The organism is Blastococcus sp. MG754426, assembly GCF_021699055.1.
Taxonomy (GTDB): domain Bacteria; phylum Actinomycetota; class Actinomycetes; order Mycobacteriales; family Geodermatophilaceae; genus Blastococcus.
Genome location: NZ_SSXC01000002.1, coordinates 1 through 56572, shown reverse-complemented (window position 1 = coordinate 56572; position 56572 = coordinate 1). Strand labels below are relative to the sequence as shown.

The window sequence follows — 56572 nt, the reverse complement described above, 5'->3', positions numbered from 1 at the left end:
GACCCGGGCGAAGGCGCCTTCCCCGGTGGCCAGGTAGACGGCGGCGAAGGGGATGTCGAGCGGGTCCTCGGCCAGGGCGGCGCACATGCTCGCGACGGTCTGGCGGGCGTCGCCCAGCTCCGCGCTCGCGACCGACAGCGAGTGCAGCAGCTGCTGGCGGCGCGCGGCGAGCAGCTCCCCGGTCACCTCGGTGCACACGGCGTGCATGCCGGCGACGCGGCCGTCGTCGTCGAAGGCCGGCGCGTGGGAGACCGTGAAGTAGGTCTCCTCCCGGTAGCCGGCGCGCTCGAGCAGCAGCAGCAGGCCCGGCAGCCAGGAGGCCTCGCAGGTGGCCATCGCGTGCTCGACCGGGGGACCCAGGGCGTCCCAGCCCTCGGCCAGCGTCTGCCGGATGTCCTGGCCGATCGCCGGGTGCTTCGCGCCGATGAGGGGCGCGTAGGCGTCGTTGTAGAACTGGAGGAAGTCCGGGCCCCAGGTCAGGACCATGGGGAACCGGGACACGAGCACCGTGCGGACGGCGAACCGCAGGCTCGCCGGCCAGCCGGCGACCGGGCCGAGGGGGGTGCTCGCCCAGTCGATACCGGCCATGATGCGGCCGGCCCCGCCCCCGGCGGCGAACAGGTCGGCGCCGTCGGAGCCCGCCGGGACATCGGGACCCACACCCACCTCCACCGAGAGATCCATGCTGCACGAAGTCGTCGGCCCCCTGCAGGGACCCGCCGCGAGCCCGCGAGCGGTGGGGGCGGCGGGTCCGCCTAGAGCCGCTCCACCACGTGGTCGATGCAGACCGTCAGCGCCTGCACGTCGTCCGGGTCGACCGCCGGGAACATGCCGATGCGCAACTGGTTGCGGCCCAGCCGGCGGTAGGGCTCGACGTCGACGACGCCGTTGGCGCGCAGCGTCGCCGCCACGGCCGCGGCGTCGACGGAGCCGGCGAGGTCGACGGTGCCCACGACGTAGCTGCGGTGCGCCGGATCGGCGACGAACGGGGTGGCGTAGGCAGACCGCTCGGCCCAGCCGTAGAGCCGGGACGAGGACTCGCGGGTGCGCTCGACGGCGGCGGACAGCCCGCCGAGGGAGAGCAGCCAGTCGATCTGGTCGGCCAGCAGGAAGAGCGTCGCGAGCGCCGGGGTGTTGTACGTCTGGTCCTTCGCGGAGTTGTCGACGGCGATCGACAGGTCGAGGAAGGCGGGCACCCAGCGGCCCGAGGCCTTGATCTCGGCGATCCGCTGGAGCGCATCGGCCGACATCAGCGCCACCCAGAGCCCGCCGTCGGAGCCGAAGGACTTCTGCGGCGCGAAGTAGTAGACGTCGGTCTGCGAGACGTCGACCGGGAGGCCCCCGGCGCCGGAGGTGGCGTCGATGAGCACCAGCGCGTCCTCGGTCCCGCTGGGGCGCGAGATCGGCGCCATGACGCCGGTGGAGGTCTCGTTGTGCACCCAGGCGTAGGCGTCGACGCCCGGCGTGGCCGCCGGCAGCGCGAGCGAGCCGGGTTCGGCGGTGACCACCACCGGTTCGCCGAGGAACGGGGCCTCCGCCGCCGCGGCGGCGAACCGGGCGGAGAACTCCCCGAAGGAGCCGAAGGCGGCCCGGTCGCGGATCAGCCCGAACAGCGCGGCGTCCCAGAACGCGTTGGTACCGCCGTTGCCCAGCACCACCTCGTAGCCGTCGGGGAGGTCGAACAGCTGGGCCAGCCCCTCCCGGACCCGGCGGACCAGGGCCTTCACCGGCGCCTGGCGGTGGGAGGTGCCCATGACCGCGGCCCCCTTGCCGGCCAGGGCGCGCAACGCCTCGGGGCGCACCTTGGACGGACCGCTCCCGAACCGGCCGTCGGCCGGCAGGAGCGCGGCGGGGATGGTGAGGGTCATGCCGTACGCGGCCTCTCGAGGTGACGTGCTGGAACGGCCACCCTTCAGGGCCCCACGCCGAGCCTGCGGGGCGTGGGGGGAGGGGTGGTCCTTCGTCAGGCCGGCTGCGCGGCCTTGGTGTTGATGGTGTCCCAGCCGTCGACGGCGTCGGGCTTGCGCGGCGCGGGACCGATGTAGCGGGCCGACGGGCGCACGAGGCGGCCGGTGTTCTTCTGCTCGAGGATGTGCGCGCACCAGCCGGCGGTGCGGGCGCAGGTGAACATCGAGGTGAACATGTGGCTGGGCACCTCGGCGAAGTCGAGGACGATGGCCGCCCAGAACTCCACGTTGGTCTCGACCGGCCGGTCGGGGCGCCGCTCGCGCAGCTCCTTGAGGGCGGCGTTCTCCAGGGCGAGGGCGGCCTCGAAGCGCGGGGCGCCGAGCTCCTGGGCCGAGCGGCGCAGCACGCGGGCGCGGGGGTCCTCGGCGCGGTAGACGCGGTGGCCGAAGCCCATCAACCGCTCCTTGCGGTCGAGCAGGTCCTTGACGTACTTCTCGGCGTCACCGGTCTTCTCGACGTCGTCGAGCATGTGCAGCACCCGGGAGGGGGCGCCGCCGTGCAGCGGGCCGGACATGGCGCCGATCGCGCCGGACATCGCGGCGGCGACGTCGGCACCGGTGGAGGCGATGACGCGGGCGGTGAACGTCGAGGCGTTCATGCCGTGCTCGGCGGCGGAGGTCCAGTAGGCGTCCACCGCGGCCACGTGGCGGGGGTCGGGCTCCCCGCGCCAGCGGACCATGAAGCGCTCCACGATCGTCGCGGCCTCGTCGATCCGGCTCTGCGGGACGGCGGGCACGCCGATGCCGCGGGCGGACTGGGCGACGTAGGACAGCGCCATCACCGCGGCGCGGGCCAGCTGGTCGCGCGCCTCCTCGGCGCTGATGTCCAGCAGCGGGCGGTAGCCCCAGAACGGGGCCAGCATCGCCAGGGCGGCCTGGACGTCGACGCGGACGTCGCCGCTGTGCACCGGGATCGGGAACGGCTCGGCCGGCGGCAGGCCGGGGCCGAACTTGCCGTCGACCAGCAGTGCCCAGACGTTGCCGAAGGTGACCTTGCCGACCAGGTCCTCGATGTCGACGCCGCGGTAGCGAAGCGCACCGCCGTCCTTGTCCGGTTCGGCGATCTCGGTCTCGAAGGCGATGACGCCTTCCAGGCCGGGTACGAAGTCGTCGGCCATCTCGCAAGCTCCTCTGCGCGCGGGACCCACGTGCGCTCGGGGGACCGGCGCACGGTTGCCAGCCGACCCTAGGCCGTCCGGCCCGGCCCGGCACAGCCGGGGCGGCACGGGCGCCTTCCCGCGCCGTCCCGCGGGCCCGGTGCCAGCATGTCGGCGTGCCCGATCTGACCCGCATGCGCAACGACTACACCCTCGGGCGGCTGCGCGAGGAGGAGCTCGCCCCGTCCTGGGTCGAGCAGTTCGACCGCTGGTTCGCCGACGCCGTCGCCGCGGAGATCCCCGAGCCCAACGCCGTCGTGGTGGCGACCGCCGACGCCGACGGTGCGCCGGACGCGCGGATCGTGCTCATGAAGGGCTACGACACCGACGGCATCGTGTTCGGCACCAGCTACGCCTCCGCCAAGGGCGCGCAGCTGGCGGTGAACCCGCGCGCCGCGCTCGTCTTCCCCTGGCACGCGCTGCAGCGGCAGGTGCGGGTGACCGGCCGGGTGGAGCGGATCGGCGACGCCGCCTCCGACGGGCTGTGGGACCCCCGGCCGCGCGGCTCGCAGCTGGCCGCGGTCGCCTCGGTGCAGTCGACCGTCGTGGATTCCCGGCAGGAGCTCGAGGAGCGCGTGCGGCTGCTCGACGAGCAGACGCCGGAGGGCCCGGTGCCCCGCCCGGAGGTGTGGGGCGGCTACCGGGTGGTCCCCGAGCGGGTGGAGTTCTGGCAGGGCGGGGCGGACCGGCTGCACGACCGGCTGCGCTTCGTGCGCGACACGGCCGAGGGCGGGGGCTGGATCGTCCAGCGGCTCGCCCCGTGAGCGCACGGCGGACGCGGTGAGCCAGCCCGTCGACCCGGTCGAGGGGGGCGCGCCGGTCGAGGAGCCGGTCCCGGAGCGGGTGCGCCGGCGCGGCTGGGCGATCGACACGACGCCGCTGCGGGACCCCCGCTACCGGCGGCTGTTCTGGGGCATCGCCACCACCACGATCGGCCAGCAGATGACGCTGGTCGCCGTTCCCTTCCAGGTCTTCCTGCTGACCGGCTCCTCGTTCATGGTCGGGGTGACCTCGGTGGTCGCGCTGGTCCCGCTGGTCGTCTTCGGGCTCCTGGGCGGGGCGATCGCGGACGCCATGGACCGCCGGCGGCTGCTGGTGGTCACCTCGGTCGGCGCGGCGGTGACCAGCGCGCTGCTCGCCGCGCAGGCGCTGCTCCCGGGCGGCGGCAACCTGGCCCTCCTGTGGGTCCTGACGGCCGCGGTCTCCGCCTTCACCGCGGTCAACTCGCCGACGCGCTACGCGGTCATCCCCGCGCTGGTGGGCACCGACCGCGTGCCCGCCGCCAACGCGCTGGCGATGACCGTCCGGCAGATCGGCGTGATCGTGGGCCCGCTGCTCGCGGGGCTGCTGATCGGGCTGGGCTCGCTGTTCACCGCGTACGCCATCGACGCGGTCGGTTTCGTGGTCGCGGCGGCGCTGCTGCGCGGGCTGCCGCCGCTGCCGCCGGGCCGCGACGCGGGGAAGCTGCGCCTGGGCGCCGCCGTGCGCGGGGTGGGGGAGGGGTTCGCCTTCCTGCGCACCCAGCCGGTGCTGCTGATGACCTTCGTCGTCGACGTCGTCGCGATGCTGTTCGCCTGGCCGCAGGCGGTGTTCCCCGAGCTCTCCGAGACCCGGTACGCCGAGTCGCCCAACAGCCTGGGCTGGCTCTTCGCGGGCATCTCGATCGGCGCGCTGGCGATGGGGCTGACGTCGGGCTGGGTGTCGAAGGTCGACCGGCAGGGCGCCGTGGTGATCGTCTCGATCGCCGTGTGGGCGGTGGCGATCATCGGCTTCGGCTTCGCGCCGACGCTGTGGCTGGCGGTCCTCTGCCTGGCCGTCGCGGGCGCGGGTGACATGGTGAGCGCGGTGCTGCGCAGCTCCATGCTGCAGACGGCGGCGCCCGAGGAGATGCGCGGCCGCATGCAGGGCGTCTTCATCGTCGTGGTGACCGGCGGCCCCCGGCTGGGCGACCTGCGCGCCGGTGGCCTGGCCAGCGCGGCCGGGGTGACCTTCGCGATGGCGTCCGGGGGTGTCGTGGTGCTGGTCGCGATGGCCGCCGTCGCGCTCCTGGTGCCCTCGTTCTGGTTCTTCCGCGCCTCGCGGTCGGCCGTCGACCGGACCGGCTGAGCGCCGGGACCCGGCCGGGCTCGCCCGCCCCCGAGAGTGGCGAGGCCGGCCGGGCGCACCGACGCCGTAACCGGTACCGGTGGTTCCTACTCGCCGGTAGTCCACATGGTGGGATCAGGCGAGCGCCCCGGCGACCGTGCGCAGGTCGGCGACCAGGGCGTCGTAGGCGGCGGCGCGCGCCTCGTCGGGGGTGCGCAGGACCGCCGACGGGTGGGTGGTCGCGAGGATCCACGTCTGGTGCGGGGCGTCCTCGTCGTCGTCCTCGGTCGGTGCCGGGGCGCCCGGCGGGGTCCAGGGCAGCAGCCGGCCGTGGTCGCGGGTGATCCGGAACGACGGCGAGATCAGCCCCTTGGCCGCCGTCGCACCCAGGGCCACGACGACCTCGGGCTGCAGGACGGCGAACTCCGCCTCCAGCCACGGCCGGCACGCCCGCAGGTGCTCGGCCCGCGGCGTCTGGTGGATCCGCCGCTTGCCCTTCACCGTGTGCGAGAAGTGCTTGACCGAGTTGGTGACGTAGCTGTCCCGGCGGTCGATGCCCGCGTCGGCCAGGGCCTGGTCGAGCAACCGGCCCGCGGGGCCGACGAACGGCTCGCCCCTCCGGTCCTCCTGGTCACCCGGCTGCTCGCCGACGAAGACCACCCGGGCGGTCTCGGGCCCCTCCCCGAACACCGTCTGGGTGGTGTCCTGCCACAGCTCGCAGGCCCGGCACCCGGCCGCGGCCGACCGCAGCCCCGCCAGGCCGACCCCGGCAGGCGGCCGCGCCACGCCGTCGCTCTCGCTCATGCGCCGATGACACCGCAGGAGGCGCCCCGGCGCGACCGGTCGCGCACCGTTCCCGGACACGTCCCCGGTACGTCGTCGTCCCGCAGGCCACCGACCGATACGGTCGGTCGACACAGGAGGACGACGGCAGGAGGACCGGTGCTCGAGTTCGACGGGCTCCGCAAGAGCTACGGCGACAACCAGGTGCTCGACGGCGTGGGCTTCGCCGTCCGGCCCGGCTCGATGTTCGGCTTCTGCGGCTCGAACGGTGCCGGCAAGACGACGACGATGCGCATCGCGATGGGCCTGGTGCTGCCCGACGCCGGCGAGGTGCGCTGGCAGGGCCGGCGGCTCGACCAGGTGCTGCGCCGCCGGGTCGGCTACATGCCGGAGGAGCGCGGGCTGTACCCGAAGATGAAGGTCGGCGAGCAGGTGGCGTACCTCGCCCGGCTCCACGGCCTCGACCGGGCGGCGGCCGCGCGGGCGTCCGAGGAGTGGGTCGAGCGGCTGGGCCTGGGCGCCCGCCGCGGCGACCCGGTGGAGAAGCTGTCGCTGGGCAACCAGCAGCGCGTCCAGCTCGCTGCCGCGCTGGTCAGCCGCCCCGAGGTGCTCATCCTGGACGAGCCGTTCTCCGGGCTGGACCCCGTGGGCGTCGACTCCCTGGCCGAGGCGCTGCTGGACCAGGTCCGCAGCGGTGTGCCGGTGGTCTTCTCCAGCCACCAGCTGGACCTGGTCGAGCGGCTGTGCGACTCGGTCGGCATCCTCGCCCGCGGGCGCATGGTCGCGACCGGCACCGTGGAGGAGCTGCGGCGGCGGGAGGCCGGTCGCCTGCTGCGCGTCGTCGTCCCCGACGCCGCCCCGGGCTGGGCCACCGCCCTGCCGGGCGTCCGCGTCGTCTCCGAGCAGGCCGGCGACACGCTGCTGGACCTGGCCGGGCACGCCGACGACCAGGCGGTCCTGGCCGCGGCGGTGCGGACCGGGCGGGTCGCGCACTTCGCCTGGCGGGAGCCCACGCTGGTGGAGCTGTTCCGCGGCGCCGTCGCCGATCCGCGCACCGAGCAGGAGGTGGCGGCGTGAGCGCCCCGGACCCGACCCGGGACGCCGGGCGCGACCCGGGCAGCGCCGAGCTCGTCCGGCTCGTCGCCGGCCGCGAGATCTCCGCCCGTCTCCGGGACAAGAACTTCATCATCGGCGTCGTCCTCACCGTCGTGCTGCTGATCGGCATCCTCGGCTTCCAGGTGGCCGTGAACTCCGGCGGCGAGGAGCCCCGGCTGGGGGTGGTGGGCGACACCGCCCAGCTCGGGCCGGCCGTCGAGGCGCAGGGCCAGGCCATCGGGATCGACGTCACGGTGGTGCCGCTGGACGACGAGGCCGCGGCGCGCCAGGCGGTGGAGACCGGGGACGTCGACGGCGCGCTGCTCGCCGGTGGCGGTCCGGCGCCCGAGCTCCTGGTGGAGGACCGCGACGCGACGATGGAGGCGGTGGTCAACGCCGCCGTCAGCGGGGTGGCGGTCGCCCAGCAGCTGGCCGAGGCCGGCGTCGACCTGGACGCGGTCCCCGAGGTCGAGGTGACCGCGCTGGCAGCCGACGACGAGGAGGACCAGCAGCAGGTCCTCGTCGCGATCATCGGCGTGGGGTTGCTCTACGGCCTGCTCATCATGTTCGGGCAGTTCGTGGCCCAGGGCGTGGTGGAGGAGAAGGCCAGCCGCGTGGTGGAGCTGCTGCTGGCGACCATGCGCCCCTGGCAGCTGCTCGCGGGGAAGATCATCGGGCTCGGTGTCCTCGGGCTGGCCCAGATCGTGCTCATCGGCGTCATCGCCGTGGGGGGCGCGCTCGCCTTCGACGTCGTCGCCGTACCGGGTGCCCTGATCGGCACCGTGGTGTCGGTCGTCCTGTGGTTCGTGCTGGGGTACGCGTTCTACGCGGCCGCCTTCGCGGTGGCGGCGTCGCTGGTCAGCCGGCAGGAGGACCTCGGGAGCGTCCTGACCCCGATGATGGTCCTGCTCATCGGCGGCTTCTTCGTCGGCATCCAGGCGGCGGCCGACCCCGGTGGCACGCTCGCGGTGGTCACCTCCTACGTCCCCGGCCTCTCCCCGCTCGTCATGCCGGTCCGGCAGGCCGCCGGCGAGGCCGCCGCGTGGGAGGTCGCCGTGGCCGTGGCGGTCATGCTGGTGGCGATCGTGGCGGCCGTCCGCCTGGGCGGCCGGGTCTACGCCGGGGCGCTGCTGCGCACCAGCGGGAAGACCAAGCTGCGGGAGGCGCTGAGGGCCGAGCGCGCGTAGCGGTTGCCCGCCGGGCCGCGGGGTAGCCGGGCAGGCATGTCTTTGCAGCTGGGCTACACGATGATGACCGAGCAGGCCGGGCCGAGGGACCTCGTCCGCCATGTGGCCGGTGCCGAGGAGGTCGGGTTCGACTTCGCCGTCAGCAGCGACCACTACTCCCCGTGGCTGGACGAGATGGGGCACTCGCCGAACGCGTGGGTGACGCTCGGGGCGGCGGCGCAGGCGACCAGCCGGATCCCGCTGATGACCTACGTGACCTGCCCGACCTTCCGCTACCACCCGGCGGTCGTGGCGCAGCAGGCCGCGACGCTGCAGATCCTCTCCGAGGGCCGCTTCACCCTGGGCATCGGCGCGGGGGAGAACCTCAACGAGCACGTCGTCGGCGGCGGGTGGCCCGCGGCCGACGTGCGGCACGAGCGCATCGTGGAGGCGCTGCACATCATCCGCGACCTGTTCGACGGGGAGGGCTACACGAACTTCCGCGGGGAGCACTTCGACGTCGAGTCCGCCAAGCTGTGGGACCTGCCGGACAAGCGGGTGCCCATCGGCTTCGCGGCGGGCGGCAAGCAGGCGGCGACGATCGCCGGCGAGCTGGCCGACGTCCTGGTCGCCACCGACCCGATGAGCGAGCTCGTGGAGCAGTTCGAGAGCGCGGGCGGCGCCGGGAAGCCGAAGGTCGCGCAGATGCCGATCAGCTTCGGCACGGACCGGGACGCCGCCGTGCAGCGGGCGCACGGCCTGTTCCGCTGGTTCGGCCTGGGCTGGAAGGTCAACGCCGAGCTGCCCGGCACCAGCGCCTTCGACGCCGCGAGCCAGTTCGTCACCCCGGACGACGTCGCCGGGTCCATCCCGTGCGGCGACGACGTCCAGGCGGTGATCGAGGGCGCCCGGGAGTACGCCGAGGCGGGCTTCACCCACCTGGCCCTCGTGCAGATCGGTGGCGACCAGCAGGAGCCCTACCTGGAGTGGGTGCGCGGGTCCCTCCTGCCGGCCTGGCGGGAGGCGTTCGGCAGCTGATGGGCGGCCCGGGTCGGCTGATCGGGTGACCGGCCGGCCCCGTGCCGCTCCGTTGGGGTGAGGTCGGGGGGCGAGGGGGCGCGCAGCGCGCCCCCTCGCCGCGATCATCTGCGGCATGACCGAGGACCTGGACGTGCGGCTGCGGCGGCTGCTCGCCACCGACGACGCCGACGCCCTGATCGACCTCGGCTGCGACCTGGCCGACGCCGGCCGGCAGACCGATGCCGAGGCCTGCTTCCGCCGCGCGTTCGACCTGGGCGACTCCGTCGCCGCGTTCAACCTCGGCAACTCGCTCGCCGCCCAGCAGCGCTGGGAGGAGGCGGTCGAGGCCTACGAGGTCGCCCTGCGCGGCGGCGAGGCCGACGCCTGGCGCAACCTGGGCCTGGTGCTCGAGGACCTCGGCGACCTGGCCGGCGCGATGCGCGCCTACCGGGGGGCGGCGACCGCCGGCGACCTGGAGGGTGGCCTGCAGCTGGCGTTCCTGCTGCGCGAGCAGGGGGAGCGCGAGCAGGCCATGGCGGTCGCGGAGGAGTTCGCCGCCGCCGGCGACGCCGAGGCGGCGGCCGTCGTCGCCTGCTGGCGCTGGTGCTCCACGCTGGACCCGGCGCTGGAGGACGACCTGCGTGCCGGTCAGCACCACTTCCCGGCCGCCCGCGCGGACCTCGCCCACCTGCTGCGCGAGACCGGCCGGTCGGCCGAGGCCCGGTCGGTGCTCGAGCGGGGCGCCAAGCTCGGCGAGCAGGTGGCCTGGCTCCCGCTGGGCAACCTCTACCGCGAGGAGCTCGGCGACGAGGAGGCCGCCGAGGAGGCCTACCGCAGCGGCATCGCCGCCGGCGACGCCTACTGCCACCAGAACCTCGGCGTGCTGCTGGCCGACCGCGGGGACCTCGAGGGCGCCGTGGAGCAGTTCCGCCTGGGCGCCGCGGCCGGCGACCAGCTCGCGGCGCAGTGCCTGCGGGAGCTGGAGCACTGAAGGACCGCGGGCCCGTCGACCGCGCCGCGGCCGGCCGGCGAGATCGGCGTTCTCGGGCCGTCGGGGAGCCGGAGGGCCCGAGTTCGCCGATGTCGTCGCCGTCGGCGAGCCCCTGGACGAGCCCGTAGCGGGGGCGACACGAGCGCGTCACCCGCGTCCCCGATACTGCAGGTGTGAGCGAAGCCACTGTCGACGTCGCCGACCTCCGCCGCCACGGTGCTCCCGGCACCGCTGACCGGGCGGACGACGAACCGCTGCGGGAGGACATCCGGCTGCTGGGACGCGTCCTCGGCGAGGTCATCGGCGAGCAGGCCGGGCCCGAGGTGCTGGAGCTGGTCGAGTCCACCCGGGTGGAGGCCTTCCGCATCCGCCGCTCCGAGGTCGACCGCGCCGGGCTCGCCGCCCGCCTCGCCGGGCTGGACGTCCGCTCGGCCAACCACGTCATCCGGGCGTTCAGCCACTTCTCGCTGCTGGCCAACCTGGCCGAGGACATCCACCACGAGCGCCGCCGCCGGCACCACCGGCGTGCCGGGTCCCCGCCGCAGCAGGGCAGCCTGGCCGCGGCGTTCGCCCTGCTGGACGAGGCCGGCGTCGCGGAGGACACCGTGGCCCGCGAGCTCGCCGGCGCCCTGGTCTGCCCCGTCGTCACCGCACACCCCACCGAGGTGCGCCGCAAGACCGTCTTCCAGGTCCAGCGCCAGGTCACCGAGCTGATCCGGCAGCGGGACCGCGCCGCCGACGGCGACGTCGACCCGGAGTGGTCGGCCCGGCTGTGGCGCTCGGTGCTCACGCTCTGGCAGACGGCGCTGCTGCGGCTGTCCCGGCTGCAGCTGACCGACGAGATCGACGAGGCGCTGCGCTACTACGAGCTCTCCCTGTTCGAGGTGGTGCCGGCGATCAACGCCGAGGTGCGCCGCGCGGTCGAGCAGCGCTGGCCCGGGGCCGGGGTGCTGCGCCGGCCGCTGCTGCTGCCCGGCTCCTGGATCGGCGGCGACCGCGACGGCAACCCGTTCGTCACCGCGGAGGCGCTGCGCCGGGCCACCTCCCGGCAGGCCGGCACGGCGCTGGCCCACCACCTGGCCGAGCTCGCGGCGCTGCGCAGCGAGCTGTCGATGTCCGACCGGCTGGTCACGCCGACGCCGGCGCTCTACCACCTCGCGGAGGTGTCCCGGGACGACTCACCGTTCCGCGCCGACGAGCCCTACCGGCGGGCCCTCACCGGCATCTCCGCGCGGCTGACGGCCACCGCCGCCCGGGTGCCCGGCGCGGAGCCCCCCGACACCGGCCCGCTGCCGGCGCTGCCCCCGTACGAGGGCCCCGACGAGCTGCGGGCCGACCTCGACGTGGTCGACGCCTCGCTGCGCAGCCACGGCGCCGGTGCGCTCGCCGACGACCGGCTGCGGCGGCTGCGCGAGGCGGTCGAGGTGTTCGGCTTCCACCTGTGCGGGCTGGACCTGCGGCAGAACTCGTCGGTGCACGAGCAGGTCGTCGGGGAGCTGCTCGCCTGGGCCGGGGTGTGCGACGACTACGCCGGGCTCGACGAGGCCGCGCGGGTGGAGCTCCTCGCCGGGGAGCTGACGCTGCGCCGCCCGCTGGTGCGCCCCGACGCCGAGCTCTCCGAGGAGACGCGCAAGGAGATCGACGTCCTGCTCGCCGCGGCCGAGCGGGTGGCGCTGCTGGGCCCGCGGACCATCCCCAACTACGTGATCAGCATGTGCGAGTCGGTGAGCGACGTCCTGGAGGTCGCCGTCCTGCTCAAGGAGGTCGGCCTGCTCGACCCGGCGGGCCCCGACGGCCCGACCTGCCCGGTGGGCATCTCGCCGCTCTTCGAGACGATCGACGACCTGCAGGCGGCGGCGACCACGCTCGGCGCGGTGCTCGACCAGCCCCTGTACCGGTCGCTGCTGGCCAACCGGGGAAACGTGCAGGAGGTCATGCTCGGCTACTCCGACAGCAACAAGGACGGCGGCTACCTCGCCGCGAACTGGGCGCTCTACCGCGCCGAGCTCGACCTGGTGGAGCTCGCCCGCCGCGAGGGCATCCGGCTGCGCCTCTTCCACGGCCGCGGCGGCACCGTCGGCCGGGGCGGCGGGCCCAGCTACGAGGCGATCCGCGCCCAGCCACCGGGCGCGGTGGCCGGGGCGCTGCGGATCACCGAGCAGGGCGAGGTCATCGCCGCGAAGTACGCCGACCCCGACCTCGCGCGGCGCAACCTGGAGGCGCTGGTCGCCGCCACCCTGGAGTCGACGCTGCTCGACGTCGAGGGCCTCGGCGCCGACGCCGACGAGGCCTACGCCCTGCTCGACGACCTCGCCGCCCGGGCGCAGCGGGCCTACCGGGAGCTGGTGCACGAGACCCCCGGGTTCGTGCAGTGGTTCCGGGCGGCCACGCCGATCGGCGAGCTGGCCGAGCTGAACATCGGCAGCCGCCCGCCCTCGCGCAAGGCCGGGGACTCCATCGCCGACCTGCGGGCGATCCCCTGGGTGTTCAGCTGGTCGCAGACCCGGATCATGCTGCCCGGCTGGTACGGCACCGGGTCGGCGCTGGAGGGGTGGGTCGGGGACTCCGCCGAGCGGCTGGAGCAGCTGCGCGAGCTGCACCGCCGGTGGCCGTTCTTCCGCACCGTGCTGTCCAACATGGGGATGGTGCTGGCCAAGACCGACCTCGGGCTCGCTGCCCGGTACGCCGAGCTGGTCCCGGACGAGGAGCTGCGGGCGCGGGTGTTCGACCGGATCACCGCCGAGCACGAGCGCACCCGCCGGATGGCGCTGGCGGTCACCGGCGACGAGCTGCTGGCCGACAACCCGTCGCTGGCCCGGTCGATCCGCAACCGTTTCCCCTACCTGGAGCCGCTGCACCACCTCCAGGTGGAGATGCTGCGGCGACGGCGGGGCGGCGAGGACGACGAGCTGACCAGCCGCAACATCCAGCTGACCATCAACGGCATCGCGACCGCGCTGCGCAACAGTGGCTGAGGCGGGGCTGCGCACGGCGACCAGCGCCGACCTGCCGGTGGCGGCCGAGGGGCTGGGGCTCTCGCCGGCCGCGCTGGCCCCGGCGGTGCTCGACCCGTGGGCGCGGGTGCTGGTCGGCGACGAGGGCCAGGTGGTGCTGGTCCGCCGGCAGTGGACCGACGAGGCCACCGCCTCCGCCGTGGTCATCCGAAGGGCCGGCGTGCCGCTGGACCACCCGGCCGTGCTCGCCGCCGCGGCGGGGTGGGGCTGCGACCGCGTACGGCACCTGGCGACCGGCCGGTGCACCGACGTCCCCCCGCCCCCGGCGGACGCGCCGCTGGCGCTGCGCTTCGCGCACCTCGCGGCCCTGGCGGCCACCCGGGTGGAGACGGCGGTGGCGCTCGCGCACGGCACCGGTGAGGCACGGACCAAGCGCGACGGCAGTCCGGCGCTCGCCGCCGACGCGGCCGCCCACGACGCCGCCGTCGAGGTGCTCGGCGCGCTGGGCGTGCCGGTGCTCAGCGAGGAGAGCCGCGACACCGTGGTGGACGCCGGTCGGCCGTGGGTGGTGCTCGACCCGCTCGACGGCACCGGCAACTTCGCCGCCGGGCTGCCGCCGTGGGCGTTCTCGGCCGCGCTGGTGGACGGCGGCCGCCCGGTCGCCGGGCAGGTCGCCGACCTCTCCTCGGGCCGGCGCTGGGCGGCGGTCGAGGGGCACGGCGCCGTCCGGGACGGGGTAGCGGTGCGCACCCGGCCCGGCGGCACCGTCGTCGTCCCCAGCGGGCCGCGGGGCACCGCGGTGGCGGTGCCGGCGACGGCCCGCCGGGTGCGGATCACCGGCTGCACGGCGGTCGACCTCTGCCTGGTCGCCGACGGCGCGGCGGCGGCCTGGCACGACCTGGACCGCGGTGGCACGCACGTGCACGACGTCGCCGGTGGGCTGGCGGTGCTGCTCGCGGCCGGGGGCACCGTGCTCACCGACCGCGGGGAACCGCTGCGGCTGGCACCTGACACCGGCGCGCTGATCCGGTTCGTGGCCGCGGCCGACGAGGCGTCGGCGCGGGAACTGCTCGCCGTGCTGCGCTGAATCAGCGGCCCCGGGCCGCGGCCGCCCGGACCGCGGCCAGCAGCCCCTCGCGCTCGTGCAGGGTGGTCCGGGCCCGGCCGCGGCTCGCGCCCAGCGCCTGCTCGGCGGCGTCGATGGCCCGCCAGTCGTCCAGCAGCACCGGTTCCGCGCCGCGGGCCCGCAGGGTGCGCACCAGGTCGTCGACCGGCCCGCGCACCCGCAGCGTGCCGTCGGCGGCGTCGGCCAGCAGCGCGGCGATCGTCTCCCGGGCGTCGTGCTTGTTGTGCCCGACCACCCCCGTGGGGCCGCGCTTGATCCACCCGGCGGCGTACTCGCCGGGCGACGGGCGCCCGTCGCGGAGCACCCGCCCGACGCCGTCGTGGGCGACCGTGCCGGTGCGCCCGTCGACCGGCAGCCCGGGCAGCGGGGTGCCGAGGTAGCCGACCGAGCGGACCACGAGGTCGGCCGGGAGGACCTCGAACTCGCCGGTGCCGATCGCCCGGCCGTCGCCGTCGACGGCGGTGCGCTCGACCTCGACACCGGTGACCCGGTCGGTGCCCAGCAGCCGCACCGGGCGGGAGAAGAAGCGCAGCCGCAGCCGGGTGCGGCCGGGCTCCGGCGCGTGGGCCGACCACTCGCGCAGGACGGCGAGGTTGCGGGTGGCGTTGCGGTCGGCGGCGGCCCGGGCCTCGGTCTCGGCGTCGAGCTCGAGGTCGGCGGGGTCGACCAGGACGGTGGCCGCGGCCAGCCCGCCGAGCTCGCGCAGCTCCTGGGTGGTGAAGGTGGCCTGCGCCGGGCCGCGGCGGCCGAGCACCGTCACCTCCTCGACGGGGGCGGCGGCCAGCGCGTCGATGACGTGCTGGGGCATGTCGGTCGGCTCGAGCTCCGCTCCGGTGCGGGCGAGGATGCGCCCGACGTCGAGCGCGACGTTGCCCACGCCGATCACCACCGCCCGCCGGACACCGGTCAGGGCGGCCTCCACGGTGGCCCGGTCGGCGTCGGGGTGGCCGGTGTACCAGGCCACGAGGTCGGTGGCGGCCAGGCTGCCGGGCAGCTCCTCGCCCTCGATGCCCAGGTGCCGGTCGAGCGCGGCGCCGTAGGTGTAGACGACGGCGTCGACGTGCGCGCGCAGCTCCTCCAGCGGGAGCTCGGTGCCCACCTCGACGTTGCCGACGAACCGCACCAGCGGGTGGTCCAGGCTCCGGTGGAGCGTGTCGCGGATCGCCCGCATCTTCGGGTGGTCGGGGGCGATGCCGTGGCGGACCAGGCCGAACGGGGTGGGCAGCCGGTCGACCAGGTCGACGGCGACCGGTACCTCGCTCTGCCGGGTCAGCGCGTCGGCGGCGTAGATGCCGGCCGGTCCGGCGCCGACGACCGCGACGCGCAGCGGGTGGTCAGCAGCCGGGGGAGGGGGAGTGCCGTCGTCGACCACCCTGGCATCCTGGCCCGGCCGGGGCCGCGCCACCAGGGCAACCGTCCGGGCGCTTCGATCCCCGTCGTCCCCAGGAGGGCCCCGTGTCCGTCGTCGTCGTCGCCACCATCACCCCGAAGCCCGAGGCGGTGGACGCCGTCCGCGAGGCGATCCTCGCCGCCGTGCCGCAGGTGCACGCCGAGCCCGGGTGCGAGCTCTACGCGCTGCACGAGGGCGACGGCGTCTTCGTGATGGTGGAGCGGTGGGAGAGCCCCGAGGCGCTGCGCACCCACGGCAAGGCCGAGGCGCTGAGCACCCTGGGGGCGGCGCTGGCCGGCAAGCTGGCCGCGCCGCTGGACGTCCGCCGGCTGACCCCGGTCCCGGCGGGGGAGCCGGGCAAGGGCGCTCTCTAGCCGCTCGCGCCCCTGCGGCAGGCGTGGTTGTGGTCGAGGTCGTCCTCGACCCACTGCACCATCGCCACCCGGCCGCCGGGGACCAGCGGGTCGGCGTCGCAGCGGTCCCGGGCGTCGGCCCGGTCGTCCGCGCCGGCGAGCCAGCTGTCGAGGTCGGCCAGGTTGCTCGCCGCGGGCACGTCGCCGACGATCCGGCCCCACTGGTAGCCCGTCGAGTACACGCCCACCCGGCCGTCCCGCTCGGTCAGGTACTCGGTCATCCCCTCCAGCGTCGCCCGGTTGCGCGCGCGGGCGTCGGCGGATCCCTGCTGCCAGGTGTTCATCGTCTCGACGTCGAGCCACCACGTGTAGTGCTCGGGGCGGCTGTCCAGCGGCACCGACCGCGCGGCGGGCCGGAAGAACCACTGGACGCTGGTGCGCGCCCGCTCCCAGCCGTACTGCCAGCTGCAGGCCATCGAGTTGGCGCCGTCGCACTCGCCGTAGGGGGTCTCGCCCGCGGAGGGCCAGGTGACGACCCGGTCGCGCACCTGGCCGGGGTTGGCGGTGTTGAGGTACAGCTGCAGCGGCGGCTGACCGGGCACCTCGCCCGACGAGCCGGCGCCCCACTCCAGCTGCTCGGCGAGGCAGGGGTTGGTGCGGGTGGCCAGCCCGCCGTTCACGCCGACGACGGCGAACGCCGCATCGTCGGGGAGGTCGTCGCCGCACTGCGGGTGGGAGACGTCGTAACCCGTGCTGGTCCGCGGGGCCTCCCGCTCCACCGGCGCGGCCGAGGCCGCGGTGGGGAACCCAACCAGCCCGGCCACCGCGGTCACCGTGATCGCCCAGCGTGACCGACGTCTCATCCTCCTCGACGGTACACGCGCCGCCGGTGCCGGCCGGTGGGTTCAGGCGGCCTGGCAGACCGGGCACCAGTAGAGGTTGCGGCCGGCCATCACCTCGGTGCGGACAGGGGTGCCGCAGACCCGGCAGGGCAGCCCGGTGCGCCGGTAGACGTAGTGGGCGTCCTCCCGGGTCACCGCCCCGCTGCGGCGGGAGCGGTCCTCGAGGCGGGTGGTCACGATGCGGCCCATGCGGACCCCGGCCCGCATGAGGGTCACCAGGTCCCGCCACATGGCTGCCCACAGGTCGGCGCCGACGGCCTTGCCGGGGCGGAACGGCGAGACGCGGTGCCGGAACAGCAGTTCGGCGCGGTAGACGTTGCCGACGCCGGCGAGCACCGACTGGTCCATCAGCAGGGCACCCACCGCCGTGCGGCTGCCCGCGATCCGCCGGTGGGCGACCGCGCCGTCGGCACGCGGCCGCAACGGGTCGGGCCCCAGCCGGCCGAGGATCCGCTCGACCTCCGGGGTCGGGAGCACCTCGCACGCGGTCGGGCCGCGCAGGTCGGCCCACACCCCGGCGCCGTCGGGCCCGTCGGCCACCCAGCGCATCCGCAGCGCCCCCTTGGCCACCGGGGGCGTGCCGGTGCCGGTGAGGAAGGTGCCGTAGAGGCCCAGGTGCACGTGCAGGTGGTCGCCGCCGAAGCGGGCGAACAGGTGCTTGCCGTAGGAGAACACCTCGTCGAGCACCCGGCCGTCCAGCAGCGCGGCGCCGGCCGCGAACCGGCCCTGCGGGCTCGTCACGTGCACCGGGCGGCCGGCGAAGGGGAGCTGGAGGTGCCGCGCCAGGCGGAACAGCGTGTGGCCTTCGGGCACCCGGGCAGCCTAGGTGGCGCCCCGGACCGCCCGCCCGGCGGACGCCGGCTCAGCGCTCGGCGGGCTCCAGGCCGAAGTGCGGCCGGTCCTCGGCCGCGACGAGGTCGACCAGCTCGGGGTGCTGCTGGATGTAGTGGCGGACGAAGGAGCAGTAGGGGAGCACGGTCAGCCCGCGCTCGCGCGCCGCGTCGAGGACGCCGGCGACCAGCGCCGTGCCGATCCCCTGCCCGCCCACGGCAGGGTCCACCTCGGTGTGCGGGAGGGTCATCTGACCGTTGTCCACGTGGTAGCTGGCCAGTCCGACGACGCGCTCGCCCTGCCGGACCTCGAAGCGCCCCCGCTCGGGGACGTCGACCACCGTGGTCTCCATCGTTGCGACCCACCTTCCTGACCCCCGGCGACGCTGCCGGGGCTCGGCTCGTTCCCCAGCACCGTAACCCGCTGGAAGCGTCCGCTCTCTCTCCCGTACCGACGAGTCGGGTGCTGCGGTGGTTCCGCGGGGCCACCGGCTAGCCTCTGGGCGTCGGTCCGGCGCGGTGGTCCAGCGCCGTGGCCCCCGTAGCTCAGGGGATAGAGCATCGGTTTCCTAAACCGTGTGTCGCAGGTTCGAATCCTGCCGGGGGCACGCACAAAAGCGCAGGTCAGCGAGCTCTCAGGGTCGATCGAAGGCGATCACCTCGGCGCCCGACCGGCCCGATGTCAGCAGAATGTCAGCACGAGCGGCGTCCAAGCGGTCGGCGAGGGCGTCCAGCTCGTCACCGAACAGGTGGCCGTAGAGGTCCAGGGTCATCGCCGCCTTGGCGTGGCCGAGCATCGATTGCACCGCCTTGACGTTGGCGCCCGAGGCGATGGCCAGGGACGCGGCGGTGTGCCGCAGCTCGTGCGGAGTCAGGCCGGGGAGGCCTGCCGCAGCCGCCGCGCGGTCGAACCAGCGACGGCGCACGTTCGAGACACGGAGCGGCGTGCCGGTCTGCGAGGAGAACAGGAGGTCGTCAGGAGCTTTACCGGAGACCTGCTGGGCCAGCTCCTCCCGCAGGAACCTCGGCACCACGACGGTCCGGTGCTGGTGCGTCTTCGGTGGGCCGAAGATCAGCTGCCCGTTGACCTCGACCACGGACTCCACGATGGCGATCCGGCCGCGTAGCGGGTCCACACGCCGCACCCGGATGGCCGCGGCCTCACCCCAGCGGAGTCCGGTGTAGCCGAGCACCAGGAGGAGCAGGCGGTGCGGTCCGGCCCCATCCGCGAGCTCGGCCAGCTGGGCGTGGGTGAGGTACCGGCGCTCGGACTTGGGCAGCCGGGGCAGGTCGACTCCGGATGCGGGGTTCCGTGCCAGCCGGCTGTCCTTGACGGCGTCCTCCAGCATCGACGTGAGGAGGTGGTAGGCCTGTCGGGTGCGAGAGGCGGACAGCCCGGCGGCCCGCATGGCCGCCACCCAGGCCACGACGTCCGATCGGCGAATCTTCGTCAGCGGCACCGCTTCCCAGGTCGGGAGCACCTGGGTGGTCAGCAGCGACCGATACGAGGCGAGCGTCTTGGGCTTGAGGTGCACGCGGCCGGCGATCCACGTATCCGCCCACTGCCCGACGGTCAGCTTCGATCTGCCTGGGTCGACCCAGACGTCGTTGCGGATGGCGGCCTTCTGCTCCTCTTCCCAGCGGTCGGCGTCCCGCTTGAGCTTGAACTTCCCGTTCGTGTGCTGCTTGCCGGAGGCATCCCGGTAGAAGCCCACCCAGCGGTCTCCACGCTTGTACGCCATCGCTCAGCCTCTCAGCCCGATCGTCCGTCGGTGTGCCACCTGGAGGCGCATCGAGGTCCGCTCAGCTTCGCCTGCTCGGGGGCGCACCAGTAGGGCCGCGGCTCGATCCTGCTCCCCAGACACTCAAGCTGGGTCGCGAGCTGCACTCCCGTCCGGACCTCGCTGAGAGTCGATCCAGCTCCGTAGGTCGTCGGAGCGGTAGAGGACTCGGCGGCCGAGGCGGAAGCTGCGCGGCCCGGTGCCCAGGTGGCGCCAGTAGCGCAGGGTCGCGACGGGGGCGCGGAGCAGTTCGGCGGCCTCGGTGATGGTGAGCAGCTCGGGTTCGCGGTCGGCGGGGTGGTCGGACATGGCTGACTCCGGTCTGGTCGGGGCGTGCTCCGTCACCGGAAGAAGGCGCCGATTCGGAGCTGGTGATGACAGCCGACAGCCAGGTCGTGCAGAAATCCTCCAGTCGCAGCCCGTGGGTCGGGCTTCGGGGCGGACCGCCGGCCGGACTCGCCGTCATCGCCCGATGCCCAGGCCAGCACCCTTCGGGCCCATGGACGGCACGCGACGCTCGGACTCGGGACGGCGAACGCCGGGGCCCGGGCCATGCCCCCGTGCGGCCCGGTCGAGCGGCCGGCTCGGTGCGTAGCGGTCGGCCTCCCGGGCGGCGAGTGCGGCGGCGTGGCTGGGGCCGAGGTCAGCGCGGTCGCGACTGAAGGCGGCGATCCACTGCTCGCGTGCCTCGTCGACGTCGGCGGCGACGAGGTGGGCGGTGTTGGCGCTGCGGCCGCGGGTCATGCCGACGTAGGCCGCGGCGGCGCCGGTGTGATCACCGAGGACCAGATGCGCTGCGGTGACGGTGGCGCCTTGGACGCCGTACACGGTGCTGGCGTAGGCCAGCTCGACGTGGTCGGTGACGTAGGCGGCGGGCAGCTCCCGGACCACGTCGCCAGCCGAGGTGACGTCCCCGCCGGAGCTGTCCCCTTTCCCGGTGTTGGGGGTGACGAGCAGGCCGCCGCGTTCACTGACTGCAGTGACAGTCCAGGTGTCGCGGTTGGCGACGTCCAGGCCGCGGTCGTTGCAGCGGGTGGCGATCCGATCGCCGGCGCCGATCCGCTGCCCGGTCCGGGTGGTCACGACGGCGGTGTCGTCGACCCGGCCGACGGCGGCAAGCCGGTCCCGGACCGCAGAGTTGAGCGCAGCGACCTGCTCGCGGGTGTCGGCCACCAGCGCGACATCGGCTGTGGGTCTGTCGGCGGCGATCTCGGCGACTGCGGTCTGCAGGGCTTCGGTGTCGCGGTGCAGCTGTATCCGGCCGCGGGCGAGGAGGGCGTCGAACACCGCGCCCGGATCGTCACCTCGGCGCATCGCCAGGGTCAGCTCGGCGTACTCCCGATCCGGCACCGTGCGGCCGGTGTCGTCGCAGCGCGTGAACCGGTGCACCGACTCCAGCTGCAGACACGAGCCGGGGTCGACCCGTTCGGCGGCGCCGGCGGCGAGGTCCAGCACACCACCCCGCCCCACAGCGGCGAGCTGATGCCGGTCCCCGAGCAGCGCCACGCGCGCTTGACACTCGTCGGCGATCGCCAGCAGGGCACGGGCGGTGTCCTGGTCGAGCATCCCGGCCTCGTCGATGACGAGCAGATCGCCCGGCCGCAACCAGGCGACCGCCGGCGCGAGGTACTCGCGACCGGTGCGCGGGTCGAGCTGTCCGTCGCCGAGCCGGGACCAGTCCCCCGAAGCGGTCCATCGCCACCCGTAGGCGTGGGCCAGCCATGCCGCCGTCCCAGTGGCCGCGCCGGTCTCCGCGTTGGCGACCTTGGCCGCCTTCAGCGTCGGCGTAACCACCACCAGCCCCCGCCCCTGCAGCTCGAGCAGAGCACGGGTGACGGCCAGGGTGGTGGTCTTGCCGGCCCCGGCCGCGCCCTCCACCACGATCAGCTGCCGACCGCCGGTCAGAAGCGTGACGGCCGCGGTCTGGCCGTCGTCGAGCCGGGCGCTTCTTCCAACGGAGGCCCACGTCGGCTGCAGTTCCCCCACGGGCGGTTGGCCGGCCCGTACGGCGAACCGCGCTTGCAGGTCGGTCTCGACGTCCAGCACCGGTCGGGACGTCCAGTCCCGGATGTGCTCCGGCATGCCCTCGCGGCCCAGCAGCGACACGCAGCGGCCGACTGCCCGGGCGGTCAGGTCCTCGGCCAGCTCCAGCCGCACTGCCGCGTCGGCCACAATGCCGTCGGCGGCGAGCAGTTGCTCCACCTCACCGCGGATGTCGGCGGCGTTCCACGCCGACCGGGCGGCCCCCAGGCGCGCCAGTACGCGTTGGACGGCCCCGTCCCGGTCCAGGGCCCCAACCGCCGTCAGGGCCATCGGAACCGGCGCGCTGGGGGCGCGAAAGCCCAGTCCGGCCAGCTCCGACCGCCAGCGTTCGTCGTGGTCCTCACCCGGGCGGCGGCGGACCTTGTCCGGGCGGCCGTCGGCCCACGCCCGCGCCTCCCACGCCCGCCGCAAAGCCGGGCCGGCAGATTCGCCGGGATGCGCCTGTGTCCATTGCCGTTCGTAACGGGCGATGTTCGCGGCGATCTGCGCCGCCCGCGCGCTCATCGGACCGACGTACGGAGCGAGCTGCAGTAGTTCTCCAGTGCCATCCCGGGTGTAGCCGTTCGCGGCGAACGCGGCGTTCAGCTCCGGATCGCAGGCCATCGCCGCATGCCCTACTCCGTTGATTGCGCCGAGAAAGTCGCGGACGCCGACGGTGTGTAGCCCGCGCCATTTCGCGGCCGCAAACACCCGCGCGAGCAGTTGCAGGTGCAGGTGGCGGTGGGGATCCCCGGCGCGGGAGGTGTAATGCCGCACCGTCACCGCCTCCAACAGCTCCACCGGCACCTGCACCTGCGCCCCGCGCGGGCCTACGCGGGTGGTCGCGTGCTGCGACAACCAGGCGATGATCTGCTCCCCGGCCCGGTCCTGCGCCGCGTCGTACGCGGCGGCGATGTCCGGGTGCAGCGCGGCCGCCAGCGACCAGGACTTCGGTCCGTTGACGACCAGCTCGACGAACCGCACCGCCCGGTCGTCGGTGCGCAGTCGGCCCCGCGGCTCACCGGTGGCCGGATCGACCCCGGACACCCACCCCTCGTAGCCGTCACCAGACAGCGGAGCCAACTCACGGACCCGACCAGCACCGGCGGCGTAGCGACGGGCGATCCCGGCGCCCTCGGCCAGGTAGTAGTCATCCGCCCGGCCGCGATTACCCTCGAGGTAGTGGCGGGCGCCCGCAGGCGCCCCGGTGTAGACCTTCACTCCGCCGCGCATTTTTCAACGCCGCCCAACAATGACCAGCACGCCGCCTCCAGAAATGCCGAAGGGCCCCGCAAAGCGGGGCCCTAGCTACCTCCATTGGTAGCATGCGTGCCGTTCCTCGTAAATGGTCGAGATTCGCTGCACCGCTCACGGAGCGGCCGTGAAGCGCTCTGCGGGGCGACGACTCGGTTGCGAGGCGATCGGCCCACCGGTTCCAGCGCGCTGGAGGTGTGAGCACACGTCCCAGACGTCCCCGCTCGGTGCCGGACGTTCCGCCGTGACATCAGAGCCGAGGTCGCGGGACAACGCCTGCAAGTTGTGGCCCTTGTTCGACCCGCGCTCCACGGAGGCAGTTGGGCCGCCCGGCCCCCGAGCTTCTGTCACACCCTTGCCCAACATTGGGCTCGTGAGCGCGATGTCCCATGGGCCTTCAGGTCGCCTCGGAGACCGGGGATCGCCACGAGCAGCTAGCCGTCTTCGGGGCGCGTGTCCGAAAGTTGCGACTTGCAGCCGGCACGCGTCAGCCGGACCTGGCCGAGAAGGTGGAACTCGACCGGATCGCCATCAGCAGCATCGAGCGAGAACTCTCAGGCGTGGTCGTCGTCCTACCAGCTGCCATCGTCCGCGCCCTGGGCGTCCGGCCGAGCGACCTGCGCCCCGAAGGCTGGCCATGCACCTAAGTTCCGCGTCGACTCGTTTCGGTCCGAGCGCGCTGCGCGTCCCCAACAGACGTCGGACACACCTCCAGCCAAGCTCCCCACGTCGGTCGATCGAAGTCGGCGCCGTCGAAGGGAACTGCCGAACCGAGCGTCGCGACCGCGTCACGCCTGCCACGGACGTGACACCATGACGACTCTGGCGCCTCATCTGCGCCTCCTTGCACGCCTCACCAGGCGTCGCGAGCTTCGCGCCAGAGCGACTCTTCAGTTGAAGCTACGCTGACCACATGGCGGGCAGGCACCTCAAAGAGCTGTTCCGCGCCTTCCGTATGAACGACGAGTTGGCGTTTCGTCGCGCGGCGACCGAGATCATCGAAGAGGAAGAGGGAAAGCACCACTTCGCGCTTGCCCGAGATCTGCAGCGGCTCATGGCAGGGGGAAGCTCGGCTGGTCTGGATGTCGGTTCCTATGCCGTTCTCCCCGAACCACCCAAAGACCGGGAGGGAGACTGGGCGCTAGCTGAAGTGCGGACGCCGGAACGGACACTCGACGAACTCGTAGTGAGCCCGCGAGTCACGGCCACCCTTAGGGACATCGGCACCGAAGTCCCCCTGTGGGCCGAACTCGACCAGCATGCGGTTCCGCGCCGCCAGCGCTTTCTGTTCCAAGGGCCTCCTGGATGCGGAAAGACGAGTGCCGCGGAGGCCCTAGCGCACGAGTTGCGTCGCCCCTTTGTCGTCGTCCGACTCGACGCGGTCGTGTCTTCTTATCTTGGCGAGACGGCGAGCAATCTTCGACGGGTCCTCGACTACGCCAACCAAGCACCATTCGTTCTGCTATTCGATGAGTTCGACGCCTTGGGGCGCACGCGCGACGACGCCGCCGAGCACGGCGAGATGAAGCGCGTCGTGACGGCGTTTCTTCAGATGATCGACAAGTACCGTGGGCCGAGCATTCTGATCGCAGCGACAAACCATCCAGCCCTCCTGGACGCGGCACTGTGGCGGCGCTTCGACGAAGTCATCGACTTCGGCAAGCCATCCGTCCATGAGCTGCGTCGGCTCATTCGCCTTCGGTTGCGGCCCGTCCCCCACAAGGGCGTGGACGTGGAGAGGTACGCAAGCGCACTGAAGGGCCTACCCCATGCCGCCGCCGAGAAGCTCGTATGGGACGCCCGTCGCTTCGCACTCATGTCCCAGCGCAAGGAGGTGACATCTGACGACATGGACGGAGCGCTCTCGCGTGTAACGGCCCGTCCATGGTGAAGTACTGAGCGTGGCCGAGCATCCCGAACTGCCCCCACGGCGATTGGTCGATTCCCGCCGGACACCAGTCGGGGGCACGCCTCCACCCCCTCGGAACCCTCGCCGCCACGGAGCCACTCTGGGCCAACAAGTCGTGGCGGTCCGCCAAGCACGCAGGCTCACAAGCGGCGTCGACCCCGATCTCGTGTTCAAGATTCGAGCGACACGTACACGCCTAAGCGAGGACATGCTGACGGCCCGAGGAATCAGCCCCCTCGGCGAGACCGCCGACTACACATACTTCGTCTTGACGCATGACGAAGGGGCGCAACTTACCCAAGCCCTCACGTCCTACGCTGCCCAAGGCGCTGACCGGCTAGGCGCTAAGGGGCCGGCGGCGACGCTCTTCGATCGCATCGACGCCATCGAGCCCTACGGCCCGGAGGATCGCCGAGGTCCCGGCATAGACGATGCGCTTGAGTCACCCACACACAGCGTCGTAGACGTCAGCGTTTGGCCCTCTGATGACCACGAGGAGGCTCGCCGACGTGCCGAGATCGTCACGGCGGTGGTCCAGGCGGCCCAGGGCCAGGTCATGACCTCGAGTGTCTCGCAGCGACGAACCGTCCTCCGAGTCCGGGTAGGGACAACGGGACTCGTCGACCTCCTGAACACCAGCGTGGTCGAGCGAGTGCGCACTCCGCCGATGCCCTACGTCGACCCTAGTGACTGGCGTCATGTCGAGGCCGACGACCTCACCGTCACGAACATCTCCGGCGCAGCGGTCGGCGTCCTCGACGACGCGCCCGCCACGGGCCATCCCCTACTCAAGGGCCTGATCGCCAGCGTCTCGGAAGTTGGTCCTGACGGGCACGCCTGGGAACCCCAGGGCCACCATGGGACTCAAGTTGTGGGACGAGTCCTCTTCCCTTGGTTGCACGACGAGTTGCGGGATCACACCGCTCTCACCGCGGTCGGCCAGGTGCACGTGGCCAGGGTCTTGGAGCCCGTGCCTGGCGACGGAATCGCTACACAGTTCGCTGGAGGCGATGAGGGAGAGCCCCCGTACCTAGTCATCGAGCGAGCGATACGCAGCTTGCACGAGGAACATGGAGTTAGGGTCTTCAACCTCAGTTTCGGCCTCCGGGAGCCCTTCGAGGCATCGCATGTAGGTGAGCTCACCGAGGTGCTTGATGACCTTGCCCGGGAACTCGATATCGTCATCGTCCTTCCGACAGGGAATGCGCCAGTCTACAACAATGCTGAAATGCAAGGCGGACAGCACGCCGATCGCGACTACCCGAGCTACCTCAGGGAAGCCGAGCACCGCCTCACAGAGCCTGGCCTCGCCGCCTTGGCCCTCACCGTCGGGTCTATCGCACACAGCGACGCCCCCGAGGAACGAATGCCGCCTCGCATCGCAGACAAGGCTATAGCCGAGGTCGGACACCTCTCCCCATTCAGCCGCACTGGACCCGGAGTTGGCACGAACAGGGCGCGAGTCAACAAGCCTGACCTCGTCCACGAGGGAGGCAACTGGGTACTGACGGACATGAACCAGGTAGTCCGCGAAGACCCGGGCGTTGGGGTGGTTAGCACAGCGTTGGACGCTTCCGGCCGCCTATTTAGGGCCGGCTGTGGCACCAGCTTCGCAGCCCCAGCCGTAGCGCGGTGCGCTGCCGACGTGCTGCATGCGTATCCAGAGGCCAGCGCCAATCTCGTCAGAGCGCTCCTAGGGGCCTCTGCTGTGGAACCAGCTGGAGCCGCTGCCCATCAAGACCTGATCGAACGTCGACGGCTCTATGGTGCCGGTCGACCGGACGGCATCGGGGCTACGACCAGCGGAGCATCAGCGGTCACGATGACCTTCGACGGCGATCTGGCAGTTGACACCGTCGCTATCCACCCACTTCCAATCCCCGAGCCCTTCGCGTCCGGAAAGAGCCATTCACGGCGCATACGTGTCGCACTAGCCTTCGATCCGCCCGTTCGTCGACAGCGACGCGAGTACCTCGCTGGAACCATGCAAATGGACCTATATCGGGCTATCGACATCGAAGAGTTAGCTGAGCTTGTTGCCAAGCAAGACCCCGACGATCCCACGCCGCCGATTTCGGACCGGCGGCGAGTGAAGGATCTTGGGCCTGGCGTTGACAGTGTGCGGAGCAGCACCCTGCAAGTCCGCAGTTGGGCACCGAAGCTGCTGAAGGTTGATGACGGTGACAACTACTACTTGGTCGTGACTCACCGTACGCAAACTTGGTCTCGCACCGACGATGCCGCGGTGCGACAGCGGTACGCCTTGGCAGCCACCCTGGAGGACCGAGGACGGGTCGGCCTCGATCTGTATGCCCTCGTCACTCAGCAGGTCCGGGTGCCGGCGCGCGTGCGCCTCCGCACATAGCCGCGTCAGTGCCCTGCGCCGGCCCTGGCAGCCGAAGCCGCTAAGCAAGAGCGCTGTTACGGCGACGATCAGCGACGAGCTGGACATCGTGAGCGCGGCGATCTCCGGCCGCAGGACCAGGCCAGAGGCTGGCTCGGAGACGCCCGCGGCTATCGGCGGCGCGACGGCGTTGTAGTTGTCAACGGCGGGCGAAAGCTGACCCCCTGGCGGCAGATGAAAACTGACCCCCTGGTGGTCATGCGTCGTCGGTGGCGGCCGTGGTGCGGCCGAGGTCGCGGTCTCGGAGTCGGTAGCTGTCGCCCTTGAGGGAGATGACTTCGGCGTGGTGGACCAGGCGGTCGATCATGGCGGCGGCGACGACTTCGTCGCCGAAGACCTCGCCCCAGCGGCCGAAGGGCTTGTTGCTGGTCACGATCAGGCTGGCCCGCTCGTAGCGGCTGGAGACCAGCTGGAAGAACAGGTTCGCGGCCTCGGGCTCGAAGGGCACGTAGCCGACCTCGTCGACCACCAGCAGCGGATAGCGGCCGAGCCGGCGCAGCTCGTCCTGCAGCCGGCCGGCGTGGTGGGCCTCGGCGAGGCGGGTGACCCACTCGGTTGCGGTGGCGAACAGGACTCGGTGGCCGGCCTGGCAGGCGCGGATGGCCAGGCCAGTGGCGAGGTGGGTCTTGCCGGTGCCGGGCGGGCCCAGCAGCAGCACGTTCTCCCGTTCGGTGACGAAGTCCAGGGTGCCCAGATGCGCGATCAGGTCCCGTTTGAGGCCGCGGGCGTGGTCGAAGTCGAACTCCTCCAGGCTCTTGCGGGCCGGGAACCGGGCGGCGCGGATCCGCCCCTCCCCGCCGTGGGACTCCCGTGCGGAGACCTCCCGCTGCAGGCAGGCGATGAGGAACTCCTCGTGGCTCCAGGACTGCTCGCGGGCCCGTTCGGCCAGCCGGGGCACCGCTTCGCGCAGGGTGGGCGCCTTCAGCGCCCGGGTCAGGAACGCCACCTCCGCCTCGAGGTCCCGGCCGCTCATGCCACGCCTCCGTCGGTGAGTCCGAGAGCGGCGTCGTAGTCACTGAGCGGCCGGATCTCGACCTCTTCGGTCTTCGGGGCCGGCCGCAGCCGGCCGAGTCGTTCCGCGCGCAACGCCCGGGCGGCGGTCACGTGCTCCTCGGCAGAGATCGTCTGGTGAGTGGCCCAGGCTCGGGCGTGGTCGGCCACCGACCGGCCCTCGCAGAGCACCCGCACCCGGTCCAGATCGGCGATGACCTCGACCCGGCGGCCGATCACGCCCGGATGCACCGAGTAGTCGTTGCCGTCCAGCCGCACGTAATGGTCCCGAGCCAGGCGGGTGCTGGCCCGCCAGCCGGTGGCCGGTGCGACCGGCGGCAGCGGCAGCATCCGCTCCAGGTCAGCGGCGATCCGGTCGGTCGGCGCGCAGCCCAGCGCCCGGCGGGGACGGGTGTTCACCAGCGCCAGCCAGGCCGCCAGCTGAGCGTTGAAGTCCTCCGGCCCAGTGAAGCTCCGGCCGGGCAGGAACGAGCGCTCCAGATAGTCGTGCAGCCGCTCGACCAGGCCTTTGGCCTCGGGATCGGCCGGCCGGCAGATCAGCACCTTGGTGGCCAGGGTGCCGCGGAAGCCCTGGCAGACGGTGGTGAGCTCGCTGCGCCCGCCGCGCCAGCGGCCGACCGCGCCCTCGCCGTCCCAGACCAGCACCCGCGGCACCGCGCCGAGCGTGGCGAGCAGCTGCCACCAGCCGGCGAACAAGTCCTCCGCGGTGCGCGAGGGGATCAGCACTCCGGCCGCCCACCGGGAGTAGCCGCAGACCATGGTCAGCACCGGCAGCTGCTTCGCCGTTCGGGTCTGGCCGTGGTCGACCGGCAGCGTGATGGGTGGGAACCACAGGTCGAACTGGGCGATCTCGCCGGCCGCATATGCCGTCCTGGATGCCGGGTCGGGCGGCAGATAGACCGGGCGCAGCTCGGCCACCCGATCCCGCAGCACCCGCACCGACCGGTCCCAGCCGATCCGCTCGGCGATCACCGTGGCCGGCATCGTCGGAAACGCCTGCAGCAGCTCCCGGATCCGCGGCTCGACTTCATCGACCACCGACCCCCGCGGCGGGCGCTCATAGCGGGGCGGGCCGGCGCTGCGCAGCGCGGCTCGCACCGTGTTCTTCGAGACGCCCATGACTCGCGCGATCACCTTGATCGGCATCTGCTCCGCCCGATGAAGCCGGCGGATCTCCGCCCAGTCCTCCACTGAAAGCACCCGCTCCCTCCCCGGCTCAAGTCGAGCCAGGGTCTCGGAGGGGGTCAGTTTTCGGTTGCCGCCAGGGGGTCAGTTTTCAGCCGCCGTCGACAGTAGTACCCAAAGCGATGGACTCATCGCACCCCTGACGTCCACCCACAGCTTCGGGCCGCTTCCCCCAACCGGCGCTACCCGGATGCAGCGGCTCGGGGGAAGGGTGGGCCGCAGGCTCATCCCGCAGGGACGCGTAGCGCCCTTCCGGCGAGCCGCTGCATCCGGCAGCCTCGGCGGGCTGGGAGCGGTCCGACGAGAGGTATCGCGTTAGCCCGGCCGGGCCCGCAGTCAGCTCCCCCTGCCCCAGGTACTGGGACTGGGACTGTCGATCTTCGGCGCACCACTCGCCGTCGGCGGTGTTCGGGCATCGTGCAGGGACAGGGGCGATGGTGTGGCCGCGGAAGGCCCATCCGAAGGACGCGAAGCGCCCCTGCTCGCGACTCGAAGCTGTCGACGCAATCGGGCCATCGCGGGACGGGGCGTGAAGTTCGTGGGGCCGCTCTGTCAGCACCATGTCAGCACTTTGCTAGCAAAACGCCCGTCGAGCACCATGGCCTACAAGTTGCGTTCATCGACGAAAGTCCAGCTCAGCCGTCGCTTCCGGTCACCTTCTACGACAACCAACTGAGCTCGGAACACTTTCCTAAACCGTGTGTCGCAGGTTCGAATCCTGCCGGGGGCACCGCGCGTCGCCGCCCGTTCCCGCGCCCCGCGTGACGTGGCAGTCTCGGTCGATGACGACGAGCCGGGAAGAGCAGTCGCTCGGGCGCGGGCAGCCCTCGTCCCAGGGCACCGGCACGGCCGCGGGCGAGGGTGAGCTCGCCCGGCGGCTGGCCGATGCGGCACGCGACCTCCAGGAGCGGTCGGGCCCGCAGGAGGTGATGGACGAGATCGTGGCCCTGGCGGTGCGCATGGTGCCCGGCGCCGAGGAGTCGTCCATCAGCATGACGCGGAAGGCGCACGTCTACTCCGCGGCGGCCACGGGCGACCTGCCGCGGAGCTTCGACCGGCTGCAGGGGGAGACCGGCCAGGGGCCTTGCGTCGACGCCCTGCTGAGGGAGCGCACCGTCCGGGTCGACGACCTGGCCGGCGACGCGCGCTGGCCGTACCTCGCCGCTCGGGCGACCGACCTGGGCGTGCGCAGCCTGCTGTGCTTCCAGTTGTTCGTGCACGGCGACAACCTGGGCGCGCTGAACCTCATGTCGGGCCGGGGAGCAGCGTTCGGGGACGAGTCCGAGCACGTCGGCCTGCTGCTGGCCAGCCACGCCGCGGTCGCCGTGGCCGATGCGCAGGAGCTCGAGCACGTGAGCGCGGCGCTGGTCCACCGGGACGTCATCGGGCAGGCCAAGGGCATCCTCATGGAGCGGTTCAAGATCACCGCGGATCAGGCCTTCGGCCTGCTCGCCAAGGTCAGCCAGGACAGCAACCGCAAGCTCCACGCGGTGGCCGAGGAGCTCACCCGCACCGGCACCCTGCGTCCCTGACCGGTGCGCACCGGGGGCGGGATCCCGGCAGGCCGCTCAAGCACCGCGTTCACCCGGCCGATGGAGTGCAGGTCAGGTCGTCGTCACCGAACGTGAGCGGAGCAACCAGCGTGTCCATCTCCACCGGCGTCACCCGGGTCCTCGTCCTCGCCGACGCGCCCGTCCTGCGTCGCGGCCTGGTCGGCATGATCGACGAGACCGCCGGCCTGCAGGTCGTCGGTGCGCCCGGCGAGCCGCGCCGAGCCCTCGTGCTCGCCGAGTCGGCCCGCCCCGACGCGGTGGTCGTCGAGCTCGGCTCCGGCCGCAGCGCCACGCTCACCGCCGTCCGCGACCTGCGCCGCCGCTTCCCGCGCACCGCCGTCGTCGCCGTGGCCACCTCGGAGGACCCGGCCGTGGTCAACGAGGCGCTCGCCGCCGGCATCCGCGGCTACCTGCTCATGAACACCTCCGCCACGCTGCTGGGGTGGGCCGTGCTGGCCGCCCGCGCCGGCCGCACCGTCGTCGACCCGCAGATCCGCCGGGTGGAGGCCGGGACGGCTGTGCCCGTCGCCCGCGAGCTCACCCCCGCGGTGCCGCTGACCCGCCGCGAGTCCGACGTGCTCGACGAGCTGGTCCAGGGGCAGTCCAACCGGCGGATCGGCGAGAACCTGTTCATCTCCGAGGACACGGTGAAGTCGCACGTCAAGGCGATCCTGCGCAAGCTCGGCGCCCGCGACCGCGCGCACGCCGTCTCGATGGTGCTGTCGGCCCGCAACGGCTGCACCTGCGGCTCGCACGACCTGACCGCCGCCCCGGTCGAGGTCTGACGGCAGGCCGCCGCCCGGCCCGCACGGGGTTACCGTGCTGGCATGGTCGGCCTCCTGACCGCGCTGCTGCTGGTCGTGCTGCTCGCCGGGATCGTCGTCTGGTGGGTCTCGGTGCCGCAGCCGGCCGGCCGGGCGCTGCCCGCGCGCGAGCGGGCGCTGCGGGAGCGGGCGGTCGCGGCCGCCCGCTGGCACGCCGCGCACGACGAGGTCGACGGCGTGACCCGGGTGCTGCTGCGGCGCAGCTGCCCCGGTCCGGACGGGCACCCGGAGGTGCTCGAGGAGCGGGTGTTCGAGACCTTCCCGGCGGACGACCCGCTCTGGGAGGCGCGCTTCACCGAGGCCATGGCCGGTGCCCGGTTCCGCTGCTCCTACCTCAACAACGAGGAGGGGCGGGCGTAGCCGCTCGGCCGGAGGGCAGGATGGGCGGCATGGGTCAGGTCGTCGCCACCACCGAACGTGTCCTGCGCGCCCCGGCGGACGTGGTCCGCGCCGCGCTCGCCGACTACGCCGTCACCCGGCCGAAGGTGCTCCCCGAGCAGTACAGCGAGTACCGCGTGGAGGCCGGCGGCCAGGGCGCCGGCACGAAGGTGCACTGGCGCCTGCAGGCCACCTCCAAGCGGGTGCGCGAGCAGGACGTCGTCGTCACCGAGACCCCGGACGGTGCGCTCGTGGAGACCGACACGAACTCCAGCATGGTGACCACCTGGACCGTCAGCCCCGCGGACGCCGGGGTGAGCACGGTGCGGGCGCGCACGACCTGGACCGGCGCGAGCGGCATCGGCGGGTTCTTCGAGCGCACCTTCGCCCCGAAGGGGCTGGCCCGCATCCAGGACGCGCTGCTCGACCGGCTCGAGCAGCAGGTCACCGCCGGCTGAGCCCGGAGGGCGTCAGGACGGCGAGCGCTCCCCGCCCGGCCAGCGGTAACCGGCCGCCTCGATCCGCCGGCACAGCTCGTCGCGCAGCCCGGCGCACTCCGCGGTGAGCGCGGCGAGCTGCCCGGTGTCGACCCGCAGCCCGGCCCGGCCGATGGCCCCTGGATCCAGGCCCGGCGCCGGACCGGCCTCCTCGCCCCCCGTCACGGGTGCGTGCTCGACGTACTGCTGGACGGCCGAGACCACCGAGCGGCGCAGGCCGGCCGGGAGCCGGTCGGCGGGGTCGGCCGCGGCCGAGAGGGCGAGGGTGGCGTCGAGCAGCACCGCGACCGCCGGTGCGGTGCCGAGATCGGCGTCCCGCGGGCGGTAGGCGTGCAGCAGCGGGTAGGCCCGGTGCTGCTGGCCCAGCGTCGACAGCGTCGACGACAGCGACGAGAGCGGCACCACCGCCGGGACCACCGAGCCCGGGGTGGTCAGGCCGGCGGCCATGTCCGCACCCGTCTGCCCGAAGCCGGTCACCTCCGCCGCGAAGCTGCGCTTGACGACCACCGCGGAGATCACCGAGGTCAGGTAGGAGACCCCGAGGGTGATCAGCAGCATCCCGCTCAGCGCGGCGGCCATCGTGGCCAGCTGGGAGCCGGCGCCGTCGGGCTGGTAGCCGCCGTTGCCCAGGGTGGCGATGCTGTACCCGGCGAAGTAGAAGCGCTCCCAGAGCGACGCCGGTGCCCCGGTCGAGGAGCCGACGACCGCGCGGCCGTCCCCGAGGAACACCAGCGACCAGCCGAGCCAGAGCAGGCTGAACCAGGCGCCGACCGTGAGCCCGACGAGGATGACGCCCGGGCCGCCCACGGCGCGCACCGCCGCGGCGTCGGCGACGGCAGGCCTCCGGGCCAGCCGCCACACCGCGCCGGTGACCAGCCGGGTCAGCGGACCGGGTCCGCTGGCGACGGCGAGCGTCGTCCGCACCTCGTCGACGACGGCGAAGGCCACGATCGCCAGCCCGAGGGCGTCCCACCACCACCCGCCGGTCACGTGGTTCCCCGGGATCGTGCGTGCGCGCGGCGGTCGATGGTCGGCCTCCTCGGGTGCGGGCGGGCGGTCCCGGGAGAGGGTGACCGGGGAGGCCGCGGGCTACACACGGCCGCCGGCGGCGCGCGCGCCGTCCGCCAGGGACGATGGGCGGGTGACCGCAGCGCCACCCGCCGTCGACGGGCTCTCCGGGCTGACCGACCTGCTCGCCGGGGGCGGGGCGCTCGTCCTCTCGGGTGCCGGGCTGTCCACCGACTCCGGCATCCCCGACTACCGGGGCGCCACCGGATCGCTCCGCCGGCACACGCCGATGACCTACCAGACGTTCACCCGCGACCCGCGGGGCCGGCACCGCTACTGGGCTCGCAGCTTCATCGGGTGGCGGCAGATCGCCGGGGCCCGGCCCAACGCCGGGCACCGGGCGGTCGCGGCCCTGCAGCGGGCCGGCGCGGTGGCCGAGGTCATCACCCAGAACGTCGACGGGCTGCACCAGGCCGGCGGCGCGGTGGGCGTCCTGGAGCTGCACGGCGGCCTGGACCGGACCGTCTGCCTGGCCTGCGGTGACGTGGCCTCCCGGGCGGCGCTGGACCTCCGCCTGCGGGCGGCCAACCCGGGTTTCCGCCCCGAGCCGACCGACGAGGTCAACCCCGACGGCGACGTCGAGCTGCCCGAGGAGGCGCTCGACGGGTTCGTGATGGTCGACTGCCTCGCCTGCGGGGGTGGACCGCTCAAGCCCGACGTCGTCTTCTTCGGGGAGACCGTGCCCCGGGACCGGGTCGACGCCTGCTTCGCCCTGGTCGACGACGCCCGGGCGCTGCTGGTGCTCGGCTCGTCGTTGACCGTGATGAGCGGCTACCGGTTCGTCATCCACGCCGCCAAGCGGGGCATCCCGGTCGCCATCGTCAACTCCGGGGCCACCCGGGGCGACGCCAAGGCGTCGCTCAAGCTCGACGCACCGCTGGGCGTCGTCCTGCCCGAGCTCGCCCGCCGGCTGGCGTGACGCGCGAGGTCGGGCGCACCGACGACGGCCGGTGGATCGTCGTCGACGGCCGCCGCTGGCGCACCGCCGACCCCGCGCTGCCGGACGACGTCCGCGCCCGGCTGCTGCACCACCTCGGCGTGGCCCGCTCCGCCGTCCGGACCGGCCGGGGCGACGACGACGCGGTGGCCGCGGCCCGGGCCCGCGTGCAGCTGGCCAAGACGGGGCTGGGGGAGCGCGGCACCCCCTGGTGGGAGCAGGACGACGCCGCGCGGCGCGCGCGCTGGGAGGCGGCGCTGCGGGCGCTCGGGGGATGAGGCCCACCCGCGTCCGACGGTTCGCCCGCGCCGCGGCAGGGCAGGAAGCCCGGCGATGCAGACCTTCCTGCCGGTGGCGGACTTCGAGGAGAGCGCCCGGCTGCTGGACAACCCGCGCCTGGGCAAGCAGCGGGTCGAGACGCTCCAGATCCTGCGGGCCCTCGAGCTGCCCGACTACGGCTGGGCCAGCCACCCCGCCGTCCTGATGTGGAAGGGCCGGACGCCGGCCCTGGTGGCCTACGGGCTGGCGATGGCCCGGGTGTGGCGGGAGCGCGGCTTCGCCGACACCACCGAGGCCCAGATCGGGGAGTTCGCCCCCGAGGTCGTCGGCCGGTCGCAGGCGGAGCTGGCCGCGGCCGGCCTGCTGCCCTCCTGGGTGGGCGACGAGGAGCTGCACCGCTCGCACCGGTCCAACCTGGTCGCCAAGGACCCGGAGTTCTACCGCGGCCGGTTCACCGAGCTCTTCGGCCCCGAGCCCGACGACCTGCCCTACCTGTGGCCGGGGCCCGACGACGTCCCGCCCGCACCCGGGCCCGAGGGGGTGCCGGTGTGGGTGGTGCGGCCCCGGTCGCACAACGAGCTCGGCGCCTGCCTGGCTGCCGGCGTCGTGGGGCTGGGCACCCAGTCGGGCATCGACGTGGACGCGGGCGGGATGGCGCCGGCCGAGCTGCGGGCGCTGTCCCGGGAGATCTCCGGCCGCCGCCCCGCCAAGGACCTGCGGCAGCTCTCGGCCTTCCTCGACGAGGTGCGACCCGGCGACCCGGTCGCCCTCCCGGTCGAGCACGGCGCCGGGCTGCTGCTGGGCGAGGTGGCGGGGGAGTACCTGTTCCAGGGGCGGGAGCTGCTGCCGCACCGCCGGCCGGCCCGCTGGGACCGGGTGGTGCCGCGGGCGGCCGCCCGGCCACCCGCGACCCTCCAGGACCCGCGCGCGCTGTTCCGGGTGACGCTGGACCCCGCCGTCCTGGGCTAGCCCGGCAACGGCACGTTCTGCAGCCGCACCTGCCCGCGGGCGACCAGCTTGCCGTCCTCCCGGGTGAGGGCCACCTGCCACAGCTGCTGGGTACGGCCCTGCTGCACCGGCTCGGCGACGACGTCGACCCGCCCCTCGGTGACGCTGCGGAGGAAGTCGGTGCTGTTGTTCACCCCGACGGCGAACTGGCCGCGGTCGCGCACCGCCAGGCTCGCCCCGATGCTCGCCGCGGACTCGACCACCGTGCAGTAGAGCCCGCCGTGCACCACCCCCCAGGGCGTGTGCTGCTCGGGGCCGAGCTGCACGTGCCCGGCCACGCGGGTGCCGGTGGCCTCGGTGACCTCGAACCCGGTCGCGGCGACGAACGCGCTCGCCGGGCGGTCGGGCTGGGTCACGCGTCCCACACCAGGCAGAAGGGATGGCCCACCGGGTCGGCGTAGACGCGGAAGTCGCCCCCGCCGCCGGGCAGCTTCCGGGCGCCCAGCGCCAGCACCTTCGGCTCGGCCTCCTCGATGTCGGCGACCCGGATGTCGAGGTGGAACTGCTGCGGTCGGTCGGGGTCCGGCCAGTCCGGTGGCTGGAGATCCGGCGCCTGCTGAAAGGCCAGCCGGTAGCCGGCGCCGGTGACGACGACCCAGTCGTCGCCGGGCCCGCCCCGGCTGATCTCCATGCCGAGCAGGTCGGCGTAGAAACCGGCGAGGGCGTGCGCGTCGGGTGCGTCGAGCACGACGGAGTGGAGTTGACCGATCATGGCGCCATCCTGACGCGGTCCCCGGCCGGCCGACAGCCGGCTCACGGCCCCCGGTCGCGCGGATCCCGCCAGCAGGGCCGGTGGCCGCATACCGGAGGATCGGGGGCATGCCCGACCCCGCCGCGCCCGTCCTCGGTTCGCTGATCTGGTCGCCCGCCGCCGAGCGGCCCGAGCTGCTGGCCCCGCCGGTCGCCGCCGCGCTGCCGGTGCTGGCCGGCCCGGTGTGGGTCGCGGAGATCGCCGACGACCTCGCCGACACCGCCGCCTTCACCGAGGCCTACGGGGTGCCGCTGGCCGCGTCGGCCAACTGCGTCGTCGTCGCGGCCCGCCGGGGAGGGGAGACGACGCTGGCCGCCTGCCTGGTCCTCGCCACCACCCGGGCCGACGTCAACGGGCTGGTGCGGCGGCACCTGGGGGCCCGCAAGGCGTCGTTCGCCCCGCAGGACGTCGCCGTCGCCGGGAGCGGCATGGCCTACGGCGGCATCACCCCGGTCGGGCTGCCCGCCGCCTGGCCGGTGCTCGTCGACGCCGCCGTCGCCGATGCCGAGGTGGTCGTCATCGGCTCGGGCACCCGCGGCAGCAAGCTGGCCGTGCCCGGCGCGGTGCTGGCCGCGCTGCCCGCCGCGCAGGTGCTGGAGGGGCTGGGCCAGCCGCTGCCCGCCGAGGCGCCGCCGCCCGCGCAGCCGCTGCGGCTGGACCGGGCGCCGGACGACTCCGACGTCGGCTGGGGGGAGCGGCCCGCCGAGGGCTCCGACGACGACCGGCGCTACCACGAGGACCGGCCGCCGCACTGGGGCAGCGACTAACGGCCCTCGTGCAGGGTCCCGCCGCGAGCTTGTGAGTGGTGGGGGGCACGAGGGTCCTGCTGCTGCTGCGCGCGGAGCAGGTCGCGGATCTCGACCAGCAGCTCGACCTGCGTGGGTGCCACCGGGCCGGGCTCCTCGCCCGTCGCGCGCCGTTCCAGCAGCCTCTTCATCGGGGTGACGACCACGAAGTAGACGACGGCCGCGGTCAGCACGAAGGTGATCACCTGGTTGACGAAGCTGCCCCAGGTGAACACCTGGCCGTCCACGGTGACGGTGCCCCCGTCCACCCCACCGCCGCCGACCAGGCCGATCAGCGGCTCGAGGAACGACTCGGTGAACGAGTTCACCACCGCGGTGAACGCGGCGCCGACGACGACGGCGACCGCGAGGTCGACGACGTTGCCGCGGAGCAGGAAGTCCTTGAATCCCTTGAGCATGGGGTTCATCCAACTCGCTCGCCCGGGCCTCCGGCGGGGGCCGCGCCGGGTCGTGGCGGCGGCAGGCTGACCGTCAGCGTGGCGCTGGCCGCTGCGGCGGCGAGCCGGGCCGCGGTGTCCCCGTCGACGGCGAGGACCAGCAGACCGGCGCCGTCGTCCCCGGCCGGGGCGGCCAGCACCAGCGCGCCGGCCGCCACCCGTTCGGCCGGCCCCGCGTCCGGGCCGGCCGCCAGCACGTCGACCCGGTCGCCGGCGCGCAGCAGCGCCGCGACCGCGAGATCGGCCAGCCGCACGGGAGCGGCGACCTGGCCCGCGGGCAGCAGGGCGGTCAGCCCCGCCCCGACCAGCCGCGCGTCGGTGAGCGGTTCGCCGCGGCGGACGTGCCCGGCGAGCACCCGCTCCGCCAGTTCCTCCGGGGTGGACGTCGCACCGTCGGGCACCGCCCCGGGCGGCAGCCGGACGAGCGCCAGGTGCTCGCTGCCCAGCGCGGTGCCGGCGGGCAGATCCGCGGCCGCCACGACGACCTCGGCACCGGGCGGTTCGGGGCCGCCGGTGGGGGCCGGTGCGGGACGCAGCGCCAGCCCGAGGGCGAGCGCGGCCAGCAGCGTGGCGCCCAGCCGGCGCGCGGTCAGCAGCGGGAAGCGGGGGCGGCGCGGGCGGAACACGCCTCCGACCCTGCCCGGCGCGGCCGGCGCGCGGAGCGATCGGGCGCGGGCTGTGGAACCGCGGTGGGGCTGTGGAAGGGCCCCACCGCCGTCGCGCTAGTTGGCGGCCTTGGCCGCGCTGCCGGAGGTCGCCGCCGGGGTCGCGGCGGGGGCGGGGGAGGAGCTCTCCTTGGCCGGCGTCGAGGAGGTGCCCGACGAGCCGTTGCTGCCCGCCTTCTCCGAGGTCTTGCCGGTGGAGCGGCTGTCGGTGCGGTAGAAGCCCGAGCCCTTGAAGACCACGCCGACCGAGCCGTAGACCTTGCGCACCGCGGCGCCGCACTCGGGGCACTCGGTCACCGGGGCGTCGGTGAAGGACTGCACGACCTCGAACTCGTGCTTGCCCTCGGCGTTGGCGCAGGCGTACTGGTACGTGGGCACGGCGTGGCTCTCCCTGGTCGAGCGGAGTGAGGGGTCCGGGTTGGCACTCGCACCCGGAGACTGCCAATGATGCGCCATGCGGTGACCCGTCGTCCACGTCTGCCGGCGAGCATCACGTCCGCGTCGCGCCGGCGGGGGCGACCGCGCCCACGGTCGTGCGGTCCGCGGCCCTGGCCGGCACGCGGCCGCGGTACCAGGCGGTGAAGAGGGCGATGGCCAGCAGCAGCTCGGCGACGTCCCCTCCGTGGTACATCCACCGGGCGGCCAGCTCGTCCCGCGACACGGCGTGCGCCGCCCCGGGCGGGAACAGCGCGGCGTGGGCGTAGAGGAGCTTGGCGAGGTAGCTGTGCGCGGCGGTGGACGCGAGCAGGGCGACCAGCCGCGTTCCCATGCCCGGCCGCCCCGGAGCCGGGTCGGGGCCCGCGATCGCCCAGACGAAGAGGCTGCCGGCGAGCACGAAGTGGACGTTCACCAGGGCGTGCAGCAGCGCGCTGCCCGTCGTCGCGGCGTAGAGGGGCGTGAGGTACAGCAGGTAGAGGGTGCCGGTGGCGAGCGCCGCCGCGGTGAACGGGTGGCCGAGCACGTGCAGGTACCGGCTGCCGAGGACCGTGCCGATGCGCCGGCGCACCGGTGTCGAGGACGCACCCAGCAGCAGCGTGACCGGCGCCGCCAGGACGAGCCCGAGCGGCGCGAACATGCCCAGCAGCAGGTGCTGCGCCATGTGCCCGGTCGGGTCCCGGTGCGCGAAGGCCGCCACGGGCGGGGAGACCGCGGCGGCGACGAGGCCGACGCCCGCCGTCCAGCCGGCGGTCCGCGCCGACGGCCACGGCCGCTGCAGCCGACGCTGCGCGCGGCCGGTCGCGGCCAGGTAGACCGCGACCGCCGCGCCCGCCAGGAGGATCGTGGCGATCCAGTGGCCGGTGGCGACGCCGGCCGCCGGGGCGTGCTCGTGCGGCACGTCAGCCGGCCCGGCCGGCAGCTCCCGCGGTGCGCCCCTCGTGCCGGCTGCGGACGGCCAGCACGACGCCGACCAGGAGCAGCACGCCGCCGGCGGCGTTCCAGGCCAGGTCGTAGGGCAGCAGGTCGACGCCGTAGCGGACCTGGTGCACGCGCAGCACCTTGTGGTCGACCAGGCCGTCGAACAGCTGGAAGCCGCCGAGCCCCAGGAACAGCCCGGCCCAGGCGGAGCGCGGCGCGAGCGCGTGCCGTCGTCGCAGGTCGGCGAAGAGGAAGAAGCCGGCGACCAGCAGGACGAGCTCGGCGGCGTGCAGCAGCCCGTCGGACATCAGGGCCACGCTGCTGGTCGACCGGTCGTAGAAGTGGTGCCAGGCGAGCACCTGGTGGAAGACGATCTCGTCGACGGCGGCCATCAGGCCGATCCCGATGACCGCTGCCACGAGCAGCGACCGGCGACGGTCCGGGCGGGCCGCGTCCGTGCGGGTCCGGCCGGGGTCCGCTGCCATGCTGCCCGCCTCCCCGGATGCTCCTGCTGCCCGGACCCATCCTGTACCGCGCACGCGGCGCCCGCCTCCCCGCGGGACGGGCAGGCGCACCCCGGCCGCGTGCCGCCGCGCCTACCGGGTGGCGAGCCGGAGCCGGGTCAGCCGGTAGGCGGCGCCCACGGCGACCACGATCGCGCCGCCGACCACCGCCTCCACGGGCAGCGACACGACCAGCACCAGGCAGCCGACCACGCCGAGCACCTGCAACGGCCGGGGGAAGCGGCGGTGCGGGCGGTCCTGGGTGAAGGCGGCCGCGTTGGCGACGGAGTAGTACAGCAGGACGCCGAAGGAGGAGAAGCCGATCGCGCCGCGCAGGTCGACGGTGAGCACCAGGAGGCAGACGACCGCGGCCAGGGCGAGCTCGGCGTGGTGCGGCACGGAGGACCGCGGGTGCACCGCCGCCAGGAAGCGGGGGAGGTCGCCCTGCCGGGCCATCGCCAGGCCGGTGCGGCCGATGCCGGCGACCAGCGCCAGCAGCGCACCCAGCGAGGCAGCGGCGGCGCCGATCCGCACGACCGGCTCCGCCCACGTCCACCCGCCGCCGTCCACCGCCGCGGCCAGGGGCGCCGCGGTGGCGGCGACGCCGTCCGGACCGAGGGCCACCAGCACCGCCACGGCGACCACCGCGTAGACGGCGACGGCGATGCCCAGCGCCAGCGGGATGGCCCGCGGGATGGTCCGCGCCGGGTCGCGCACCTCCTCGCCCATCGTCGCGATCCGCGCGAAACCCGCGAAGGCGAAGAACAGCAGGCCGGCCGACTGCAGGACGCCGTGCACCCCGCCCTCGCCGAGCGTCCACCCGCTCAGCCCGTCCGTCGTCGCCCCGCCGCCGAGCAGGCTCGCGGTGACCGCGACCGCCAGCGCGAGCAGGACGACGCTGACGATGACGCGGGTCAGCCCCGCGGTGCGGGTGATGCCGCGGTAGTTGACCGCCGTCAGGCCCAGCACCGCGGCCACGGCGACCGGCCGCTCCCAGCCGGCCGGCGCCGCGTACGCGGCGAAGGTGAGCGCCATCGCCGCGCAGCTCGCGGTCTTGCCGACGACGAAGCCCCATCCGGCGAGGAACCCCCACCACGGGCCGAGCCGCTCGCGGCCGTAGACGTAGGTGCCGCCCGAGGTGGGGTACTGCGCGGCCAGCTGCGCCGACGCCGTGGCGTTGCAGTAGGCGACCACCGCCGCCAGCGCCAGCCCGATCAGCAGGCCGGCGCCGGCGGCCTGCGCGGCGGGGGAGAAGGCGGCGAACACCCCGGCGCCGACCATCGAGCCGAGCCCGATGACCACCGCGTCCGTGGTGCCCAGCCGCCGGACCAGGGCGGGACCTGTGCTCACGGTGCTCCTCGCTCGCGACGGCGTCGGCCGACGATAGCGGGGCGGTCAGCGGTGGGCGGCGGGCTCGTGGTGGGCGTGCGCGGCGGTCTCGAGCTGGAAGGTGGAGTGCTCGATGCTCAGCGGGAAGTGCTCGGCGAGGCAGGCTTGGAGCTGGTCGAGGACCTGCGGGGCGTGCCCGTCGTGGAAGCAGCCGTCCTCGACGACGACGTGCGCCGAGAGGACCGGCAGCCCGCTGGTGATCTGGGAGGCGTGCAGGTCGTGCACCCCGATCACGTGCGGCAGCGACAGCAGGTGGCTGCGCACGGCGTCGAGGTCCAGCCCCGGCGGGGTGCTCTCCAGCAGCACCGACACCGTCTCGCGGAGCAGCTTGATCGTGCGCGGCACGATCAGCGCGACGATCACCAGCGAGGCGACGGCGTCGGCCTGCAGCCACCCGGTCAGCGCGACGACGGCCGCCGCCACCAGCACCGCGACCGAGCCGAGCGCGTCGTTGACCACCTCGAGCAGCGCGGCCCGCATGTTCACGTTGCCGCCGTGCCCGCCGCGGGTGAGCACCGCGATGCCCGCGAGGTTGGCGGCCAGCCCGATGCCGCCGAACACCAGCACGGTGGTGGCGGCGACGGGCGGCGGGTCGGCCAGCCGGGCGAACGCCTCCACCGCGATGTAGCCGCCGACGGCCAGCAGCACGGCGGCCTGGAGCGTCGCGCCCAGCACCTCCGCGCGCCGGTAGCCCCACGTGCGCCGGGACGTGGCAGGCCGCGCGGCGAGGGTGGCCGCGACCAGCGCGATGACCAGCCCGGCGGCGTCGGTCGCGGCGTGCGCGGAGTCGGCGAGCAGCGCCAGCGAACCCGAGAGGAGCGCGCCGACCAGCTGGACGACGAGCACGCTCGCGGTCAGGGCGAGCACCACCGCCAGGCGCCGCCGGTTCCCGGCCGCGGCGGCGTGCCCGTGGTCGTGCGCGCCGCTCACCGCGATGTCCGCGCGGACGCACCGCAGCTGTCGCCCGAGGTCGCGCAGCAGGTGTCCACCCCGGCGCCCGGAGCCGGGCGGCCGGGCGCGCAGCAGCCCTCGCCGCGCCACGCCTCGACCGCCTCGCGCAGCGCGACGGCGGCGATGACCAGGCCCGCGACCGGGTCGGCCCAGCTCCAGCCCAGCCACGCGTTGAGCACCAGCCCGGCGAGGACGGCGGCGCTCAGGTAGGTGCAGAGCAGCGTCTGGGTGGAGTCCGCGACGACGGCGCCGGAGCCGAGCGCCCGGCCGGTGCGGCGCTGGGCCCAGGAGAGGAACGGCATGACGACCAGGGAGACCGCGGCGAGCGCGATGCCCACGGGCGAGGCGTCCGGGTCGCCGCCGGTGGCCAGCGCGCGCACCGACTCGAACGTCACGTAGGCGGCCAGGGCGAAGAAGGAGACGGCCATCAGCCGCAGCGCCTGCCGCTCCCGCGACTCCGGGAGGTGGTGCCGGAACTGCCACAGGATGATCAGCCCGCTGGACACCTCGACGACGGAGTCCAGCCCGAAGCCGATCAGCGCGACCGACCCGGCGGCCAGCCCGGCGGCGATGGCGATGACCGCCTCGACGACGTTGTAGGCGACGGCGGTGCCCGTGAGCAGCTGCGCGCGGCGGCCGAGGCGCGCGCGCTCCTCGGCGGCCGGGGGAGTGGTGGTCGCGGCGCTCACCGGGCCGGCTCCTCGCCGTAGGCCGGGCACAGCGTCACCGCATCGCCGGTGGCGGCGAGCAGCTGCTCGGCGGCGGCGAGCAGCCCGAGCACCTCCGGGGTCGCCGCCAGCGACCACAGCGACGCACGTCCCCGCGGACGGGAGGTGACCAGGCCGCAGTCCCGGAGGCACGCCAGGTGCGCCGAGACGGTGGACTGGGCGAGCCCGAGGTGGCGGGTCAGCTCCACCACCTTGTGCTCGCCGAGGGCGAGGTGGCGGACGATCGCCAGCCGGCTGGGGTCCCCGAGACTGCGGAACAGGCAGGCGGCGGCCGACAGCGCCGCCGCTTCGTCGACCGGTACGTCGGCGGGGCGGGCGGCCCGCGCGATCATCGTCACCCGGCGATGATAGCGCCGGACCCCGGCTGCTCAGCCGGCGACGTACTCGGCGAGGTGCTCCCCGGTGAGGGTGGACCGGGCGGCGACCAGATCGGCCGGGGCGCCCTCGAACACCACGCGGCCGCCCCGGGACCCCGCGCCGGGACCGAGGTCGACGATCCAGTCGGCGTGCGCCATGACCGCCTGGTGGTGCTCGATGACGATCACCGTCGTGCCCGAGTCGACCAGCCGGTCGAGCAGGCCCAGCAGGTTCTCCACGTCGGCCAGGTGCAGGCCGGTGGTCGGCTCGTCGAGGACGTAGACGCCGCCCTTCTCGGCCATGCGGGTGGCCAGCTTCAGCCGCTGGCGCTCGCCGCCGGAGAGGGTGGTGAGCGGCTGGCCCAGCGTCAGGTAGCCCAGCCCCACGTCGGCCATCCGGTCGAGGATGGCGTGCGCGGCTGGGGTGCGCGCCTCCCCGCCGCCGAAGAACCCCTCGGCCTCGGCCACGCTCATGGCCAGCACCTGGGCGATGTCCTTGCCGCCCAGCCGGTACTCGAGGACCGCGGCCTGGAAGCGCCTGCCCTCGCACTCCTCGCAGGTCGACTCCACCGTCGCCATGACGCCGAGGTCGGTGTAGATGACCCCGGCGCCGTTGCAGGTCGGGCAGGCGCCCTCGGAGTTGGCGCTGAAGAGCGCGGGCTTCACGCCGTTGGCCTTGGCGAACGCCTTGCGGATCGGCTCGAGCAGGCCGGTGTAGGTGGCGGGGTTGGACCGGCGGGACCCCCGGATCGCGGACTGGTCGACGACCACCACGCCCTCCCTGCCGGCGAGGTTGCCGTGGACCAGCGAGCTCTTGCCCGACCCGGCGACGCCGGTGACCACGGTCAGCACGCCGGTGGGGATGTCGACGTCGACGCCCTGCAGGTTGTTCTGCCGCGCCCCGCGGATCTGCAGCGCACCGGTGGCCTGCCGCACCTCCGCCTTGAGTGCGACGCGGTCGCCGAGGTGCCGGCCGGTGAGGGTGCCGCAGCGCCGCAGCTCCTCGACGCTGCCCTCGAACACGACCTCGCCGCCCTCGGTGCCGGCGCCCGGGCCGAGGTCGACGACGTGGTCGGCGATCGCGATCGCCTCCGGCTTGTGCTCGACGACCAGCACGGTGTTGCCCTTGTCGCGCAGCCGGAGGAGCAGGTCGTTCATCCGCTGGATGTCGTGCGGGTGCAGCCCGATGGTGGGCTCGTCGAAGACGTAGGTGACGTCGGTCAGCGACGAGCCGAGGTGGCGGATCATCTTGGTGCGCTGCGCCTCGCCGCCCGACAGCGTGCCCGCCGGGCGCTCCAGGGAGAGGTAGCCCAGCCCGATCTCGACGAAGGAGTCCAGGGTGTGCTGCAGCCCGGCCAGCAGCGGCGCCACCGAGGGGTCGTCGAGGTCGCGCAGCCAGGTGGCGAGGTCGCTGATCTGCATGCGGCACAGGTCGGCGATGTTCTTGCCCCGGATCCTCGACGACAGCGCCTCGGCGCTCAGCCGCGTGCCGTCGCAGTCCGGGCAGGTCGTGAAGGTGACCGCCCGCTCGACGAAGCGGCGGACGTGCGGCTGCATCGCCTCGACGTCCTTGCTGAGCATCGACTTCTGGATCTTCGGGATCAGCCCCTCGTAGGTGAGGTTGACCCCCTCGACCTTCACCTTGGTCGGGCCGGCGTGGAGCAGGGTGTGCAGTTCCTTCTTCGTGTACTTCGCGATGGGCTTGTCCATGGGCAGCCCGGCGCCGGCGAAGATGCGGCCGTACCAGCCGTCCATGCTGTAGCCGGGCACCGTCAGGGCGTCCTCGGCGAGCGACTTCGCGTCGTCGTAGAGCGCCGTCAGGTCGATGTCGTTGACCGAGCCCATGCCCTCGCAGCGCGGGCACATGCCGCCGAGGCGGGTGAACGTCACCTTCTCGGCCTTGGCGCCGGCGCCGCGCTCGACGGTGATCGCCCCGCTGGCCGAGATCGACGGCATGTTGAACGAGTAGGCGTTCGGCGAGCCGAGGGCGGGTTCCCCGCGCCGGCTGAACAGGATCCGCAGCATCGCGTTGACGTCGGTGGCGGTGCCCACGGTGGAGCGCGGGTTGGCCCCCATGCGCTCCTGGTCGACGATGATCGCCGTCGTCAGGCCCTCGAGGACGTCGACGTCGGGGCGCGCCAGGGAGGGCATGAAGCCCTGCACGAAGGCGCTGTAGGTCTCGTTGATCATCCGCTGCGACTCGGCGGCGATCGTGCCGAAGACCAGCGAGCTCTTGCCCGACCCGGAGACCCCCGTGAACGCGGTGAGCCGCCGCTTGGGGATCTCGACGGAGACGTCCTTCAGGTTGTTCTGCCGCGCCCCGACCACCCGGATCAGGTCGTGGGCGTCGGCGGCGTGCACCGAGATCGGCTCGGTCAGCGTGCTCATCGTCTCTCCGTCCGTCCGGGCCCCCGCCCGTGTGGCGAGGGCCCGGTGTCTACCAGGGGTGTCCGACAGGGATGACCGTCCGGGCGGCCGGATCTCAGCGCAGCTCCTGGATGCGGACGGTGTTGCCCGCGGGATCGCGGAACGCGCAGTCGCGCACCCCGTAGGGCTGGTCGGTCGGCTCCTGCATCACCTCCGCGCCGGTGGCCTGGATGCGGTCGAAGGCGGCGTCGACGTCCTTGGTGGCGAGGACGACGGAGGCGTAGGTGCCCTTGGCCATCATCTCGGCGATGGTGCGCTTCTCGTCCTCGGTGATCCCGGGGTCGGCGGCCGGCGGGTGCAGCACGATCGAGGTCGCCGAACCGTCGGCCGGGCCGACGGTGAGCCAGCGCATGCCCTCGTAGCCGACGTCGTTGCGCAGCTCGAAGCCGAGGGCGTCGCGGTAGAAGGCCAGCGAGGCCTCGGGGTCGTCGTGCGGGAGGAAGGTGTGGTGGATGGTGAGGTCCATGCCGGTCACGCTAGGGACGGCGCCGGTGCCGGCGCTTCTCGATTCCTGACCGGTCTGGTGACCTGCTTGGCGGTGCACGGGGGGATGCCCACCGTGGCCGCCGCGGCCTCCCGCCGGTAGGTGCTCGGCGGCACCCCGACCAGCTCGGTGAAGCGGGTGCTGAAGGTGCCCAGCGACGAGCAGCCCACCGCGAAGCAGACCTCGGTGACCGTCAGGTCGCCGCGCCGCAGCAGCGCCATCGCGCGCTCGATGCGCCGCGTCATCAGGTAGGCGTAGGGGGACTCGCCGTAGGCGCGCCTGAACTCCCGGCTCAGGTGCCCGGCCGACAGGTGGGCGCCCCGGGCGAGTGCTGCGACGTCCAGCGGCCGGGCGTACTCGCGGTCGATCCGGTCCTTGACGCGGCGCAGCCGCGCGAGGTCGCGCAGGTGCGGGTCGGCGGCGGCTCCGCTGGTCACGGGCAGGATGCTGCCACCCCGCCGCCCCGGCGTCAGCGGCCCTGGCGCTCCCGGTAACGGGCGGCCCGGCGGGCGGCGGCGACGCGCTTGCGCTCGCTCTCGGCCTGCTGGCCGGCCAGGCCGGCGCGCTCCCGGGCGGCGGTCGCGGTGCCGGCGGGGTAACCGGCCTTCACCACCCGGTTCTCGGTGGTCTCGGGCATGTAGGCCAGGGAGTAGATGAGCGCCAGGAAGATGCCGCCGCCCGCGACCGCCAGCCGCAGCTCCCACGAGGCGGGCAGGAAGGCCACGACCAGCGCGATGGGGATCGAGAGCTGGACCATCGTCCGGAGGAGGTGACGGGCCCACCAGGTGCCGGTCGTCGTGTCGTGCAGCACCCAGCCGCGGTGCCGCGCGGGCAGCCCGCCACCGAGCGCGTACCAGAACCACCGGTGCGGGGCCGGGCGCACCACGGGGTCCGGCGTCCGCTCCGCGTCGCTGTCCACCGGTCCATGGTCCCACTGCCGCCCGCCGTGGGGGTGTTCACCCCAGGTGGCGCAGGAAGGAGCCCGGATCGGTCAGGAACTGCTGCCAGTGGGCCGTCAGCTCGAGCTCCTCCCAGGTGGTCTCCCGCAGGCCCCACGGGCCGACCTCGAGCAGCCGGGCACCCGGCAGGGCGGCCAGCACGGGGGAGTGGGTGGCGACGACGACCTGCGCGCCCCGCGCGACCAGATCGCCGAGCCGGGCGACGAGGGAGAGCACGCCGGTGAAGGAGAGGGCGGCGTCGGGCTCGTCGAGCACGTACAGGCCCGGACCGCGGGCCCGGTCGCCGAAGAGGGACAGGAACGCCTCCCCGTGGGAGAGCTCGTGGAACGCCGTCTCGGCGCGCTGGGGGTTCCGGTTCTCCTCCAGGTAGCTGTAGAGGCCGTGCAGCGTCTCGTCCCGCAGGAAGTACGCCCAGCGGGGAGCCCCGGGGCTGCGCTCCACGACGAGGTCGAGACCGCCCGGCTCGCTGCTCCGGGTGCGGTGCCGGGCGGCGGCCGACCCGCCCTCGGAGTTGAGCCCCAGCGCCGCGGCCAGCACCTCCAGGACCGTCGACTTGCCCGAGCCGTTCTCGCCGACGAGCACCGTCGCGCCCGGCCCGAGCTCCAGCCCCTCGCAGAGGACCTGCGCGATGGCCGGCACGGTCGCCGGCCACGCGTCCACCGGGTGCGGCGGTGCGGCCGGGTCGGGCCTGAGCCGGCGCACGGGTCGGCGGTCCACGCGGCCATCCTGGCTCAGCTGGTGCGGTCCTGGCTCACCTTCCACCGTGAGCCAGGACCCCTGACGACCAGGACACCTGATCGTCCCGGCAGCTCAGCGGCCGAGGTGGCGGTAGCGGTGCAGCCGGGTGCGGAAGCGCTCGGTGTCGTCGCGGCCGAGCAGCCCGGCCAGCTCCTCGCCCAGCACCCGGCCCAGCCGCAGGCAGAACTCGGCCGGCTCGTCGGCTGCGTCGGGCCGCTCGGGGACCACCCGGTCGACGATCCCCGCCCGCCACAGGTCGGTGGCCCGCACGCCCTGGTGCGCGGCCATCTCGCCGGCCCGGTCGACGGTGCGGTGCACGATCGCGCTGGCGCCCTCCGGCGGCAGCGGGCCCAGCCACCCGTTCGCGGCGGCGAGGACGCGGTCGGCCGGCACCAGCGCCAGCGCGCCCCCGCCGGTGCCCTGGCCCAGCAGCACCGCGAGGGTCGGCGCCTTGAGCACGACCAGGTCGTGCAGGCAGCGGGCGATCTCGCCGGCCAGGCCGCCCTCCTCGGCCTCACGGGAGAGCGCCGCGCCGGGAGTGTCGATGAGCGTCACCAGCGGCAGCCGCAGCTGCTCGGCCAGGTGCATGCCGCGTCGCGCCTCGCGCAGCGCCGCCGGCCCCAGGGGCGCCGACAGCGACTGCCCGCGCCGGTCCTGCCCCAGCACCACGCACGGCGCCCCGCCGAAGCGGGCCAGCGCCAGCAGCAGCCCGGGGTCCTTCTCACCGGCGCCGGTGCCGGACAGCCCGACGACGTCGGTCGCCGCCGTCCGCAGCAGCCGCCGCACGCCGGGGCGGTCCTCCCGCCGCGACGCCGTGACGACCTGCCAGGCGCTGCGACCGTCCTCCGGGTCGTCCGTGTCCGTGCCGTCCTCCGCCGTCGGCCGTTCGGCGTCCCGGACGTCGAGGTGCCACGTCTGGCGGGCCGAGAGCACCCGCAGCGCGCGGTCGGCGACCTCCGCGATCTGCTCGGGCGGGACGACGGCGTCGATGAGGCCGTGCTCGGCCAGGTTCTCGGCGGTCTGCACGTCGGCCGGGAACGGCTCGCCGTACAGCGCCTCGAACACCCGCGGGCCGAGGAAGCCGATCGAGGCGCCGGGCTCGGCGATGGTCACGTGCCCGAGCGACCCCCACGAGGCGAGCACGCCGCCGAAGGTGGGGTGGCGCAGGTACACGAGGTAGGGCAGGCCCGCCTCCTTGTGCCGGGCGATGGCGGCGGTGATGCCGATCATCTGCAGGAAGGCGACGGTGCCCTCCTGCATCCGGGTGCCGCCCGAGACCGGCGCCGCCAGCAGCGGCAGCCCCTCCTCGGTGGCCCGTTCCACCGCCGCGATCAGCCGCTCGGCGGCGGCGACCCCGATCGACCCGGCGAGGAAGCCGAACTCCCCGGCCACGACGGCCACCCGGCGCCCGCGCAGCCGGCCCTCGCCGGTGATCACCGACTCGTCCTGCCGCGACCGCTCCGCCGCGCGGGCGAGGTCGGCGGCGTAGTCGGCCGGGACGTCGCGGGTCGGGACGGGGGAGTCCCAGGACTGCCACGACCCGGGGTCGAGGACCAGGTCGCGCAGGGTGCGGGCGTCCGGGCGGCCGCTCACGCGTCGGACCCGTCCAGCCAGGCGCGGATGGCGTCCCCGTCGGCGCCCAGCACCGGGGGAGCCGTGTGCTCGCGGCGGGTCGTCTCGGTCTCGCCGTCGGCACCCGGGGAGAAGAAGCGCAGCGGCGGCCCGGGCAGCTGCAGCCGGCCGAGGGTGGCGTGGTCGACGTCGACCAGCAGCCCCTGGGAGAGCGCCTGGTCCCACCCGTACACCTCGTCGATCGACCGCACCTTGCCCGAGGGGATGCCGACCTTCGCCAGCCGGGCCAGCAGCTCCTCGGCGGGGATGTCCGCGAACGCCCCCTCGAGCAGCGCGATGACCTCGGCGCGGTGCTCCACCCGGTCGCCGTTGGTCACCATGCCGGGGGCCTCGGGGTCGAAGCCGAACTCGGCGCACAGCTTCCGCCACAGCGAGTCGTTGGCGCAGGCGACCTGGACGCTGCCGCCCTGGCAGCGGAACAGCCCGTAGGGGGCGATCGAGGGGTGGTGGTTGCCCTGCGCGGCGCCGACCTCGCCGGCGACGGTCCACCGGGTGCCCTGGAAGGCGTGCACGCCGACGATCGCGGCGAGCAGCGAGGTGCGCACCACCTGGCCGCGGCCGGTCCGGTCCCGCTCGATCAGCGCGGCGAGCACGCCGTAGGCGCCGTACATGCCGGCCAGCAGGTCGCCGATCGGGACGCCGACCCGCTGGGGGTCCTCCGGCCCGGACCCGGTGAGCGACATCAGCCCGCCCTCGCCCTGGGCGATCTGGTCGTAGCCCGCGCGGCCGCCCTCGGGGCCGTCGTGCCCGAAGCCGCTGATCGCGAGGGTCACCAGCCGCGGGTTGAGCTCGGCCAGCACGTCGGTGCCGAAGCCCAGCCGGGCCAGCGTGCCGGGCCGGAAGTTCTCCATCAGCACGTCGGCGCGCTGCAGCAGGCGGGTCAGCACCGCCTTGTCGGCGTCGTCCTTGAGGTCGAGGGTGATCGACTCCTTGTTCCGGTTCGTCGAGAGGAAGTACGTCGACTCCCGGTCACCGCTGTCCGGCTGCACGAACGGCGGCCCCCAGCTGCGGGTGTCGTCGCCGGTTCCCGGCGTCTCCACCTTGATCACCCGCGCGCCCAGGTCGCCGAGCATCATGGCGGCGTGCGGCCCGGCGAGGGCGCGGGTCAGGTCGACGACGAGGACGCCGTCCAGCGGTCCGGGCATGGTTGCTCCCTCGGTCGGGGGGCGCGGCTCCGGTGGCTGCGCTCCGGAAGTGTCTCAGCGCTGAGGTATCTCTGGCCAGCCGGGTCACAGCCAGCCGGGGACGACGAACACCAGCCACGACAGCAGCGGTCCGACGGCGACCACGATCCCCGCGTAGGCCAGGATCTGCTTGTAGAACCGGTCCCGGTCGACGTCCTGCGCGTTGGCCAGGACCAGCGCGCCGTTGGTGGAGAACGGGCTCACGTCGACGATGGTCGAGGCGACCGAGAGGGCGACCACCACGCCGACGGCGCTGATCGAGCCCTCCTCGAGGAACGGCACCGCGAGCAGGATGGCGACCCCGATGATCGCCGTCGACGACGCGAAGGCGGACACGACGCCGCCGATGTAGGCCAGCAGCAGTGCGATCAGCAGCGGCACCCCGAGGCCGATGACGGCGTCGCCGACGTAGTCGATGGTGCCGGCCTCCTCGAGGACGAACACGAAGGTCAGCACGCCGGCGATGAGCAGGATCGTCGACCAGCTGATCTGGGTGACCGCGCCCTTGTGCTGCTGGGCGGAGAAGAGCGCCAGGACGACGGCGACGGTGATCGCGACGAACCCGATGTCCAGGTCGAAGGCGAGCGCCAGCACGGCGACGACGAGCAGGCCGACGAGCGTGAGCACCTGCTCGAAGCGGACGGGCGCCGGGCGCTCGGGGTGGATGTGCTCGTCGTCGTCCCCGCCGACCGCGGGGCCGGGTGCCGCGCCGTGGCCGCGCACGAGCGTGCCGTGGGCGTGCTCGGTGCGGGCGAGGGGCTCCGCGGCGACCTTGCGGCCCAGCAGCTTGCGCCCGCCGAGGGCGAAGAACAGGACCAGCGCGATGGCGATGTTGAAGAACAGCGCCCCGAGGAAGACCGCCAGCGGGCTGCCGGGCAGGCCCTCGCGCTCGACGATCGAGTTGACGGTGACGCCGTAGACGCTGATGGGGGAGAAGCCCCCGCCCTGCGCGCCGTGGATGACCATCATCCCCATCAGCAGCGGGCTGATGTCGTGCCGGGCGGCGAAGGTGAGCGCGATCGGCGCGATGATCGCCACCGCCGCCGGGGAGAGCGCGCCGATGGCGGTGAGCACGGCCGTGACGGCGAACATGATCCACGGGATGGCGGCGACGTGGCCGCCGACCAGCCGGACCGCCCCCCGGACCAGCAGGTCCACCGTGCCGTTGTTCTGCGCGATCGCGAAGAGGTACGTGACCCCGATCAGCGTCAGCACCAGCCCGGCGGGGAAGCCGGCGATGATGTCGTCGGTCGAGAGCCCGACCGAGAGGGTGCCGACGACGAAGGCGGCGACGAAGGCCAGCGCACCCATGTTGATCGGCAGGACGGTCGCGATCGCGAAGATCACGACGAGGGCCACGATGGTGACGATCTCGGGTGACACGGTCACTCCACGGAGTCGGGGGCTGGGTGCGCCCACTGTGTCAGTGACCCGCCGGTAGCGCCTGCCAGCCGCCGGAAGGCGTCACCACGGCGGTCACCCGGACGTCGTGCGGCTCGGTGGGGAGCCGGTCCACCAGCTCGTCGTCGAACACCACGGCGACGAGCACCGCGCCGGCCGGGGCGTGCCGCAGGGCGCGGTCGTAGTAACCGCCGCCGCGGCCCAGCCGTGCGCCGTCCCGGGCGACCGCCGTGGCCGGCACGACGACGGCGCCGGCCGCGGCCAGCGCGCCGGGGCCCAGCCGCGGGCCGACCGGTTCGAGCAGCCCGAACCGGCCCGGGGTGAGCTCCCCGGTGTGCACCGCCCAGTCCAGCTCCCGGCCGCGGGCGGGCACCACCGGCAGCAGCACGCGGGCGCCCGTCCCGGCCAGGGCGCCCGGCAGGCGGCCGTGGCCCGCCTCGGTCGGATCGGGGACGAACGCGGCCACCGTCGGGATCCCGGCCAGCCGCGCGGCCAGGGTCGCGGCGACCGACCGGGCGGCCGCCGCCCGGTCCTCGCCGGGGCGTTCCGCGCGGCGGCGCAGCAGCTCGGCGCGGAGCGCGGCCTTGGCGGTGACCCCGTCGGGCGAGGTGCTCACCGGCGCAGCCTAGATAGGCTGCCCGGCATGTCGATGCCTCCCACCCGTCCGGCCCGGAAGGCGGTCATCCCCGTCGCAGGCATGGGCACCCGCTTCCTGCCGGCCACCAAGGCCGTCCCCAAGGAGCTGCTCCCGGTCGTCGACCGGCCCGCCCTCCAGTACATCGTCGAGGAGGCCGCCCGCGCCGGGCTGCCCGAGGTGCTCATGGTGACCGGTCGCGGCAAGGCGGCCATCGAGGACTTCTTCGACCGCACCCCCGAGCTCGAGACCGCCCTGGAGAAGAAGGGCGACGAGGGGCGGCTGTCCGCCGTGCACGAGTCCACCGACGTCGCGCAGGTGCACTTCGTGCGCCAGGGCGAGGCCCGGGGGCTGGGCCACGCCGTGCTGCAGGCGGCCGCCTTCGTCGGTGACGAGCCGTTCGCGGTGCTGCTGGGCGACGACCTGATCGACGCCCGCGACCACCTGCTGGAGCAGATGCTCGCCGTCCAGGCCGAGCACGGCGGCTCGGTGATCGCGCTGCTCGACGTCGGGCGGGAGAACATCGACAAGTACGGCGCCGTGGCGGTCGAGCCGACCGGCGACGGCAGCGACGTCGTGGCCGTCACCGGGCTGGTGGAGAAGCCCCCCGTCGACGAGGCGCCCAGCAGCCTGGCGATCATCGGCCGCTACGTGCTCGCGCCGGAGGTCTTCGACGTGCTGCGGGAGACCGCGCCCGGGCGCGGCGGGGAGATCCAGCTGACCGACGCGCTGGCCACCCTCGTCGAGCGCGGCGAGCCGGTCCACGGCGTCGTCTTCGGCGGCCGCCGCTACGACACCGGCGACAAGCTCGACTACCTCAAGGCCGTGATCCGGCTGGCCTCGGAGCGGGACGACCTCGGCCCGTCGCTGCGCGGCTGGCTGCGCGACTTCGTCACCGAGCTGCCCGCCGAGGGCGCGTCGCCGTCCTGACCGGCGGCCGCGAGGGCACGATCGCACCTGCGGCCCGGCGCCGGCCCCGTCCGGGGGCGGTGCCGCCGCGGGGTGCGGTGCCGGCCCACGGCACGGCGGGACGACGGTGGTGAGGATGCTCGGGCAGAGCGAGGACGGCAGCAACGGAGGCGAGTTCCGGGGGTACCGGGACACCGCCCAGGTCGACGTGCCCGCGGCCCCACCCCGGCGGACCGGCCCGGTCGGGGGCCTGCCGGCCTCCGCGTCCGGCCCGTCGCCGAACTCGGCACCCGGCCCGTCGGCGGCGCAGCGGGGGCTCACCGGCCCGGTGCCGCTGCCGGCCGACGGGCGCTCCGACGCCTCGCCGCTCGTGCGCACCGTGGAGCGGCACCTCGACGAGATCCTCGCCGCCGTGCCGCAGCCCGACCCGATCGAGCTCGCCGTCCTCGACGCCCAGGGGCTGCTCTGCGCCGAGGACGTCGTCAGCCAGCGGGCGCTGCCCGCGTTCGACCAGGCCGCCCTCGACGGCTACGCGGTGCGGGCGGAGGACGTCGAGGGGGCGACCGTCGCCGGCCCGGTGGAGCTGCCCGTCGTGGGCGAGAGCGTGGCCGGGGCCGGCGAGCCGTCGTCGATCGGCCCGGGGCTGGCGATGCGGGTCGCCACGGGGGCGATGCTGCCGGCCGGCGCCGACGTCGTCGTCCCGGCCGTGTGGACCGACGGCGGCGCCGCGCGGGTCGCCGTGCAGGCCGCGCCCCCGGTCGGCAGCTACCTGCGCCGGACCGGTGACGACGTCGCCCCGGGGCACCCGGCCGTGCAGGTCGGCACCCCGATCGGCCCCGCGCAGATCAGCCTGCTGGCCGCCGTCGGCCGCGACCGGGTCTCCGTCCGCCCCCGCCCGCGCGTGGCGGTGCTCAGCGCCGGAACCGAGCTGGTGGAGATCACCTCGCCGCCGGCGCCGGGCCAGGTGGTGGACGTGAACAGCTACGCGCTGGCCGCGGCCGCCCGGGACGCCGGGGCCGACGCCTACCGCTGGGGCATCCTCCCCGGCGACCAGCGGCGGCTGGCCGAGGTGCTCGAGAGCCAGTTGCTGCGCAGTGACCTGGTGCTGCTCTCCGGCACCTTCAGCGGCCCGGCCTTCGACATGGTGCAGGAGGCGCTGGCCGCGCTCGGGGGCATGCGCGTCAGCCAGGTCGCCATGCACCCCGGCCCCGCGCAGGGCTTCGGCCGGCTGGGGCGCGACGAGGTGCCGGTGATCTTCGTCCCGGGGGAGCCGGTCGCCGCCCTGGTCGCCTTCGAGGTGTTCGTCCGGCCGGCCATCCGCCTGATGCTCGGCAAGCGGCAGCTCTTCCGGCGCACGGTCCAGGCGATCTCCGGCCAGCACCTGCTCTCGCCGCTGGGGTACCGCCAGTACCTGCACGGCACGGTCATGCGCCACCCCGACGGTGGCTACGTCGTCGAGCCCGTGGGGGAGGCCACCGACGCCCTGCTGGCCCGGATGGCGCGGGCGAACTGCCTGATCGTCATCGACGAGGACGTCACCGAGGTGGCCGCCGGCGGGCTGGTCACCGTCATGCCGCTGCTGCTCGGCGGCTGACCGCGCTCGCCGTGACCGATCCGCTGCTGCACCCCGGCTGGCCCGCCCGGCTCGTCCGGGGACCGGTGGAGCTGCACCCGCTGCGCCGCCGGGACGCCGCGGAGTGGAGCCGGCTACGGCTGGCCAACGAGGACTGGCTGCGGCCCTGGGAGCCCACGGCCGCCGTCTCCTGGCAGGCGCGGCACACCCCCGCGAGCTACCGGGCGATGCGCCGGGTCATGGCCCGCCGCGCCAGCCTGGGCACCTCCCTGCCGTTCGCGATCCGCGTCGACGGCCGCCTCGCCGGTCAGGTGACCGTGGACAACATCGTCCGCGGGGCCTTGCGCGCCGGCTACCTCGGCTACTGGATCGACCGCGCGGTGGCCGGGCGCGGGATCGCCTCCCTGGCCGTGGCGCTGGCGTGCGACCACGCCTTCGGCCCGGCCGGCCTGCACCGGCTCCAGGCCGACATCCGCCCGGAGAACGGGCCGAGCCGGCGGCTGGTCGAGCGGCTGGGCTTCCAGCGCGAGGGACTGCTGCGCCGCTACCTCGACATCGACGGCGACTGGCGCGACCACGTGAGCTACGCGCTGCTCGCCGAGGACCTGCCGGCCGGGGTGCTGGACCGCTGGGAGCGGTCGGCGCCGGGTCGACCCGTCGACTGACTGTGAGGCTGGCCGGGTCGGTCCTTCAGTGATGGGCTGACGGCCGGCAGCGGTGAGCGTGACCCGTCGTCTGACTGGCTTCGTGCCTTTGGCCG

General features: G+C 74.2%; 55 protein-coding genes, 1 tRNA gene and 1 pseudogene (1 of these 57 cut by a window edge). 23 read left to right on the top strand and 34 right to left on the bottom strand.

The annotated features are described in order from the left end of the window. From E9549_RS01750 to E9549_RS01740, 3 genes are all read right to left on the bottom strand, one after another. Positions 1 to 684, bottom strand: the start of a protein-coding gene (locus E9549_RS01750) for an ATP-binding protein (RefSeq protein WP_236824851.1). Its footprint begins 2016 nt before the window's first position; the window shows 684 of its 2700 coding nt (coding positions 1–684); its start codon is at positions 682 to 684; its stop codon lies off the left edge, out of view. A 71-nt stretch (positions 685 to 755) separates the two neighbouring features. Then, positions 756 to 1868: a phosphoserine transaminase gene (serC, locus tag E9549_RS01745; RefSeq protein ID WP_236824850.1), complete on the bottom strand. Its 1113-nt coding sequence runs from the start codon at positions 1866 to 1868 to the stop codon at positions 756 to 758. A 95-nt stretch (positions 1869 to 1963) separates the two neighbouring features. After that, entirely contained in the window at positions 1964 to 3085 is a 1122-nt protein-coding gene (locus E9549_RS01740; protein ID WP_236824849.1) for a citrate synthase 2, read from the bottom strand. Between the two features lie 155 nt (positions 3086 to 3240). Between E9549_RS01740 and pdxH the strand changes: the two genes are divergently transcribed. Beyond that, positions 3241 to 3888: a pyridoxamine 5'-phosphate oxidase gene (gene pdxH, locus E9549_RS01735; protein ID WP_236824848.1), complete on the top strand. Its 648-nt coding sequence runs from the start codon at positions 3241 to 3243 to the stop codon at positions 3886 to 3888. A 16-nt stretch (positions 3889 to 3904) separates the two neighbouring features. Next, positions 3905 to 5230 carry an MFS transporter gene (locus tag E9549_RS01730; RefSeq protein ID WP_236824847.1) on the top strand — a complete coding sequence of 442 codons (1326 nt, stop codon included), beginning with the start codon at positions 3905 to 3907 and terminating at the stop codon, positions 5228 to 5230. Between the two features lie 114 nt (positions 5231 to 5344). Here the strand turns inward: E9549_RS01730 and E9549_RS01725 are convergent, their stop codons facing one another. Further along, a complete protein-coding gene (locus tag E9549_RS01725) occupies positions 5345 to 6013 on the bottom strand; it encodes a UdgX family uracil-DNA binding protein (RefSeq protein WP_236824846.1) in 669 nt (222 codons plus the stop codon). A gap of 138 nt (positions 6014 to 6151) precedes the next feature. Between E9549_RS01725 and E9549_RS01720 the strand changes: the two genes are divergently transcribed. The 6 genes from E9549_RS01720 (at position 6152) to E9549_RS01690 (ending at position 14305) form a co-directional block, all read left to right on the top strand. Then, the gene (locus tag E9549_RS01720; RefSeq protein ID WP_236824845.1) at positions 6152 to 7069 is read left to right on the top strand and encodes an ABC transporter ATP-binding protein; all 918 of its coding nucleotides are present in this window, start codon (positions 6152 to 6154) and stop codon (positions 7067 to 7069) included. Continuing rightward, on the top strand, positions 7066 to 8274 hold the full coding sequence (locus E9549_RS01715) for an ABC transporter permease (protein ID WP_236824844.1): 1209 nt from the start codon (positions 7066 to 7068) through the stop codon (positions 8272 to 8274). The genes E9549_RS01720 and E9549_RS01715 overlap by 4 nt, the downstream gene beginning before the upstream one ends. Before the next feature lie 36 nt (positions 8275 to 8310). Beyond that, the gene (locus E9549_RS01710) at positions 8311 to 9291 is read left to right on the top strand and encodes a TIGR03557 family F420-dependent LLM class oxidoreductase (protein ID WP_236824843.1); all 981 of its coding nucleotides are present in this window, start codon (positions 8311 to 8313) and stop codon (positions 9289 to 9291) included. Between the two features lie 115 nt (positions 9292 to 9406). Further along, positions 9407 to 10264, top strand: coding sequence for a tetratricopeptide repeat protein (locus E9549_RS01700; protein WP_236833421.1), 858 nt, complete (start codon positions 9407 to 9409; stop codon positions 10262 to 10264). 173 nt (positions 10265 to 10437) lie between these two features. Beyond that, complete coding sequence (gene ppc / locus E9549_RS01695) at positions 10438 to 13239, top strand: phosphoenolpyruvate carboxylase (RefSeq protein WP_236824842.1); 2802 nt, start codon at positions 10438 to 10440, stop codon at positions 13237 to 13239. Then, complete coding sequence (locus E9549_RS01690; protein WP_236824841.1) at positions 13232 to 14305, top strand: inositol monophosphatase family protein; 1074 nt, start codon at positions 13232 to 13234, stop codon at positions 14303 to 14305. The genes ppc and E9549_RS01690 overlap by 8 nt, the downstream gene beginning before the upstream one ends. 1 nt (position 14306) lies before the next feature. Here E9549_RS01690 and E9549_RS01685 read toward each other — a convergent pair whose 3' ends face one another. Then, positions 14307 to 15716: an FAD-dependent oxidoreductase gene (locus E9549_RS01685; RefSeq protein ID WP_236824840.1), complete on the bottom strand. Its 1410-nt coding sequence runs from the start codon at positions 15714 to 15716 to the stop codon at positions 14307 to 14309. An 83-nt stretch (positions 15717 to 15799) separates the two neighbouring features. Here E9549_RS01685 and E9549_RS01680 point away from each other — a divergent pair, with 83 nt between their 5' ends. Beyond that, a complete protein-coding gene (locus E9549_RS01680; RefSeq protein ID WP_236824839.1) occupies positions 15800 to 16108 on the top strand; it encodes an antibiotic biosynthesis monooxygenase family protein in 309 nt (102 codons plus the stop codon). Here E9549_RS01680 and E9549_RS01675 read toward each other — a convergent pair. From E9549_RS01675 to E9549_RS01665, 3 genes are read right to left on the bottom strand one after another with little or no spacing between them, the layout of a single operon-like run. After that, entirely contained in the window at positions 16105 to 16950 is an 846-nt protein-coding gene (locus tag E9549_RS01675) for a hypothetical protein (protein WP_236824838.1), read from the bottom strand. The two genes, E9549_RS01680 and E9549_RS01675, sit on opposite strands and share 4 nt — an antisense overlap. Before the next feature lie 42 nt (positions 16951 to 16992). Next, on the bottom strand, positions 16993 to 17802 hold the full coding sequence (locus E9549_RS01670; RefSeq protein WP_236824837.1) for a zinc finger domain-containing protein: 810 nt from the start codon (positions 17800 to 17802) through the stop codon (positions 16993 to 16995). Between the two features lie 49 nt (positions 17803 to 17851). Then, positions 17852 to 18172, bottom strand: a complete 321-nt coding sequence (locus E9549_RS01665) for a GNAT family N-acetyltransferase (RefSeq protein WP_236824836.1) — start codon at positions 18170 to 18172, stop codon at positions 17852 to 17854. Between the two features lie 182 nt (positions 18173 to 18354). On the opposite strand from E9549_RS01665, the gene E9549_RS01660 reads away from it, so the two are divergent. Beyond that, positions 18355 to 18427, top strand: a tRNA-Arg gene (locus E9549_RS01660). A 27-nt stretch (positions 18428 to 18454) separates the two neighbouring features. On the opposite strand, the gene E9549_RS01655 is transcribed toward E9549_RS01660, so the two are convergent. From E9549_RS01655 to mobF, 3 genes and pseudogenes are all read right to left on the bottom strand, one after another. Further along, positions 18455 to 19561 carry a site-specific integrase gene (locus E9549_RS01655; protein WP_236824835.1) on the bottom strand — a complete coding sequence of 369 codons (1107 nt, stop codon included), beginning with the start codon at positions 19559 to 19561 and terminating at the stop codon, positions 18455 to 18457. A 123-nt stretch (positions 19562 to 19684) separates the two neighbouring features. Further along, positions 19685 to 19909, bottom strand: a complete 225-nt coding sequence (locus E9549_RS01650; RefSeq protein ID WP_236824834.1) for an AlpA family transcriptional regulator — start codon at positions 19907 to 19909, stop codon at positions 19685 to 19687. Positions 19910 to 20167: 258 nt separating this feature from the next. Beyond that, positions 20168 to 22843 (bottom strand): annotated as a pseudogene (mobF, locus tag E9549_RS01645) (MobF family relaxase); the annotation flags it as partial. Positions 22844 to 23789: 946 nt separating this feature from the next. Between mobF and E9549_RS01640 the strand changes: the two are divergent. Next, a complete protein-coding gene (locus E9549_RS01640) occupies positions 23790 to 24767 on the top strand; it encodes an AAA family ATPase (protein ID WP_236824833.1) in 978 nt (325 codons plus the stop codon). Between the two features lie 133 nt (positions 24768 to 24900). Next, entirely contained in the window at positions 24901 to 27150 is a 2250-nt protein-coding gene (locus E9549_RS01635; RefSeq protein WP_236824832.1) for a S8 family peptidase, read from the top strand. A 235-nt stretch (positions 27151 to 27385) separates the two neighbouring features. Here E9549_RS01635 and istB read toward each other — a convergent pair whose 3' ends face one another. Both istB and istA read right to left on the bottom strand, forming a co-directional pair. After that, on the bottom strand, positions 27386 to 28162 hold the full coding sequence (gene istB, locus E9549_RS01630; RefSeq protein ID WP_236824831.1) for an IS21-like element helper ATPase IstB: 777 nt from the start codon (positions 28160 to 28162) through the stop codon (positions 27386 to 27388). Then, positions 28159 to 29400 carry an IS21 family transposase gene (istA, locus tag E9549_RS01625; protein ID WP_236824830.1) on the bottom strand — a complete coding sequence of 414 codons (1242 nt, stop codon included), beginning with the start codon at positions 29398 to 29400 and terminating at the stop codon, positions 28159 to 28161. The genes istB and istA overlap by 4 nt, the downstream gene beginning before the upstream one ends. Positions 29401 to 30167: 767 nt before the next feature. Between istA and E9549_RS01620 the strand changes: the two genes are divergently transcribed. From E9549_RS01620 to E9549_RS01605, 4 genes are all read left to right on the top strand, one after another. Further along, positions 30168 to 30917 carry a GAF and ANTAR domain-containing protein gene (locus tag E9549_RS01620; protein WP_236824829.1) on the top strand — a complete coding sequence of 250 codons (750 nt, stop codon included), beginning with the start codon at positions 30168 to 30170 and terminating at the stop codon, positions 30915 to 30917. A 110-nt stretch (positions 30918 to 31027) separates the two neighbouring features. After that, the gene (locus tag E9549_RS01615) at positions 31028 to 31723 is read left to right on the top strand and encodes a response regulator transcription factor (RefSeq protein ID WP_236824828.1); all 696 of its coding nucleotides are present in this window, start codon (positions 31028 to 31030) and stop codon (positions 31721 to 31723) included. A gap of 42 nt (positions 31724 to 31765) precedes the next feature. After that, on the top strand, positions 31766 to 32122 hold the full coding sequence (locus E9549_RS01610) for a hypothetical protein (RefSeq protein WP_236824827.1): 357 nt from the start codon (positions 31766 to 31768) through the stop codon (positions 32120 to 32122). 29 nt (positions 32123 to 32151) lie between these two features. Continuing rightward, complete coding sequence (locus E9549_RS01605; protein ID WP_236824826.1) at positions 32152 to 32598, top strand: SRPBCC family protein; 447 nt, start codon at positions 32152 to 32154, stop codon at positions 32596 to 32598. 12 nt (positions 32599 to 32610) lie between these two features. Here E9549_RS01605 and E9549_RS01600 read toward each other — a convergent pair whose 3' ends face one another. Continuing rightward, the gene (locus tag E9549_RS01600) at positions 32611 to 33627 is read right to left on the bottom strand and encodes a potassium channel family protein (protein ID WP_236824825.1); all 1017 of its coding nucleotides are present in this window, start codon (positions 33625 to 33627) and stop codon (positions 32611 to 32613) included. Positions 33628 to 33778: 151 nt separating this feature from the next. Between E9549_RS01600 and E9549_RS01595 the strand changes: the two genes are divergently transcribed. The 3 genes from E9549_RS01595 to E9549_RS01585 are packed head-to-tail and all read left to right on the top strand — an operon-like array spanning position 33779 to position 35890. Continuing rightward, positions 33779 to 34624 carry an NAD-dependent protein deacetylase gene (locus tag E9549_RS01595; RefSeq protein ID WP_236824824.1) on the top strand — a complete coding sequence of 282 codons (846 nt, stop codon included), beginning with the start codon at positions 33779 to 33781 and terminating at the stop codon, positions 34622 to 34624. Beyond that, positions 34621 to 34920, top strand: a complete 300-nt coding sequence (locus E9549_RS01590) for a biopolymer transporter Tol (protein ID WP_236824823.1) — start codon at positions 34621 to 34623, stop codon at positions 34918 to 34920. Before E9549_RS01595 ends, E9549_RS01590 begins: the two co-directional genes overlap by 4 nt. Before the next feature lie 55 nt (positions 34921 to 34975). Then, positions 34976 to 35890, top strand: coding sequence for an MSMEG_6728 family protein (locus tag E9549_RS01585; protein ID WP_236824822.1), 915 nt, complete (start codon positions 34976 to 34978; stop codon positions 35888 to 35890). Here the strand turns inward: E9549_RS01585 and E9549_RS01580 are convergent. Together E9549_RS01580 and E9549_RS01575 are read right to left on the bottom strand one after the other, a co-directional pair. Beyond that, on the bottom strand, positions 35887 to 36285 hold the full coding sequence (locus E9549_RS01580) for a PaaI family thioesterase (RefSeq protein ID WP_236824821.1): 399 nt from the start codon (positions 36283 to 36285) through the stop codon (positions 35887 to 35889). The two genes, E9549_RS01585 and E9549_RS01580, sit on opposite strands and share 4 nt — an antisense overlap. After that, positions 36282 to 36641, bottom strand: a complete 360-nt coding sequence (locus E9549_RS01575; RefSeq protein WP_236824820.1) for a VOC family protein — start codon at positions 36639 to 36641, stop codon at positions 36282 to 36284. Before E9549_RS01575 ends, E9549_RS01580 begins: the two co-directional genes overlap by 4 nt. Before the next feature lie 107 nt (positions 36642 to 36748). On the opposite strand from E9549_RS01575, the gene E9549_RS01570 reads away from it, so the two are divergent. Beyond that, entirely contained in the window at positions 36749 to 37447 is a 699-nt protein-coding gene (locus tag E9549_RS01570; protein ID WP_236824819.1) for a YbaK/EbsC family protein, read from the top strand. Here E9549_RS01570 and mscL read toward each other — a convergent pair. The 18 genes from mscL to E9549_RS01480 form a co-directional block, all read right to left on the bottom strand. After that, the gene (gene mscL, locus E9549_RS01565; protein ID WP_236824818.1) at positions 37444 to 37884 is read right to left on the bottom strand and encodes a large conductance mechanosensitive channel protein MscL; all 441 of its coding nucleotides are present in this window, start codon (positions 37882 to 37884) and stop codon (positions 37444 to 37446) included. The genes E9549_RS01570 and mscL overlap by 4 nt on opposite strands. A 5-nt stretch (positions 37885 to 37889) precedes the next feature. After that, positions 37890 to 38549, bottom strand: a complete 660-nt coding sequence (gene cpaB, locus E9549_RS01560; RefSeq protein WP_236824817.1) for a Flp pilus assembly protein CpaB — start codon at positions 38547 to 38549, stop codon at positions 37890 to 37892. Positions 38550 to 38645: 96 nt separating this feature from the next. After that, complete coding sequence (locus tag E9549_RS01555; RefSeq protein WP_236824816.1) at positions 38646 to 38966, bottom strand: FmdB family zinc ribbon protein; 321 nt, start codon at positions 38964 to 38966, stop codon at positions 38646 to 38648. 112 nt (positions 38967 to 39078) lie between these two features. Next, positions 39079 to 39924, bottom strand: coding sequence for a cytochrome c oxidase assembly protein (locus tag E9549_RS01550; RefSeq protein ID WP_236824815.1), 846 nt, complete (start codon positions 39922 to 39924; stop codon positions 39079 to 39081). A 1-nt stretch (position 39925) separates the two neighbouring features. Beyond that, positions 39926 to 40429 carry a DUF2243 domain-containing protein gene (locus tag E9549_RS01545; protein WP_236824814.1) on the bottom strand — a complete coding sequence of 168 codons (504 nt, stop codon included), beginning with the start codon at positions 40427 to 40429 and terminating at the stop codon, positions 39926 to 39928. Positions 40430 to 40540: 111 nt separating this feature from the next. Continuing rightward, on the bottom strand, positions 40541 to 41797 hold the full coding sequence (locus E9549_RS01540) for an APC family permease (RefSeq protein WP_236824813.1): 1257 nt from the start codon (positions 41795 to 41797) through the stop codon (positions 40541 to 40543). Between the two features lie 45 nt (positions 41798 to 41842). Continuing rightward, positions 41843 to 42766: a cation diffusion facilitator family transporter gene (locus tag E9549_RS01535; protein ID WP_236824812.1), complete on the bottom strand. Its 924-nt coding sequence runs from the start codon at positions 42764 to 42766 to the stop codon at positions 41843 to 41845. After that, the gene (locus E9549_RS23935) at positions 42763 to 43476 is read right to left on the bottom strand and encodes a cation diffusion facilitator family transporter (protein WP_236824811.1); all 714 of its coding nucleotides are present in this window, start codon (positions 43474 to 43476) and stop codon (positions 42763 to 42765) included. The genes E9549_RS01535 and E9549_RS23935 overlap by 4 nt, the downstream gene beginning before the upstream one ends. Further along, entirely contained in the window at positions 43473 to 43847 is a 375-nt protein-coding gene (locus E9549_RS01525; RefSeq protein ID WP_236824966.1) for a helix-turn-helix transcriptional regulator, read from the bottom strand. The genes E9549_RS23935 and E9549_RS01525 overlap by 4 nt, the downstream gene beginning before the upstream one ends. 36 nt (positions 43848 to 43883) lie before the next feature. Beyond that, the gene (locus E9549_RS01520; protein ID WP_236824810.1) at positions 43884 to 46259 is read right to left on the bottom strand and encodes an excinuclease ABC subunit UvrA; all 2376 of its coding nucleotides are present in this window, start codon (positions 46257 to 46259) and stop codon (positions 43884 to 43886) included. Positions 46260 to 46353: 94 nt separating this feature from the next. Continuing rightward, positions 46354 to 46764 (bottom strand): VOC family protein, encoded by a 411-nt coding sequence (locus E9549_RS01515; RefSeq protein WP_236824809.1) that lies wholly within the window; start codon positions 46762 to 46764, stop codon positions 46354 to 46356. Between the two features lie 5 nt (positions 46765 to 46769). Next, positions 46770 to 47219, bottom strand: coding sequence for a helix-turn-helix transcriptional regulator (locus E9549_RS01510; RefSeq protein ID WP_236824808.1), 450 nt, complete (start codon positions 47217 to 47219; stop codon positions 46770 to 46772). Between the two features lie 32 nt (positions 47220 to 47251). Continuing rightward, on the bottom strand, positions 47252 to 47701 hold the full coding sequence (locus E9549_RS01505) for a DUF5313 family protein (protein WP_236824807.1): 450 nt from the start codon (positions 47699 to 47701) through the stop codon (positions 47252 to 47254). Between the two features lie 37 nt (positions 47702 to 47738). Continuing rightward, positions 47739 to 48458 carry an AAA family ATPase gene (locus E9549_RS01500; RefSeq protein WP_236824806.1) on the bottom strand — a complete coding sequence of 240 codons (720 nt, stop codon included), beginning with the start codon at positions 48456 to 48458 and terminating at the stop codon, positions 47739 to 47741. Between the two features lie 93 nt (positions 48459 to 48551). Next, positions 48552 to 50072 (bottom strand): acetyl-CoA carboxylase carboxyltransferase subunit alpha/beta, encoded by a 1521-nt coding sequence (locus E9549_RS01495; protein ID WP_236824805.1) that lies wholly within the window; start codon positions 50070 to 50072, stop codon positions 48552 to 48554. Beyond that, the gene (locus E9549_RS01490; RefSeq protein ID WP_236824804.1) at positions 50069 to 51256 is read right to left on the bottom strand and encodes a CaiB/BaiF CoA-transferase family protein; all 1188 of its coding nucleotides are present in this window, start codon (positions 51254 to 51256) and stop codon (positions 50069 to 50071) included. The genes E9549_RS01495 and E9549_RS01490 overlap by 4 nt, the downstream gene beginning before the upstream one ends. 84 nt (positions 51257 to 51340) lie before the next feature. After that, on the bottom strand, positions 51341 to 52678 hold the full coding sequence (locus tag E9549_RS01485; RefSeq protein ID WP_236824803.1) for an SLC13 family permease: 1338 nt from the start codon (positions 52676 to 52678) through the stop codon (positions 51341 to 51343). Between the two features lie 40 nt (positions 52679 to 52718). After that, a complete protein-coding gene (locus E9549_RS01480) occupies positions 52719 to 53312 on the bottom strand; it encodes a 5-formyltetrahydrofolate cyclo-ligase (protein ID WP_308113047.1) in 594 nt (197 codons plus the stop codon). A 27-nt stretch (positions 53313 to 53339) separates the two neighbouring features. Here E9549_RS01480 and galU point away from each other — a divergent pair, with 27 nt between their 5' ends. The 3 genes from galU (at position 53340) to E9549_RS01465 (ending at position 56477) form a co-directional block, all read left to right on the top strand. Then, positions 53340 to 54260: a UTP--glucose-1-phosphate uridylyltransferase GalU gene (galU, locus tag E9549_RS01475; protein WP_236824802.1), complete on the top strand. Its 921-nt coding sequence runs from the start codon at positions 53340 to 53342 to the stop codon at positions 54258 to 54260. 115 nt (positions 54261 to 54375) lie between these two features. Next, the gene (glp, locus tag E9549_RS01470; protein ID WP_236824801.1) at positions 54376 to 55833 is read left to right on the top strand and encodes a gephyrin-like molybdotransferase Glp; all 1458 of its coding nucleotides are present in this window, start codon (positions 54376 to 54378) and stop codon (positions 55831 to 55833) included. A gap of 11 nt (positions 55834 to 55844) precedes the next feature. Then, a complete protein-coding gene (locus E9549_RS01465) occupies positions 55845 to 56477 on the top strand; it encodes a GNAT family N-acetyltransferase (RefSeq protein ID WP_236824800.1) in 633 nt (210 codons plus the stop codon). Positions 56478 to 56572: the final 95 nt, after the last annotated feature.

Excerpts from the sequence above, each read along its gene's own strand:
- serC (WP_236824850.1), bottom strand. The coding sequence starts at position 1,868 with ATGACCCTCACCATCCCCGCCGCGCTCCTGCCGGCCGACGGCCGGTTC.
- E9549_RS01740 (WP_236824849.1), bottom strand. The coding sequence starts at position 3,085 with ATGGCCGACGACTTCGTACCCGGCCTGGAAGGCGTCATCGCCTTCGAG.
- E9549_RS01725 (WP_236824846.1), bottom strand. The coding sequence starts at position 6,013 with ATGAGCGAGAGCGACGGCGTGGCGCGGCCGCCTGCCGGGGTCGGCCTG.
- E9549_RS01710 (WP_236824843.1), top strand. The coding sequence starts at position 8,311 with ATGTCTTTGCAGCTGGGCTACACGATGATGACCGAGCAGGCCGGGCCG.
- E9549_RS01700 (WP_236833421.1), top strand. The coding sequence starts at position 9,407 with ATGACCGAGGACCTGGACGTGCGGCTGCGGCGGCTGCTCGCCACCGAC.
- E9549_RS01675 (WP_236824838.1), bottom strand. The coding sequence starts at position 16,950 with ATGAGACGTCGGTCACGCTGGGCGATCACGGTGACCGCGGTGGCCGGG.
- E9549_RS01665 (WP_236824836.1), bottom strand. The coding sequence starts at position 18,172 with ATGGAGACCACGGTGGTCGACGTCCCCGAGCGGGGGCGCTTCGAGGTC.
- E9549_RS01655 (WP_236824835.1), bottom strand. The coding sequence starts at position 19,561 with ATGGCGTACAAGCGTGGAGACCGCTGGGTGGGCTTCTACCGGGATGCC.
- E9549_RS01650 (WP_236824834.1), bottom strand. The coding sequence starts at position 19,909 with ATGTCCGACCACCCCGCCGACCGCGAACCCGAGCTGCTCACCATCACC.
- E9549_RS01640 (WP_236824833.1), top strand. The coding sequence starts at position 23,790 with ATGGCGGGCAGGCACCTCAAAGAGCTGTTCCGCGCCTTCCGTATGAAC.
- istB (WP_236824831.1), bottom strand. The coding sequence starts at position 28,162 with ATGAGCGGCCGGGACCTCGAGGCGGAGGTGGCGTTCCTGACCCGGGCG.
- E9549_RS01620 (WP_236824829.1), top strand. The coding sequence starts at position 30,168 with ATGACGACGAGCCGGGAAGAGCAGTCGCTCGGGCGCGGGCAGCCCTCG.
- E9549_RS01610 (WP_236824827.1), top strand. The coding sequence starts at position 31,766 with ATGGTCGGCCTCCTGACCGCGCTGCTGCTGGTCGTGCTGCTCGCCGGG.
- E9549_RS01605 (WP_236824826.1), top strand. The coding sequence starts at position 32,152 with ATGGGTCAGGTCGTCGCCACCACCGAACGTGTCCTGCGCGCCCCGGCG.
- E9549_RS01585 (WP_236824822.1), top strand. The coding sequence starts at position 34,976 with ATGCAGACCTTCCTGCCGGTGGCGGACTTCGAGGAGAGCGCCCGGCTG.
- E9549_RS01575 (WP_236824820.1), bottom strand. The coding sequence starts at position 36,641 with ATGATCGGTCAACTCCACTCCGTCGTGCTCGACGCACCCGACGCGCAC.
- E9549_RS01570 (WP_236824819.1), top strand. The coding sequence starts at position 36,749 with ATGCCCGACCCCGCCGCGCCCGTCCTCGGTTCGCTGATCTGGTCGCCC.
- mscL (WP_236824818.1), bottom strand. The coding sequence starts at position 37,884 with ATGCTCAAGGGATTCAAGGACTTCCTGCTCCGCGGCAACGTCGTCGAC.
- E9549_RS01545 (WP_236824814.1), bottom strand. The coding sequence starts at position 40,429 with ATGGCAGCGGACCCCGGCCGGACCCGCACGGACGCGGCCCGCCCGGAC.
- E9549_RS01525 (WP_236824966.1), bottom strand. The coding sequence starts at position 43,847 with ATGATCGCGCGGGCCGCCCGCCCCGCCGACGTACCGGTCGACGAAGCG.
- E9549_RS01520 (WP_236824810.1), bottom strand. The coding sequence starts at position 46,259 with ATGAGCACGCTGACCGAGCCGATCTCGGTGCACGCCGCCGACGCCCAC.
- E9549_RS01515 (WP_236824809.1), bottom strand. The coding sequence starts at position 46,764 with ATGGACCTCACCATCCACCACACCTTCCTCCCGCACGACGACCCCGAG.
- E9549_RS01490 (WP_236824804.1), bottom strand. The coding sequence starts at position 51,256 with ATGCCCGGACCGCTGGACGGCGTCCTCGTCGTCGACCTGACCCGCGCC.
- galU (WP_236824802.1), top strand. The coding sequence starts at position 53,340 with ATGTCGATGCCTCCCACCCGTCCGGCCCGGAAGGCGGTCATCCCCGTC.
- glp (WP_236824801.1), top strand. The coding sequence starts at position 54,376 with ATGCTCGGGCAGAGCGAGGACGGCAGCAACGGAGGCGAGTTCCGGGGG.